Origin of the sequence: Streptomyces sp. WMMB 714, assembly GCF_900090125.1 — a bacterium.
GTDB lineage: Bacteria > Actinomycetota > Actinomycetes > Streptomycetales > Streptomycetaceae > Streptomyces > Streptomyces daqingensis.
Map to the genome: position 1 here is coordinate 340645 of NZ_FMHJ01000006.1, position 55525 is coordinate 396169.

General features: G+C 71.2%; 51 protein-coding genes and 1 tRNA gene (2 of these 52 running past the window's edge). 23 read left to right on the top strand and 29 right to left on the bottom strand.

All coding sequences use genetic code 11. The features are described from left to right. Window positions 1-981 carry the start of an ATP-dependent Clp protease ATP-binding subunit gene (locus H181DRAFT_RS13565; protein ID WP_052708577.1) on the bottom strand. 1641 nt of this gene lie to the left of the window's left edge, so 981 of the gene's 2622 nt are visible here — the first part of the coding sequence; the start codon lies at window positions 979-981; its stop codon lies off the left edge, out of view. A 733-nt stretch (window positions 982-1714) separates the two neighbouring features. Between H181DRAFT_RS13565 and H181DRAFT_RS29440 the strand changes: the two genes are divergently transcribed. Continuing rightward, window positions 1715-1888 carry a DUF5302 domain-containing protein gene (locus tag H181DRAFT_RS29440; RefSeq protein WP_158715436.1) on the top strand — a complete coding sequence of 58 codons (174 nt, stop codon included), beginning with the start codon at window positions 1715-1717 and terminating at the stop codon, window positions 1886-1888. A 96-nt stretch (window positions 1889-1984) separates the two neighbouring features. Here the strand turns inward: H181DRAFT_RS29440 and H181DRAFT_RS13570 are convergent, their stop codons facing one another. The 3 genes from H181DRAFT_RS13570 to H181DRAFT_RS13580 all read right to left on the bottom strand — a co-directional run bounded on the left by H181DRAFT_RS13570 (window position 1985) and on the right by H181DRAFT_RS13580 (window position 4394). Further along, entirely contained in the window at window positions 1985-2752 is a 768-nt protein-coding gene (locus H181DRAFT_RS13570) for a thioesterase II family protein (protein WP_045864630.1), read from the bottom strand. Between the two features lie 131 nt (window positions 2753-2883). Next, window positions 2884-3798, bottom strand: coding sequence for an EamA family transporter (locus tag H181DRAFT_RS13575; RefSeq protein ID WP_045864631.1), 915 nt, complete (start codon window positions 3796-3798; stop codon window positions 2884-2886). Further along, window positions 3798-4394, bottom strand: a complete 597-nt coding sequence (locus H181DRAFT_RS13580) for a MarR family winged helix-turn-helix transcriptional regulator (protein WP_074467848.1) — start codon at window positions 4392-4394, stop codon at window positions 3798-3800. Before H181DRAFT_RS13580 ends, H181DRAFT_RS13575 begins: the two co-directional genes overlap by 1 nt. An 88-nt stretch (window positions 4395-4482) precedes the next feature. Between H181DRAFT_RS13580 and H181DRAFT_RS13585 the strand changes: the two genes are divergently transcribed. The 3 genes from H181DRAFT_RS13585 to dgoD all read left to right on the top strand — a co-directional run bounded on the left by H181DRAFT_RS13585 (window position 4483) and on the right by dgoD (window position 7895). Next, a complete protein-coding gene (locus H181DRAFT_RS13585; protein WP_045864632.1) occupies window positions 4483-5295 on the top strand; it encodes an alpha/beta fold hydrolase in 813 nt (270 codons plus the stop codon). After that, the gene (locus tag H181DRAFT_RS13590) at window positions 5282-6535 is read left to right on the top strand and encodes a PP2C family protein-serine/threonine phosphatase (RefSeq protein ID WP_045864633.1); all 1254 of its coding nucleotides are present in this window, start codon (window positions 5282-5284) and stop codon (window positions 6533-6535) included. The genes H181DRAFT_RS13585 and H181DRAFT_RS13590 overlap by 14 nt, the downstream gene beginning before the upstream one ends. A gap of 211 nt (window positions 6536-6746) precedes the next feature. Then, complete coding sequence (dgoD, locus tag H181DRAFT_RS13595) at window positions 6747-7895, top strand: galactonate dehydratase (RefSeq protein ID WP_045864634.1); 1149 nt, start codon at window positions 6747-6749, stop codon at window positions 7893-7895. Window positions 7896-7961: 66 nt separating this feature from the next. On the opposite strand, the gene H181DRAFT_RS13600 is transcribed toward dgoD, so the two are convergent. Further along, window positions 7962-9092: a CapA family protein gene (locus H181DRAFT_RS13600; protein WP_045864635.1), complete on the bottom strand. Its 1131-nt coding sequence runs from the start codon at window positions 9090-9092 to the stop codon at window positions 7962-7964. A 156-nt stretch (window positions 9093-9248) separates the two neighbouring features. After that, window positions 9249-9593: a MerR family transcriptional regulator gene (locus tag H181DRAFT_RS13605; RefSeq protein WP_045864636.1), complete on the bottom strand. Its 345-nt coding sequence runs from the start codon at window positions 9591-9593 to the stop codon at window positions 9249-9251. Window positions 9594-10382: 789 nt separating this feature from the next. Here H181DRAFT_RS13605 and H181DRAFT_RS13610 point away from each other — a divergent pair. Both H181DRAFT_RS13610 and H181DRAFT_RS13615 read left to right on the top strand, forming a co-directional pair. Then, the gene (locus H181DRAFT_RS13610) at window positions 10383-11015 is read left to right on the top strand and encodes a redoxin family protein (RefSeq protein ID WP_045864797.1); all 633 of its coding nucleotides are present in this window, start codon (window positions 10383-10385) and stop codon (window positions 11013-11015) included. 16 nt (window positions 11016-11031) lie between these two features. Beyond that, entirely contained in the window at window positions 11032-11931 is a 900-nt protein-coding gene (locus tag H181DRAFT_RS13615; RefSeq protein ID WP_045864637.1) for a cytochrome c biogenesis CcdA family protein, read from the top strand. 54 nt (window positions 11932-11985) lie between these two features. On the opposite strand, the gene H181DRAFT_RS13620 is transcribed toward H181DRAFT_RS13615, so the two are convergent. The 6 genes from H181DRAFT_RS13620 to H181DRAFT_RS13645 form a co-directional block, all read right to left on the bottom strand. Beyond that, window positions 11986-12630 (bottom strand): TetR/AcrR family transcriptional regulator, encoded by a 645-nt coding sequence (locus tag H181DRAFT_RS13620; protein ID WP_045864638.1) that lies wholly within the window; start codon window positions 12628-12630, stop codon window positions 11986-11988. Beyond that, window positions 12627-13310, bottom strand: a complete 684-nt coding sequence (locus H181DRAFT_RS13625; protein WP_045864639.1) for a DUF4166 domain-containing protein — start codon at window positions 13308-13310, stop codon at window positions 12627-12629. Before H181DRAFT_RS13625 ends, H181DRAFT_RS13620 begins: the two co-directional genes overlap by 4 nt. Continuing rightward, the gene (locus H181DRAFT_RS13630; protein ID WP_045864640.1) at window positions 13307-14056 is read right to left on the bottom strand and encodes a hypothetical protein; all 750 of its coding nucleotides are present in this window, start codon (window positions 14054-14056) and stop codon (window positions 13307-13309) included. Before H181DRAFT_RS13630 ends, H181DRAFT_RS13625 begins: the two co-directional genes overlap by 4 nt. 247 nt (window positions 14057-14303) lie before the next feature. Continuing rightward, the gene (locus tag H181DRAFT_RS13635; RefSeq protein ID WP_045864641.1) at window positions 14304-15776 is read right to left on the bottom strand and encodes an APC family permease; all 1473 of its coding nucleotides are present in this window, start codon (window positions 15774-15776) and stop codon (window positions 14304-14306) included. 267 nt (window positions 15777-16043) lie between these two features. Next, window positions 16044-16508 (bottom strand): hypothetical protein, encoded by a 465-nt coding sequence (locus H181DRAFT_RS13640; RefSeq protein WP_045864642.1) that lies wholly within the window; start codon window positions 16506-16508, stop codon window positions 16044-16046. Next, window positions 16505-17968: an Nramp family divalent metal transporter gene (locus H181DRAFT_RS13645; protein WP_045864643.1), complete on the bottom strand. Its 1464-nt coding sequence runs from the start codon at window positions 17966-17968 to the stop codon at window positions 16505-16507. The genes H181DRAFT_RS13640 and H181DRAFT_RS13645 overlap by 4 nt, the downstream gene beginning before the upstream one ends. A gap of 121 nt (window positions 17969-18089) precedes the next feature. On the opposite strand from H181DRAFT_RS13645, the gene H181DRAFT_RS13650 reads away from it, so the two are divergent. Together H181DRAFT_RS13650 and H181DRAFT_RS13655 are read left to right on the top strand one after the other, a co-directional pair. Then, window positions 18090-18800 (top strand): GntR family transcriptional regulator, encoded by a 711-nt coding sequence (locus H181DRAFT_RS13650; RefSeq protein WP_074467849.1) that lies wholly within the window; start codon window positions 18090-18092, stop codon window positions 18798-18800. A 170-nt stretch (window positions 18801-18970) separates the two neighbouring features. Further along, window positions 18971-19870, top strand: a complete 900-nt coding sequence (locus tag H181DRAFT_RS13655) for an LLM class F420-dependent oxidoreductase (RefSeq protein WP_045864645.1) — start codon at window positions 18971-18973, stop codon at window positions 19868-19870. A 57-nt stretch (window positions 19871-19927) separates the two neighbouring features. On the opposite strand, the gene H181DRAFT_RS13660 is transcribed toward H181DRAFT_RS13655, so the two are convergent. Beyond that, window positions 19928-20347, bottom strand: coding sequence for a PPOX class F420-dependent oxidoreductase (locus tag H181DRAFT_RS13660; RefSeq protein ID WP_045864646.1), 420 nt, complete (start codon window positions 20345-20347; stop codon window positions 19928-19930). Between the two features lie 253 nt (window positions 20348-20600). Then, a complete protein-coding gene (locus H181DRAFT_RS13665) occupies window positions 20601-22064 on the bottom strand; it encodes an amino acid permease (protein WP_045864647.1) in 1464 nt (487 codons plus the stop codon). 582 nt (window positions 22065-22646) lie between these two features. Here H181DRAFT_RS13665 and H181DRAFT_RS13670 point away from each other — a divergent pair. Next, complete coding sequence (locus H181DRAFT_RS13670; protein WP_045864648.1) at window positions 22647-23144, top strand: hypothetical protein; 498 nt, start codon at window positions 22647-22649, stop codon at window positions 23142-23144. A gap of 74 nt (window positions 23145-23218) precedes the next feature. Here the strand turns inward: H181DRAFT_RS13670 and H181DRAFT_RS13675 are convergent, their stop codons facing one another. Both H181DRAFT_RS13675 and H181DRAFT_RS13680 read right to left on the bottom strand, forming a co-directional pair. Then, complete coding sequence (locus H181DRAFT_RS13675; RefSeq protein WP_045864649.1) at window positions 23219-24043, bottom strand: sugar nucleotide-binding protein; 825 nt, start codon at window positions 24041-24043, stop codon at window positions 23219-23221. 105 nt (window positions 24044-24148) lie between these two features. After that, window positions 24149-25144 (bottom strand): hypothetical protein, encoded by a 996-nt coding sequence (locus H181DRAFT_RS13680; protein WP_045864650.1) that lies wholly within the window; start codon window positions 25142-25144, stop codon window positions 24149-24151. A 258-nt stretch (window positions 25145-25402) separates the two neighbouring features. Between H181DRAFT_RS13680 and H181DRAFT_RS13685 the strand changes: the two genes are divergently transcribed. Then, window positions 25403-26071: a DUF2238 domain-containing protein gene (locus tag H181DRAFT_RS13685; protein WP_045864651.1), complete on the top strand. Its 669-nt coding sequence runs from the start codon at window positions 25403-25405 to the stop codon at window positions 26069-26071. Between the two features lie 38 nt (window positions 26072-26109). Next, on the top strand, window positions 26110-26556 hold the full coding sequence (locus tag H181DRAFT_RS13690; protein WP_045864652.1) for a PaaI family thioesterase: 447 nt from the start codon (window positions 26110-26112) through the stop codon (window positions 26554-26556). A gap of 53 nt (window positions 26557-26609) precedes the next feature. Here H181DRAFT_RS13690 and H181DRAFT_RS13695 read toward each other — a convergent pair whose 3' ends face one another. Then, complete coding sequence (locus tag H181DRAFT_RS13695; RefSeq protein WP_045864653.1) at window positions 26610-27032, bottom strand: PaaI family thioesterase; 423 nt, start codon at window positions 27030-27032, stop codon at window positions 26610-26612. Window positions 27033-27292: 260 nt separating this feature from the next. On the opposite strand from H181DRAFT_RS13695, the gene H181DRAFT_RS28830 reads away from it, so the two are divergent. The 7 genes from H181DRAFT_RS28830 to H181DRAFT_RS13730 all read left to right on the top strand — a co-directional run bounded on the left by H181DRAFT_RS28830 (window position 27293) and on the right by H181DRAFT_RS13730 (window position 36381). Next, a complete protein-coding gene (locus H181DRAFT_RS28830; RefSeq protein ID WP_052708580.1) occupies window positions 27293-28201 on the top strand; it encodes a hypothetical protein in 909 nt (302 codons plus the stop codon). A gap of 66 nt (window positions 28202-28267) precedes the next feature. Next, complete coding sequence (locus tag H181DRAFT_RS13705) at window positions 28268-28795, top strand: hypothetical protein (protein WP_045864654.1); 528 nt, start codon at window positions 28268-28270, stop codon at window positions 28793-28795. Window positions 28796-29731: 936 nt separating this feature from the next. Continuing rightward, window positions 29732-29986: a DUF6332 family protein gene (locus H181DRAFT_RS13710; RefSeq protein ID WP_175439760.1), complete on the top strand. Its 255-nt coding sequence runs from the start codon at window positions 29732-29734 to the stop codon at window positions 29984-29986. A 308-nt stretch (window positions 29987-30294) separates the two neighbouring features. Then, window positions 30295-31731: an outer membrane protein assembly factor BamB family protein gene (locus H181DRAFT_RS13715; RefSeq protein WP_158715437.1), complete on the top strand. Its 1437-nt coding sequence runs from the start codon at window positions 30295-30297 to the stop codon at window positions 31729-31731. Window positions 31732-31914: 183 nt separating this feature from the next. Then, window positions 31915-33225, top strand: a complete 1311-nt coding sequence (locus H181DRAFT_RS13720) for a tetratricopeptide repeat protein (RefSeq protein WP_045864656.1) — start codon at window positions 31915-31917, stop codon at window positions 33223-33225. A gap of 389 nt (window positions 33226-33614) precedes the next feature. Beyond that, window positions 33615-34820 carry a S8 family peptidase gene (locus H181DRAFT_RS13725; protein WP_107068760.1) on the top strand — a complete coding sequence of 402 codons (1206 nt, stop codon included), beginning with the start codon at window positions 33615-33617 and terminating at the stop codon, window positions 34818-34820. Between the two features lie 205 nt (window positions 34821-35025). Then, window positions 35026-36381, top strand: a complete 1356-nt coding sequence (locus H181DRAFT_RS13730) for a M14 family metallopeptidase (RefSeq protein ID WP_045864658.1) — start codon at window positions 35026-35028, stop codon at window positions 36379-36381. A gap of 192 nt (window positions 36382-36573) precedes the next feature. On the opposite strand, the gene H181DRAFT_RS13735 is transcribed toward H181DRAFT_RS13730, so the two are convergent. The 4 genes from H181DRAFT_RS13735 to H181DRAFT_RS13750 form a co-directional block, all read right to left on the bottom strand. Then, window positions 36574-36786: a DUF397 domain-containing protein gene (locus H181DRAFT_RS13735; RefSeq protein WP_107068754.1), complete on the bottom strand. Its 213-nt coding sequence runs from the start codon at window positions 36784-36786 to the stop codon at window positions 36574-36576. Next, on the bottom strand, window positions 36783-37637 hold the full coding sequence (locus tag H181DRAFT_RS13740) for a helix-turn-helix domain-containing protein (RefSeq protein WP_078895734.1): 855 nt from the start codon (window positions 37635-37637) through the stop codon (window positions 36783-36785). Before H181DRAFT_RS13740 ends, H181DRAFT_RS13735 begins: the two co-directional genes overlap by 4 nt. Window positions 37638-37736: 99 nt before the next feature. After that, window positions 37737-37949, bottom strand: coding sequence for a DUF397 domain-containing protein (locus tag H181DRAFT_RS13745; RefSeq protein WP_045864660.1), 213 nt, complete (start codon window positions 37947-37949; stop codon window positions 37737-37739). Further along, window positions 37946-38794, bottom strand: coding sequence for a helix-turn-helix domain-containing protein (locus tag H181DRAFT_RS13750; protein ID WP_045864801.1), 849 nt, complete (start codon window positions 38792-38794; stop codon window positions 37946-37948). The genes H181DRAFT_RS13745 and H181DRAFT_RS13750 overlap by 4 nt, the downstream gene beginning before the upstream one ends. Before the next feature lie 165 nt (window positions 38795-38959). On the opposite strand from H181DRAFT_RS13750, the gene H181DRAFT_RS13755 reads away from it, so the two are divergent. After that, complete coding sequence (locus H181DRAFT_RS13755) at window positions 38960-39460, top strand: ATP-binding protein (protein WP_045864661.1); 501 nt, start codon at window positions 38960-38962, stop codon at window positions 39458-39460. Window positions 39461-39507: 47 nt separating this feature from the next. Here the strand turns inward: H181DRAFT_RS13755 and H181DRAFT_RS13760 are convergent, their stop codons facing one another. From H181DRAFT_RS13760 to sucC, 8 genes are all read right to left on the bottom strand, one after another. Then, the gene (locus H181DRAFT_RS13760; protein WP_045864662.1) at window positions 39508-39864 is read right to left on the bottom strand and encodes a hypothetical protein; all 357 of its coding nucleotides are present in this window, start codon (window positions 39862-39864) and stop codon (window positions 39508-39510) included. 231 nt (window positions 39865-40095) lie between these two features. After that, entirely contained in the window at window positions 40096-41292 is a 1197-nt protein-coding gene (locus H181DRAFT_RS13765) for a Glu/Leu/Phe/Val dehydrogenase dimerization domain-containing protein (RefSeq protein WP_045864663.1), read from the bottom strand. A 217-nt stretch (window positions 41293-41509) separates the two neighbouring features. Then, window positions 41510-42988, bottom strand: coding sequence for a Re/Si-specific NAD(P)(+) transhydrogenase subunit beta (gene pntB / locus H181DRAFT_RS13770; RefSeq protein ID WP_045864664.1), 1479 nt, complete (start codon window positions 42986-42988; stop codon window positions 41510-41512). A 6-nt stretch (window positions 42989-42994) separates the two neighbouring features. Beyond that, on the bottom strand, window positions 42995-44539 hold the full coding sequence (locus H181DRAFT_RS13775; RefSeq protein WP_045864665.1) for a Re/Si-specific NAD(P)(+) transhydrogenase subunit alpha: 1545 nt from the start codon (window positions 44537-44539) through the stop codon (window positions 42995-42997). A 370-nt stretch (window positions 44540-44909) separates the two neighbouring features. Further along, window positions 44910-44994: transfer RNA gene (locus H181DRAFT_RS13780), tRNA-Leu, on the bottom strand. Window positions 44995-45128: 134 nt separating this feature from the next. Then, the gene (locus tag H181DRAFT_RS13785) at window positions 45129-46712 is read right to left on the bottom strand and encodes an aldehyde dehydrogenase family protein (protein WP_045864666.1); all 1584 of its coding nucleotides are present in this window, start codon (window positions 46710-46712) and stop codon (window positions 45129-45131) included. A 229-nt stretch (window positions 46713-46941) separates the two neighbouring features. Continuing rightward, window positions 46942-47820: a succinate--CoA ligase subunit alpha gene (gene sucD / locus H181DRAFT_RS13790; protein ID WP_045864667.1), complete on the bottom strand. Its 879-nt coding sequence runs from the start codon at window positions 47818-47820 to the stop codon at window positions 46942-46944. A gap of 15 nt (window positions 47821-47835) precedes the next feature. Further along, complete coding sequence (sucC, locus tag H181DRAFT_RS13795; protein WP_045864668.1) at window positions 47836-48999, bottom strand: ADP-forming succinate--CoA ligase subunit beta; 1164 nt, start codon at window positions 48997-48999, stop codon at window positions 47836-47838. 152 nt (window positions 49000-49151) lie between these two features. Here sucC and H181DRAFT_RS13800 point away from each other — a divergent pair, with 152 nt between their 5' ends. From H181DRAFT_RS13800 to H181DRAFT_RS13815, 4 genes are all read left to right on the top strand, one after another. After that, complete coding sequence (locus H181DRAFT_RS13800) at window positions 49152-50852, top strand: thiamine pyrophosphate-binding protein (protein WP_045864669.1); 1701 nt, start codon at window positions 49152-49154, stop codon at window positions 50850-50852. Between the two features lie 46 nt (window positions 50853-50898). Further along, window positions 50899-52131, top strand: coding sequence for a formyl-CoA transferase (frc, locus tag H181DRAFT_RS13805; protein ID WP_074467860.1), 1233 nt, complete (start codon window positions 50899-50901; stop codon window positions 52129-52131). Window positions 52132-52134: 3 nt separating this feature from the next. Then, a complete protein-coding gene (locus H181DRAFT_RS13810; RefSeq protein ID WP_045864670.1) occupies window positions 52135-54288 on the top strand; it encodes an acetate--CoA ligase family protein in 2154 nt (717 codons plus the stop codon). Window positions 54289-54487: 199 nt separating this feature from the next. Then, a protein-coding gene (locus H181DRAFT_RS13815; protein ID WP_045864671.1) for an OFA family MFS transporter crosses the window boundary here: on the top strand, window positions 54488-55525 show its 5' portion. The gene runs 351 nt beyond the window's last position; only the first 1038 of its 1389 coding nucleotides appear in the window; the start codon lies at window positions 54488-54490; its stop codon lies off the right edge, out of view.

A 55525-nucleotide genomic window follows, 5' to 3' on the forward strand; every position in this document is an offset into this window, starting at 1 on the left:
CAGCTCCTCCGAGCGGGAGCGGATCTCGTCGATGATGCCGGTGAGCCGCTCCTCGAAGTCGCCGCGGTAGCGGGTGCCGGCGACGAGGCTGGAGACGTCGAGCTGGACGACGCGGCGCCCCAGCAGGTTGCCCGGCACGTCGCCGTCGGCGATGCGCTGCGCCAGTCCCTCGACGATCGCGGTCTTCCCCACGCCGGCCTCACCGATGAGTACGGGGTTGTTCTTGCCGCGCCGGGCGAGGATCTCGATCGTCTGCTCGATCTCCTCGTCCCGGCCGATGACGGGGTCTATCCGCCCGTCGTGGGCCATCTCCGTCAGGTCCGTGCCGTACTTGTCGAGGTTGGGGGTGTCGCTGCGCCCCTGCCCCGCCATGGCGCCGCGGGCGGGCGGACCCTCCGGTCCGCCGGCGGAACCCGGGTAGCCGCCGGGGCCCTGCGGCCCGGACCCGGGGAACGTGCCGCTGGAGGAGGCCGAACGGGGGTCGAAGTGCGCGGCGTTGAGGATCTGCCCGGCCGTCGAGTCGCGGTTGGCGGCCAGGGCGATGAGGACGTGCTCGCTGCCGATGTAGGACGCGCCCCGCGCGCGGGCGATGTCGTGGGCGTCCAGCAGCGCGCGCTTCACGGCCGGACTCACGGAGATCGACTTGCGGGGCGAGCCCTCGCCGACGTTCCTGTCGATCTCCTCGGTGAGCGCCGCCGCGTCCGCGCCCGCCCTGGAGATCATCGTGCGGGTCGGTTCGGTCGTGAGGGCGGCGCGCAGCAGATGCTCGGTGTCCAGGTCGCTGCTGCCGTGCTGCGCCGCGTACGAGGCAGCTTCGGAGACGAGCTGCCGGGCCGGTTCGCTCATCAGCCGCAGGAAGTCGTAGTAGCGGGGGTCCCGCCTTCCGCTGCCCGGGGAGGCGGCGCTGCCCAGGAAGCGTGCGATGAACTCTCCGAACGGGTCCCTGCCGAAGTCCTCGGGACCCATGTACCCGCCGGTCATAGGTGTCCGTCCCGCTGACCCGGGCTCTGCCGGGCCACGCTGTGTCGGCTGCAAGAGGCTCCCGGGCCGGGGTTCCCCCGTACGGCGTCGCGACACGTGCCCCGGGGACGCGGGCGGGGGCGCCCGTACGCCCTGGGCGGGCGGGACGAGGGGCGCGGAGGGACGGGTGGACCGGCGGCCGGGGCTCAGCGGTCATCGGGCCCCGGAGACGCGGCGGCGGTGGGATCATGGAGACGCCGGGTCGTGCGGCGGCCCGGCGGGAAAACCACTCGCGCCCGGCGCCGCGGTCGTGCTCAATGTCGGACGGGGACAACCGACAGCGCTGCCGGCCGGGGCTCGCGCTCCGCCAGAAGGAAGGCACACCCGATGCGAGGCTCTCCGTTAGGGCGTGCCGTCCCGCTCTCCGGGAACCGTCCCGCGCGGCCGGGCACGGTGCGCCGCACGACGGCGGAGCGTCGCTCTCGCGCGGCGGCCCCGCGTACCCGGGGCAGTGCCCGGACGGCGGCCGCGGCACACCGGGGCGCCACGCCCCGTGCGGGGAGTCCGCGGCGATCCCGGCGCGAGCGCGGGGCCCGGCGCGTCGAGCCGTGCCCCCACCGCTCAGGCGGACCGGGTGCCCCTCCCCCGGCCCGCCCCTCGGCCCGCGGCCCGCCGGGGCGCACGAGAGTCCTGAACGAAGCAATCCAGCCGATGTGTTCGCGTCAGTGGACAGTCAGAGGACAGGGAGTACGACATGGCGGACAGCAAGGACGAGCAGACCCCGGACATGAAGCAGAAGTTCCGTGAGGCGCTCGACCGGAAGAACCAGCGCGCCAAGAAGGGCGTACCTCACGAGGACTTCACGATGAACGTGCACGCCACGAGGCCCGACGGGCGCAAGCGCCAGTTCCGCCGCAAGACGGGCTGACCCGCGGGGCCGGCCGCTGGACGGCCGGTCCGCGCGCCTCCGGGCTGCCGCCGCTTCCCGCACCTCCGGAAGCGGCGGCTTCGTACTGCCGGAGAGCTACCCGGCCTGCCCCGTCAGGGCCGCGACGTGGCTCTGGATCTTCTCGGCGATGGCTCGCGGGCGGCTGCCGAGGTAGAAGTGCCCACCGGGGAAGGTCTCCAACTCGAAGGCACCGCTGGTGTGTTCGCTCCAGGCGCGGACGTCCTCCACAGGCGCCTTGAGGTCGCTGTCCCCCACCATCGCGACGACGGGGCACTTCAGCGGCGGACCGGGCCGGTATCGGTAGGTCTCGGCCGCCTTGTAGTCGGCGCGGAGGCCGGGCAGCACCATGCGGCGGATGTCCGGGTCGTCGAGGAGGGAGGCGTCCGTCCCGTCGAGAGCCCTGATCTCGGCCAGGAAGTCGTCGTCGTTCTTGAGGTGGATCCCCTCGTCCCGGTGCCGCGAGGGCGCACGCCGCCCCGAGACGAACAGCGCCACGGGCACGAGCCCCTTGTCCTCCATGCGCCGCGCCACCTCGAAGGCGACGGAGGCGCCCATGCTGTGGCCGAAGAGCACCATGGGGAGGCCGGTCAGCGGCCACAGCGAGGCGAAGGCCCTGTCGGCCGTTTCGCGGACGTCGTCGAGGCACTTCTCCCGCAGCCTGTCCTGCCGCCCCGGGTACTGCACGGCGACGACGTCGGCCTTGCGCGCGAGGGCCTGCGAGAGGGGATGGAAGAAGCTGGCCGAACCGCCGGCGTGCGGCATGCAGACGAGCCGGAACGGAGCGTTCGGCGCCGGGTGGTAGCGCCGTATCCAGGGGTCTGCGGTACCTGCGGCGGTGGTCATGGCCGGTTCCTCTCGGACGGGTGGGCGGGGGCACGCTCCGGGGCGAACGGCTGCTGGGGCGGCCGCCGCCGCGTAGACACTCGTGGACGCGGGGGCCGAAATCAAGACGGCGGCCGTGCGGCGGGCTGCCGTCAGCCAGCGGTGATCAGCCCCGTCGCGGCGGCGGCCGCGCAGAGGCCGGCGGCCTGGAGGCGCGTGGGCCTCTCCCCCAGCGCCGTCAGCCCGAGCACCACGGGGGCCGCCGGATAGAGGGAGGAGAGGACGACGGCGATCACGACGAGCTGCTCCCTGGTGGCCAGCAGGTAGAGCACGAGAGCGAGAGCCGCGATCATGCCGGTGGCCGCGGCCCCGGCGGCGTACCGCGGCGGCAGGAGGGCCGGCGCATCCGCGGCGGCGCCCGGGGACGCTCCGGCGGGCGTGCCCGGCGGCCGCGGTGTGCTGCGCCTCCGGGCGGCCAGGAGCGGCACGGCGATCGCCGCGATCACCGCGAGGGCGGTGACGCGTCCCGCCGTGACCGGCCAGATCCCCGCCGACGGACGGGCCTGCGCCAGGGCGAGGTACTGCAGCGCGATCCCCGCCCCGGCGATCAGGCCGTCCAGGGAGGAGCCCGCGAGGAGGGGGGCGCCCGGCCGGGACCGCTCCAGGGACACCAGCCACAGGGCCGGGACCGCGACCAGGATTCCCAGCCAGGCGGGTGCGGACGGCCGGTCGCCCAGGAGCAACGCGCCGACTGCCACGGGCAGCGCCACGCCCGCGACGGCGCTGACCGGAACGACGACGCTCATCGCCCCGCGGCTCACGCCCCGGTAGAGGCTGACCATCCCCGCTCCGGTGCCCACGCCGGACAGCGCGCCCCAGGCGACGTCCGGGGAGAGGGCCGGCGTCGCGGCGCCGAACGCCGGAGCGGCGAGCAGGGTGAGCACGAGGCCGCCCGCCTGCCCGGCCAGCGCGACGAGGGCGAAGTGCGCACGGCGCGAGAGCAGGCCCCCGGTGACGTCGGCGACCCCGTAGCACGCCGCCGATGCCAGGGCCAGGAGGGCGCCCATCAGGCGCCGCGCGCCCCGCGGCCGCAGTCGCCGGGCCCGTCGCCGCCGGTGCCACCACCGCCGGTCCCGTCGCCGCCGGGGCCGTCGCGCTCCGCCTGCCCGACGGGGCAGACCGCTCCGTCGCGTACGCAGCCGGCGCGGTCGCACAGCCGGCACATCAGCTCGGCGTCGCCCACCTCCGCGTACGCCCGGGCCAGCAGCTTGCCCAGGAGTTCCGCCAGGGTGTCGCGCTCCGTGTCGTCGAGGGCGTCGAGCATCCCGGTGAGGGGGCTTCCGCGGGCGGCGAGGAGCGACTGCGACGTGCGCCTGCCGGCGGCGGTCGGCACCACCGACACCCAGCGGCCCGGGCCCTGGCGCCGCTCGGCCAGCCCGTCCGACTCCAGGGAGTCGACCATGCGGGCGGCGGCGGACTGCGACAGGCCCACGCGCCGCCCGAGTTCCGTGACGCTCAGCCCCGGCGAGGCGGACAGCGCGACCAGGGCGGCCGCTCCGCTGGCGCTGGTCCCGGCGGCCTTGGTGGCTCCCGCGAGCGCGAGGTCGGCAACGGCGAGCGCGGTGGCCCCGAGGAGGTTGGCCGTGCGTTGCTTATCATGCATGACTCATGCATAACGTGACGGCGCCCGGCGCACAACCCTTCCGGCAGCAGGGCGGCAAACCCGCAGCAATGGGACAATGAGAGGCGTTATGGATGTGCTGCGCAGGAACAACGTGGTGGTCGAAGGCCGGGCGGACGGCCCGGTGATCATGCTGGCCAACGGCTTCGGCTGCGATCAGAACATGTGGCGCCTGGTGACACCCCGGCTCGCGGACGACTTCAAGATCGTTCAGTTCGACCACGTGGGCACCGGAGGGTCCGACAAGTCCGCCTGGCAGGAGGAGCGTTACTCCTCGCTGGACGGTTACGCCGAAGACGTGCTGCAGATCTGCGACGCACTCGGCCTGGGGCCCCTGGTGTTCGTCGGCCACTCCGTCAGCTCCGTGTTCGGCGTCCTGGCCGCCGGCCGGGAGCCCGGGGCCTTCGAGAAGCTGGTGCTTCTGACGCCGTCGCCCCGCTACATCGACGACCGCGACTACACGGGTGGCTTCAGCGCCGAGGACATCGACGAGCTGCTGGAGTCCCTGGACAGCAACTACCTGGGCTGGTCGGCCTCGTTGGCGCCCGTCATCATGGGCAACCCCGAACGGCCGGAACTCTCGGAGGAGTTGACGAACAGCTTCTGCCAGGTCGACCCGTCCATCGCGCGTGTCTTCGCCCGGGCCACTTTCCTTTCCGACAACCGCGCGGACCTCGCCGGGGTGACGGTGCCGACGAGGGTGATCGAGTGCGCTCACGACGTGATCGCCCCCAGGGAGGTCGGCGCGTTCGTGCACGAGGCGATCCCGGGCAGCGAACTCGTCACGCTCGACGCGGTCGGACACTGCCCGCAGCTCAGCGCCCCCGATCAGACCGCCGAAGCCATCGCCTCGTTCGCGGCCCGAACCGATGACGAGCGCTGACGGGGAAGGTTCCGGCGACGAAACCCACTCCCGGACGGCGCACCTGGCCTACGCGTCGCTGCTGGAGAACAACGCCGAGGACCTCTTCGAGAACGCCCCGTGCGGATATCTCTTCACGCTGATGGACGGGCAGATCGTCAAGGCCAACCGCACGCTGCTGACATGGCTGGGCCGGACGCACGACGAGGTCGTCGGGCGCATGCGCTTCGCGGACATGCTCACGGTGGGCGGCAAGCTCTACCACGAGACGCACTATGCGCCGCTGCTCCGGCTCCAGGGCGAAGTCAGTGGCATCGCACTGGAGTTGAAGGCCGCGGACGGAACGCGGCTGCCGGTGCTCGTCACCTCGACCGTCATGACCGACAACGACGAGCATCCCCTCATGGTGCGCACCACGGTCACCGACGCACGCGACCGCCGCTCCTACGAGACCGAACTCCTGCGCGCCCGCGAGGAGGCCGAGCACGAGCGCGCACGCCTCCAGCGGCTCGCCTCCACCCTGCAGCGCACCCTCGTCCCGCCGCATCTCACGGGACCCCCGGGGCTGGAGGTCGCGGCGCACTACCACATCGCCTCTCGCGACGAAGTCAGCGGCGACTTCTACGACTTGTTCCCGCTGGCAGCCCACGGCACCTGGGGGCTCTTCCTCGGCGACGTGTGCGGAAAGGGCGCCCCCGCCGCCGCCCTGACCTCGCTCGCCCGTTACACGCTGCGTGCCGCGGCGGTCTACGACCCGGATCCCGTCGCGGTCCTGCACAACCTCAACACCGTGCTGAACACGGAGGATTACGAGAAGGAGCCCAGGTTCGCCACCGTCCTGTTCGGTCTGCTCAGCGCGCAACGCGAGGGCTACCGCATCACGCTGGCCAGCGGGGGCCATCCCGACGCCCTGCTGCTGCGGGGCGACGGGACGGCGGAGTTCGTCCCCACCCCCGGTGGGCAGCTCATCGGCGCGCTCGCCGATCCGCACATCGCCACGATCACCGTCCGACTGGCCCCGGGCGACACGCTGTTGCTCTACACGGACGGTCTCACCGAGGCACACACCTCGGCGGGCGCCACCGACCGCTACGGCGACGAGGCACTTCTGGACTTCGCCAACGTCCTGGCGCCGAGCACCGCCGAGGAGACCGTCGACGCGCTCGCCGAGCTGCTGGACGCCTTCGGCGAGGGCCTCGACGACGACACCGCCCTGATGTCGGTGGGCGTACCACGGGGCGGGGACGGCCCGTTGACGTGACGGTGCGCGTCGCCCCTGGACAGAGCCGCCGGACAGGGCCGCGGGAGAGAGCCGCCGGGCCGGCCGCCCCGGGACACCGGCGCGAGTCCCGGGGGACGTCACGCTCGTGTTCCGTCGCCGTTGGAGGAGGGGCCTCACCGAAGGCAGCATCGAGGGGTGAGCGGGGCTGTCCCGAGGCACCCGTCGCCCGCGCACCGTCTGGAGCACCACCGTGAAGATCACCCGAGTCGAGACGTTCGCCGTGCCGCCGCGCTGGCTCTTCTGCCGCATCGAGACGGACGACGGTCCGGTCGGCTGGGGCGAGCCCGTCGTGGAGGGACGGGCGGAGACCGTACGGGCCGCCGTCCACGAGCTCGCCGACCAGTTCCTCGTAGGCGCCGACCCGTCCCGCATCGAGGACCTGTGGCAGCTGATGAGCAAGGGCTCCTTCTACCGCGGAGGGCCCGTGCTCTCCAGTGCCGTCGCCGGTATCGACCAGGCCCTGTGGGACATCGCCGGCAAGTCGCTCGGCGCGCCGGTGCACCGGCTGCTCGGCGGGCCCGTACGCGAACGGGCCCGCGCCTACTGCTGGGTCGGGGGCGACGAGCCGGCCCAGGTGCGCGACGAGGTCGCGGCCCAGGTGGACGCCGGGTTCACCGCGGTGAAGATGAACGCCTCCGGCCGCATGAGCCCGCTGCCGACCCCCGCGGAGCTGGCGGACGTCGCGGCCAGGGCGGACGCCGCGCGTGAAGTCCTGGGCCCGGAAGGGGACTTCGCGGTCGACTTCCACGGGCGGTTCTCGACCGCGGGCGCCGTCAGGGCGGCAGGCGTGCTGGAGCCGTACGCGCCGATGTTCGTGGAGGAGCCCGTGCTGCCCGAGTACACGCACCTCATCGGGCGGGTCACGGACTCGACGCGGCTGCCGGTGGCCACCGGCGAGCGGCTGTTCTCCCGCACGGACGCCCTGCCCGCGCTCCAGGCCGGGATCGCGGTGCTGCAGCCCGACCTCTCCCACGCGGGCGGCATCTCCGAGTGCCGCCGCATCGCCTCGCTGGCGGAGACCTTCGACGTGCTGGTCGCACCGCACTGCCCGCTCGGGCCGCTCGCTCTCGCCGCCTCCCTCCAACTCGCCTTCTGCACGCCGAACTTCCTCATCCAGGAGCAGTCCATCGGCATCCACTACAACAAGGGTGCCGAGCTGCTCGACTATGTCGCCGACCGTTCCGTCTTCCGCTTCGAGGACGGCCATCTCCCGCGTCCCACCGGGCACGGACTGGGCGTCGAGATCGACGAGAAGGCGGTGCGGAGGGCGGACGGCGCGTCGGAGAGCTGGCACAACCCGGTCTGGCGCCACCGTGACGGCTCGTTCGCGGAGTGGTGATCCCCGCTCCCGCGACGCGGCCCGGCGCCCCGCCCTCCCCGGTCCGGGCGCCGGGGCCGGGGAGGGTCACCGCCTGGCCGCCTCCAGGATCAGCACGGCATCGTCGCCCACCGCCGCCCGCACGCCGAAGTCGCGGCTGATCTCGTCCAGTACGGCACGCAGCCATGCGGCGTCGGCCGCCGCGGCCCGGTGCAGCCGCATCCTGCGCGAGGTGAACGGCACCGCGCGCAGCCGTGCGAGCCGGCCGGTGGCCGTGTCGACCGTGGCGAGGTACAGCAGCCGCAGTTCGTCCCGGTACTCCTCGTAGCCCGTGATGCCCTCGTAGTCGTCGATGAAGTCGCCGCAGCCGTAGAGGACGAGCTTGCCGCGGTAGATCTCGACGGGGCGGGGGTGGTGCGAGGAGTGGCCGAACACGACGTCCGCGCCGCCGCCGTCGATGAGCGCGTGCGCGAACCGGGTCTGCTCCGGTGGCACCGCGTAGCCCCAATTGGAGCCCCAGTGCACGGAGACGACCACGACGTCGCCCGGACGCCTCGACTCCCGCACGCGGCTGGACAGTTCGGCTGCGGAGGACTCCGAAAGCACCGGCAGCAGGTCGACGCCCGGCCGGCTCTCCGTCGCCGCCCAGGAGCCCGGGACGCCGCTGGACGGGGTGCCCATCGCGAACGTCAGCACCCGGCGCGCGGGGCCCGGGCCCGCGAGCGGTACCACAGCCGGCCGGCGCGCCCCCTCCAGGTCACGGCCCGCCCCCGCCGTCCGCAGCCCCGCCCCGGCGAGGACGTCGAGCGTCTCCTCCAGGCCGGGCACGCCGAAGTCCATGACGTGGTTGTTGGCCAGCACGCACACGTCCGGACGTGCCGCCGAGAGGCAGGGCAGATTGGCGGGAGCCATCCGGTAGTGGATGCCCTTGCCGGGTGCGAACGTCCGGCTCGACGTCACGCTGGTCTCCAGGTTCAGCACCCGGACGTCCGGACGGAACGTCTCCAGCGCCCGCAGGGCGTCGCCCCACGGCCAGGAGAACCCGGCCGGGACGGGAACCGGGCCGCTGCGCGCCTCGACGAGACGGACGTAGTCCCCCGCGTGCCGGGTGAAGCCCTCCCGCAGCTCGGGGCTCCCCGGGTACGGGAGGATCTGGTCGACACCACGCCCGAGCATGACGTCGCCGCACAGGGACAGATCGACCGATTCACCGCTCATCGCCGCAATATATGCACCGGCCGCCGCCTCCCGGCCTCACCGTGTCGCACACCTACGGCCGATGCCCGAAGCGGCACCCCGGCGCCCGGCCGAGCCCGGGCACGACCCCGTCGGGGACGCCGTCGGCCGGGGCGGGCTCCCCCGCTCCTCGGCGCCTCAGCTGGCGGCCTGCTCCGAATCGCCCCCCGAACGGCGCAGCTCGTCGTTGGCGCGCTGCGCCTCATCGAGCTGGTCCTCCAAAGCGATGATGCGACAGGCCGCCTCGATCGGCGTGCCGTCGTCGACGAGCTCCCGCGCGCGTGCCGCGAGGTGCAACTGGTGGCGGGAGTAGCGGCGGTGGCCGCCGGCGGAGCGGAGGGGGAGGATCAGTTCGGCTTCGCCGAGCGCGCGGAGAAAGGCGGGGGTGGCCCCGATCAGCTCCGCGGCCCGGCCCATGGTGTAAGCGGGATAGTCGTCGTCATCGAGACGATCGGCGAACTGCGAGGGATTGTCTGCTGGCACTTGCACCTCTTCCGGGACGCGTCGAGGGGCCCCGGTACCGTGCGGCACCGGGGCCCCGAGGGGTTTCAACACCATCTGCCGGCTGTGCGAGCCGGCTCCTGAGTTACCGCATACGGGCCGGACGGCCGGAATGCGGGGATCGCGGTTGCTGGACCGTGGACCACCTTCCAATCCGGGGTCTGCGGTACCCGGGCGCTCTGCGAACTCTCCCGGGCGATCCCGATGGCGTCTGACTCCTCTCTTTCCTTGATCTTCTTCGAACGGTTCTGCTCGGACAACAGGACATGCACGGCGGCTTCTCCCGGCCGCCCGGTACGGCCACCGGCCAGGGAGTTCCGGGGGATCGCTTCTGACTCCCCGGCCCGCCGCCGCACCGCTTACGGCTCGTGGCAGTTCGTCCTCTGCCACGCTCTCTGACTCCTTCGAAGACAGCAGGAACTCTACCCCTCCCGCACATGGATGTCTACCGTCGCGGGTGCAGATTTCCGGTGTCGAGCGGAAGAGGGATGTTGCGCAGCCGCTGCCAGGGCCCGTCCGGCCGAATCCCGCCTGCTCGCGACGGCCGGCACGCACGCCCTCCCCCGCTTCACCGGAGGTGCCCCAGCGTTGCCGCATCGACCGAGTAGCCCACCGCGAGGGCGGTCCACCGCCTTGCGGACGTACGCACCATCCGCCGCGCGCACCGCCTGCGGCGGACGCCGCCTTTGTCAGACACGCCCAAAACCCCACTGCCGCCGGAGGCGAGAACCTAGCGTGAGGCCCCCGACCCATCCACCGAGGGACCAGATGATGCGTGCCGCTCGAACCCGTGCCGTCCTCACCGCCCTGCTCCTCGCGAGCACCCTCGCCGTGGCCGGCTGCTCGGAGGACGGCAGCCCCGCACCGGCGGACAAGGCGAAGCCCGAGAAGCCGGCCGGGGAGGCCGGAGAGGCCGGAGAGGGGAAGCCGGACAAGGACGCTCCCGGCAAGGACGCCCCGGAGGGCATCGCCCCCGGCGAGAAGGCGCCCGACGGAGCCCCCGCGTCGCTGCAGTTCGCCGGCTCGACCGTCGACGGCAAGACGTTCAAGGGCGCCACGCTGGCCGACAAGCCGGCCGTCCTGTGGTTCTGGGCGCCCTGGTGCGGCACGTGCAAGGGCCAGGCCGCGCAGACCGCCAAGCTCGCCGCCAAGTACAAGGGCAAGGTGAACTTCCTCGGCGTCGCCGGCCTGGACAAGACGGAGCCCATCCGCGGGTTCGTCAGCGCCCAGAAGGTCGGCAACTTCCCGCACCTGAACGACCAGAAGGGCAGCGTCTGGAAGAAGTTCGGGATCACGCAGCAGAGTTCGTACGTGATGCTCGACGAGAACGGCAAGAAGGTGCACGCGGGCGCCGCCACGGGGCCGAGCGAGCTGAACAAGCTCGTCTCCGGTCTCGCCGGCTGACGTTCACGCCCTGGCGATGGCCGACCTTCCTCTCGCCCTGGCGCTGACCGCGGGCATGCTCGCGGCGGTGAATCCCTGCGGCTTCGCGCTGCTGCCCGCGTATCTCTCACTGCTCGTGCTGGGCGAGGACTCCCCCACAAGGGGGGCGGCGGTGGTACGTGCGGTGGCGGCGACCGCCGCGATGACGCTCGGATTCGCAGGCGTCTTCGGCGTGTTCGGGCTCGTGATCGCACCGGTCGCGAGCCAGGTGCAGCAGCATCTGCCGTGGTTCACCGTCTTCTTCGGGCTGCTGCTCGCGGGAGCGGGGGTGTGGCTGCTGGCGGGCCGTGAACTACCCACTCTGGCCCCGAAGTTGCGCCGTGCTCCCGGTGTGGGCCGCTCGCTGCCGTCGATGGCGCTGTTCGGCGGGGCGTACGCCGTCGCCTCGCTCGGCTGCACCATCGCGCCGTTCCTCGCGATCGTCGTCTCCGCCTTCCGCAGCGGGTCCGCGGGCCACGGGCTGCTGCTCTTCGGGGCGTACGCGGCGGGGATGGGCGCGATCGTCGGCGTCGCCGCCCTGGCCGTGGCGCTCGCACGCACCGCGACGGTGGACCGGCTGCGCGGCGTGGGGGCCGTCGCGTCGAGGTTCGGGGGCGGTCTGCTGCTCGCCGTGGGCGCGTACACGGCGTACTACGGCTGGTACGAGATCCGCGTGTTCGGCGGCGGAGACACGGCGGACCCGGTGATCGACGCCGCCGGACACGTTCAGCGGTCGCTCGCGAACGGCGTGGAGCAGCTCGGCATGCCGGTGGTCGCGGGCGTGCTCGCCGTCCTGCTGGCCGCGGCGGCCGTCCTGGTGAAGTACCGGCCGGGGCGGCGGACTTCGGAGGAGCGCGGCGGCGAACCGGCCGATGCGGTGCCGCCGAGGACGAGCTGACGCGGACGAACTGCCGAGGGCGGGCGGCCGCCGGGGTGCCGCCGGGGTTGAGGTTCAGCGCTCCCCGCGCTTCGCGGCGCCCCGCCGGAGTTTGGCCCGTACGGCACGCTGGGCGACCGGTCCCAGGTCCTCCAGGACCTCTGCCAGTCCGGCCAGCTGCTCCAGCGCGTCCAGGGCTCCCGCCGCGCCCCGCGGGTCGACGCCTTCGTAGAGTTCGAGCCCGACGAAGGCCGACGCGAGCGCGCGGGCGAGCCCGCCCGCGTCCGTGAACTCGGCGACGGGAGAACCCTCGAGGACACGTGCGAGCACCCGCTCGATCTCCTCGATCCACAGCGCGAGCCCGGCCGCCGTGGCCGGCGCCAGCCGGGGGTGGGTCTGGGCGCCCGCGAGCAGTTGTGCGAGTACGGCCACGTGTCCGCCGGCCCGCTCCTGTGCGTGCAACTCGCGGCCCAGTTCGAGGAGTTCCGCCAGGGTACGGACCGAGGCGAAGCGCTCGCGGTAGCGCGAGACGCGTTGCTCCGCGCCGAACCGGCAGGCGGCGGCGAGGAGTTCGTCGACACTGCCGAAGTGGTAGAAGACCAGCGCCTGGTTCACTCCGGCCGCGGCGGCGATGGTGCGCGCCGAGGTCTTGCCGATCCCCTGCTCCACGACGGTGCGCAGCGCCCCGTCCAGCAGCTTCTCCCGTGTCCCCTCGCTCACGCCCGCGCCTCCTCGCGCAGCGGCCGCAGCCCGGCGCGTACGCCTCGCTCCGTGACGTCGGCGTACTCGGCGGCGAAAGAGCCCTCGTAGCCGAAGAGGGGCCCGAACCGGCGGTTGGAGACGCGCACTTGGATGCGGAAGCGGCGGGCTTTCCCGTCGTAGGACTCCCGCACCACCGCGTCGCCCGCGAGCAGCTCCGGGACGCGCACGTCCACCGGCCCTTCCCTGAAGCGGTGCTGCCCGGAGCGGATGACGAGGGCGCCCTCCTCGTCCGCTTCCAGGTGCAGGTCGGAGGCGAGGTGCTGGTGGGTGCCGAGGTAGTCGACGATGCAGCCGCGCTCGGGGCTGTGGACCATGGTGGCGTCGAAGCGGCGGACGCGGCGCGGGAATCGGAAGGTGCGCACGAAGGTGACGGTCTCCCGCCCGTAGGAGTCGCGGTAGGGGAAGTTCTCGATGGTGAAGGGGACGTCCCGTCCGGCCTCGGGCACGAGGATGTTGCGGCTGCCGCCCAGAGCCAGGAACGGCCGGACGAAGCCGCGCCGGTGCCAGACGCGGTCCATCGTGCCCCGGCCGACGCACGCCGTACCGCTGCCGAGGCCGACGGAGAAGCGCCGCCGCACCTCCGGGTGGAGGCGCGCGAACTCCGCGGCGCCGAGGGCCTGTTCGAAGATGCTCGTCATGGCTGCTCCAGTGTCGTGAGGAGGGCGGGCGCGGTCGCGGCCGCCCGGCCCGCCGCCGATCGCGACGGCGGGCGGCGCAGGCAGCGGCGGGCGGCAGGGGTGCGGCGCGACGGGGGCAGCAGCAAGGCGAGCGCTGCGACGGCGAGGACGCCCGGCACGGCGTATGCGGCGGCGGGGCCGGGCAGCGCACCGGAGACGGCGAGGGCGGCCGCGCCGGCGACGGCGGCGAACCGTACGGACGCCTCCGCGAGCGCCCACCGGAGCGACCGTTCGGGAGTGATGCCGCGCTCGCACCACAAGCGCAGCCGGTCGAAGGACCAGGCCGTCGCCCAGCCCATGAGAGGCCGCAGGACGAGCCGGTCCGCGACCCGGCCGAAGCGCCCCCAGCGCGGCCGGTAGTCGTATCCCGTCAGGAAGCGCAGGGACTCGCCGTCGGGGACGTAGCGCCAGTAGCCGCGGCCCTCCTCGATGAACGAGAGCGGGTGGGCGGAGGCGAAGCGCAGAGCCGAGGTGCGGGTGCCGTCGGGCCGGCTCTGCTCGCCGGCCGAGACGCCGGTGCCGGAGACCTTCAGCCACGGCAGGACGGAGGTGGCGTAGCGGAAGCGCTGCGGCTCCCCCGGCTCGCGGGGGAGGTAGTCGATCTCCCCGAATCTCAGGTCCCAGCGCTGGTGCAGCGCGGGGTCCTGGCTGCGGTCCCACACCGTCGCGATCCCGGCGCGGATGCGCGTCTCCACGTAGAGCCGCATCAGCGCTCCCTCCCCTCGATCTGCGCGCCCGCTCGATTTGAGCACTCGCTCAAAGCTCAAAGTACAGAGTTTTGAGCAGTTGCTCAAGACGGGGCGGACGCAGCGGACGCGGCGGTTGCCGGACGGGACGCCGGGACCGGGCGGCCGTCGCGGCAACGGAAAGGGCCGCCGACGGCCCGCCCCGAAGGGTGCGGTGCGTCGGCGGCCCGTTGCGGAGCCGTGTGGTGCGGATGCGGCCCGGGAGACCCTAGTCGGCGGTCTTGCCTGCCTCCCCCTTGTCCTTGCCCCGTCCGGCCAGGACGGAGTGCCGCCGCCCGTAGAAGAGGTAGATCGCCAGGCCCAGGACCAGCCATGCCGCGAAACGCAGCCATGTGAACACGTCCAGGTTGGACATCAGGTAGAGGCAGGCGAGCGCGGTGACGATCGGCAGCCACGGCGACAGCGGAACCCGGAAGGGCCGCTCCAGCTCGGGCCGCTTGCGGCGCAGCAGCGGCACCGCCAGGGCGACGATGAGGAAGCCGGACAGCGCGCCGATGCTGACCATGTCGGCGAGTTCGGTGATCGGGACGAACCCTGCCAGGACCATGATCAGGACGGAGATCGCGATCGTCACGCGGTGCGGGGTGCCCCAGCGGGGGTGGACCTCGGAGAGCCGCCGGGGCAGCAGGCCGTCGCGGCCCATCGCGAAGCCGATGCGTCCGAGGGTGACGAGCTCGACCATCATCACGGACGTCAGCCCGCTGATAGCGCCCAGCCCGACGAGCACGCCCACCCAGGGGGCGCCGGCCGACTGGAACGCGGCGGAGATGGGCGCGCCCTCGTCGATCTCCCGGTAGTCGACCATCGCGTTGAGCACGAAGGAGACGGCGACGTACAGGACGGTGCAGACGGCGAGGCTGCCGAGCAGGCCGCGCGGCAGGTCGCGCTTCGGGTTCTTCGTCTCCTCGCCGAGGTTGGCGAGCGCCTCGAAGCCGGTGTAGGCGAAGAAGACGACGGCCGCCGCGGTGAGCACGCCGCCGATGCCGAAGACCGACTGCTCCAGTCCCGCGACCGCCTGGATCAGCGGCTGGTCGACGATGGAGGCGCCGCTCTCGGCGGGCTCGGCCGGCGGGACGAAGGGGTCGAGGTTGGCGCCGCGCACGAAGAAGAGTCCCGCGACGACGATCAGGACGCACACCGAGACCTTGATGACGACGAGCGCGTTGGTCACGCGCGAGGAGCCGCGGATGCCGGTGACCGCCACCACGGTGAGAACGGCGATGATGAAGATCGCCCCGATGTTCACCGTGGCCTGTTCGCCGAACCATTCCGGGGGCAGGTCAAGGAGGTTGGCCACGTAGCCGGACCAGCTCCGGGAGACGACGGCGGCCCCGAGGGCGAACTCCAGCAGCAGGTCCCAGCCGATGATCCAGGCGAAGAGTTCGCCGAGCGTGGCGAACGCGTAGGTGTAGGCGCTGCCCGCCGTGGGGACGGCGGAGGCCAGTTCGGCGTAGCACAGCGCCGCGAGCGCCGCGACGGCGCCGGCGATGACGAAGGAGACGACGACGGCCGGACCGGCGTGCTGCTTGGCCTCCACGCCCACCAGCGTGAAGATGCCGGTCCCGATGATCACTCCGACGCCGAAACCGGCCAGCGACGTGGCCGACAGGGTGCGTTTCAGCGTGTTCTGCCGACTCCGGTCCAGTACGTCGTCGACCGGCATCTTTCGCAACAGGTTCATCGGCGCTTTCTCACTCTGCCCGGATTTCCGGCGCTGTTCGGTTCACGCGGAGCGTGCTGGCGCGGACGCCGCCCGGGCGTCCGCAAGGCCGCCGGTCACCGCTCGCTTCACGGAGCCCGCAGCCGTGCGGCGGCGCGGGTGTCGCCCGCGCTGCCGCACGCCCGTCTGCCCAGTCGGGGCCGGATGATGCCCGTGACGTCGCTCGCACCTTCCGGTGAGCCGCCGGGTGCCGCCCGGGCGGCTTGTCTCGGCCCGTCGGGCCGGGTGCTACTCCCGTACGAGCCGGGCGCGCCGCAGCGTCGCGACCGCGTGGCCCGCCCGGCGGGCGCGCTGCACCGCGAACAGCGCGGCGCCGCCGGCGAAGACGGCGAGCGGGGGCTCGACCAGCAGCAGTCCCGCCCCGACGGCGAGGCAGCCGGCGGCGAGCGCCTTCCACTGTCCGCGCGAGGTCCGGTAGCCCTCCAGGGAGCGCTCGGCCTGAGCGGCGTCGGCACGCGGCACGCCGCCGGTCTGCGGATGCGCCGCCCCGTCGGGGCCCGCGAACTCCGCCCCGTCGGGACCCGCGGACTCCGTCCGGGTCCTGCCCTCGTGCACGGCCAGCCAGGCGTTGGCGGCGGCCGCGGCGAAGAAGACCACGCCCCAGACGGTCGCGCCCTGCGCCGTCCGCACGGCTGCCAGCGCGAGGAACCCCGCGCCGAGGACGGCGTAGCGCCAGTGCAGCCGCCCGCTCACGAGACGACCCCCGCGTAGGAGAGCATCGCGATCACGCCGCACACCGTGAGGAAGACCGAGCCGGCGGCGACCAGGACGCGCAGCAGTGTGGCCATCCGGTACTCGCGCGGCATGTTGACCTTGTCGACGTACAGGAGCCCCGCGCCGTAGATGCCGCACGCGAACACGCCGCCCACGATGGACGCCGGCGTGATCAGGTCGACGAAGCTCGCCCCGGAGGCGATCATCAGCAGCGCGCCGATGCCGGTCCACCCGTACACGAAGGGCCGGATGCCCCGCTGACCGCGGACGCGGACCTTCTTGGAGACGGCCGCCAAGCTCTCGTACGTGGTCCAGGAGTACGCCTCCCACACCGCGTAGATCGTGCCGAAGAGCACCATCACGATGGCGACGATGTAGAAGTACTCGAACACCGGTGCCACCGAGGCCAGGAACTGCGACTGGTGGGTCAGTACGTCGTTGCCCTCGGGCACCTGCTGCTTCTCGCCGAGGATCGCCGCACCGTTGATCATGAACGCGGCCGCGATGATGCCCAGGGCGAGGAAGGCCGCGAGCATGTCGAACAGCGGGGCGCGGCTCCAGGCGCGCGCCTTCTGCACTTCCTGGGGCTCCGTGGAGAGCGGGAGGCGGTCGCGGGGTTCCATCGCGGCGAGCCGGTCGCCGATCGCGTCGATCTCGCGGTGCCCGAGCATGCCCCACTTCTTCTCGCGCAGCATGCCGGTGTATCCGATGTAGTCGTACATGCCGCCGCCGAGGCCGCCCATGAAGACCACCAGCTCGACCCAGACCGAAGTGCCCACGATGTCGGGGTACTTGTCGGCGACGAACGGGGCGTAGTCGAAGTCGCCGGGCACCAGACCGCCGAGCACGCCGAGCCAGTCGGGCTGCGCGACGAAGACCGCGACGAGGACGAGCACCACCATCATGCCCGCGATGGCGACCTGCACCCTCTCCAGCACCGTGTAGCCGCCGACCCACGACAGCACCCCGGCGAAGAGCAGCAGGCCGGCCGCGAAGTATGTCGCGTCGCCCGCTCCCATGGATTCCAGGAAGTCGCCGAGCGCGACGGCGACCCCGCTCGCCCAGCCCGGGAAGGACATGAGGCAGATCAGCGCGAGCAGCACGGGGAACCAGCCGCGCGGCCCCGGAAGCACCTTGGCGAATCTCGCCATGGGGTGCTCGCCGGTCAGGGTGATGTGACGGTTCGACGCGTAGACGAGGGCGCCCTTGGCGATCGAGCCGACCACCACCGCCCACAGCACGGCGTAGCCGAAGACCGCTCCCTCGCGGGAGGCGAGGATCGATTCGCCGCTGCCGATGGTCAGCGAGGCGATGATCGCCCCGGGGCCGAAGTACTTCAGGGCCGTGACGACGGTGACCCGCCGTTGCCGCAGCCCTGTCGGCGGTTCCGGCAGCCGCAGCGCGGTGTCCTCGATGCGGCCGGATTCTTCTGTACTCATGTCAGTCCCGCATATCCTATAGGATACTTCCGGTAGGCCGTACGCATATTCGAGCGCATGAGCTCGCACGTCAAGGGGCTGGACAGCCTCGTTTTCGGTATCAGCAGTCGCAGGGGGAGCAATGGACCGGCCTCAGACGGGCACCGCCAACGCCGACGCACCGCCAACTCCCCTGCCACGGCGGCCGATGCTGGCCGACGACGTCCACGAGGCCATCAAGACGCTGATCATGGACCACGCCATCGAACCCGGCGCCCGCGTCTCGATCGACGGCCTCGCCCGGCGGCTCGGCGTCTCGCCCACGCCCGTACGCGAGGCCCTCGCCCGGCTGGAGTCGGCGGCGCTGGTGGTGAAGGAACCGCTGCGCGGCTACCGGACGACACCCCTGCTGGACCGCGAACAGCTCGCCGATCTCTACCAGTTCCGGCTCCTCATCGAGCCGTGGGCGGCCGCGCGCGCAGCCGAACGGGCGGACGCCGCCGGCAGGGAGCGGCTGCGGGAGGAGATGGAGTCCTGCGCCACCCCCAGCGACGCCACGTACGACGCCTACAAGGCGCTGACCGCGCACGACACCCGATTCCACGTGCTGGTCGCCGAGTTGGCGGGCAGCGCACAGGTCCGTCTCGCGTTCGAGCGCACGCACTGCCACCTCCACATCTTCCGGCTCTACTACGACCGCGGCATCGGGCAGCAGACGCTGGAGGAGCACCGGGCCATCACGGACGCCGTCCTCAAGTCCGATGCGGAAGCCGCCGAAGCGGCGATGCGCACCCACTTGGAGACGGCGTACTACGGGCGGCTGCGCGGCGTCTCGGAGGAGCCCGGCGGCTGAACGGGCCCGCCCGCCCGTCGCGATGACGGGGCGTCAGGGCGCGCGTGCCGACGCGACGTTCGGAGGCGGGCGTGCGGAGGCGGGCGTACGGGAGGCGCACCACGGGAGGCCGTCCGGGGGAAGCCGGCCGACGACCGGAATACCGCCCCAACCCCCGCCGCTCACCCGGTATGACATCGAGCGAGCATTCCGAACGGTTCGGCCGGATCGGCCTCTGGAACACCGCGCTGGGCTCCACGGACCCGTCCAGGCGCGCGGAGATCACCCAAGTCGCGGCAGAAATCGAGGAGTTGGGGTACGGGTCGCTGTGGGTCGGCGGGAGTCCCGGACTGGACCAGGTCGAGCCGCTGCTCGCGGCGACCTCCCGCATCACCGTCGGCACGAGCATCCTCAGCATCTGGCAGCACGAGGCGCGCGACGTCGCCGCCGGCCACGCCGGGCTCGACGCGGAGCACGGCGGGCGCTTCGTGCTGGGCCTGGGCGTCAGCCACGCGGAGGCGGTCACCGACCCGCGGGCGAAGGAGGAGCTGCGGCGGCGTCCGTACTCGGCGATGCGCTCCTACCTGGACGCTCTGGACGCCGCCCCGCGGCCCGTGCCCGCGTCGGGGCGCGCCCTCGCCGCGCTCGGCCCGAGGATGCTGGGGCTGGCGCGGGAGCGTGCGCTGGGCGCGCTGCCGTACCTGGTGACGGAGGAGCACACCGCGCGGGCACGTGCCGCTCTCGGGCCCGGCGCCCTCCTCGCCCCCGAGTTGAAGGTCGTACTGGAGACGGACCTGAGCCGTGCCCGCACCGTCGCCCGCGCGTACCTGGAGAGGTATCTCCGCCTTGCCAACTACCGCAGCAGCTTGCTGAGGCTGGGCTTCACCGAGGAGGACTTCGCGGGAGGCGGCAGCGACCGGCTTCTGGACGCGGTCTACGCCCTGGGCGACACCGATGCCGTGCGGAAGCGCGTCGAGGCGTTCCTTGCGGCCGGTGCGGACCACGTGGCGCTGCAGGTGGTCACCGCCGAGACCCCGCAGGCGCTGCCGCTGGCCGAATGGCGCGCTCTCGCTTCGGCGCTGCCGCTGTGAGGGGCGTGGGACCGCCGGCCCCCGCACGGACGGCGGTCCCCGCGCGACCTCGGCGGGTCACCCCGGCTGGGTGTTGTCCTTCAGGGTGCCCCAGCCGTGCCACCGGTCGATCTCGACCCAGGCGCTGAAGCGGCGGCGGTCGCGCTGCGGGTACTGCTGCCCCAGGTACTGCCGCGCCAGCCGGTCGATGTCGGCGAGGCCCTCGTCCTCCCGGATCTCGGCGACCCGGCCGACGATGCTGATGTGCGTGTACCAGGACGACTCGTCGAGGACGGTGAGCGTCACGCGGGAGTCGTCCCGCATGTGCTGGAGCCGCTTGCGGCCCTCGTCCATGTTGACCAGGACCCGCCCGCCGTCCCACAGGTACCAGGTGGCCGTCGACACCGGCTGGCCGTCCGGGCGCAACGTCGTGATCACGGCCGGATTGGCCTTCTCCAGCATGGCGACGGCCTTGTCCGGAAGCGGGGGTTTCGACATGCGGCGCTCCTCTGGGTGTCATCGCCCGGCGCCACGCGGCTCGACGGGCGTTCCCGGGCAGGTTCTGCGGACCGATCCGCCACGCGTACCCGGCGGCAGGCCGTTCAAGGCGGCGGGAGGACGGCAGCGGCGGACGGCGGACGGCGGAGAACGCGAACGGACCGTGACACCCCTGGGGCGTCACGGTCCGTCTCCTTCGCGGGATCGCGAGCCGCTCCGGCGGGCCGCACTCCCGGGCGGGTCGTACCGCCGGCTACTCGGGGACGGAGGCGCTCTCCGGCGCGGCGTCCTTCTGCCTCTGCGGCGCCGCTCCGCCGCCGCTGTCGCGCACCTTGAACCAGCCGCCCAGCAGGAAGACGGCCCAGACGGCGCCGACGTACAGGGAGATCCGCGCCTCCGAGTCGTAGGCGATCAGGCCCGTCACCAGGAGCAGGAAGAGCAGGGCCCCGGTGCTCGCCACGGCGCCGCCCGGCGCCGGGAACGGGGAGCGCGGCAGACGTCCCGCCTTCAGCGCCACGCGGTACCGGATGTGGCTGCAGAGGATCATCATCCAGGTCCAGATGCCCGCCGCCGTCGCCACGGAGGTCACGTAGCCGAACGCCTTCTCCGGAACCAGGTAGTTGAGCACGACGCCGATGCCCATCAGCGCGGCCGAGGCCGTGATGCCGATGGCGGGCGACTTGCGGGAGTTGAGCCGCTCGAAGACCTTCGGCGCCTGGCTGTTGGACGCCAGGTCGCGCAGCATGCGGCCCGTCGAGTACATGCCGGAGTTGCAGGACGAGAGGGCCGCCGTCAGCACGACGAAGTTGACGATTCCCGCCGCGAGCGGGATACCCATCTCCGAGAAGGCCTTCACGAAGGGGGATTCGCCTTCGGAGAATTCCGTCCACTTCACGACGGCGAGAATGACCGTCAGGGCACCCACGTAGAAGAAGATGATCCGCCAGGGAAGAGTGTTGATCGCCTTGGGAAGCGTCTTCTCCGGATTCTCGGACTCACCGGCCGTCACGCCGACGAGTTCGACGGCGAGGTAGGCGAACATGACGCCCTGAAGCGTCATCAGGCTGGAGCCGATTCCGTTCGGGAAGAACCCGTCGTGCGCGTAGAGGTTGGCCGTCGACGCGCTGTCACCGACCTCCGAGAAACCGAGGGTCAGTACGCCCAGACCGATCACGATCATGCCGATGATGGCGGTCACCTTGATCATCGAGAACCAGAACTCGACCTCGCCGAAAATCTTCACCGAGATGAGGTTGACCCCGAAGAGCACCACCAGGAACGCCAGCGCGCTGATCCATTGCGGGATCGCGGGGAACCAGAAATGGATGTAGATGGCGGCCGCGGTCAGCTCCGCCATGCCGGTGACGACCCAGAGAAGCCAGTAGGTCCAGCCCGTCGCGAATCCGAAGAACGGGCCGAGGAATTCCCGCGCGTACTCCGCGAAACTTCCGGTCACCGGCCGGTAGAGGAGCAGTTCGCCGAGGGCGCGCATGATGAGGAAGACGACGCAGCCCGCCAGCGCGTACATCAGGATGATGCTGGGACCCGCCTTGGCGATGTTCGCCCCTGCCCCCATGAACAGGCCGACCCCGATGGCGCCGCCGATCGCGATCATCTGGACCTGGCGCGGACCCAGCCCGCGCTCGTATTCCTCGTCGGGTCCGTTTCCTGCGGCCCTGCCGACGTCGTCGGGCCGACTGGTTTCCACCGAGACCATTGCGTCCGTGCCTTTCTCCACGTCCGGCCGCACCTTTTCGGCGGGGCCGGATCCGGTACTCCCGGGAATGAATGGAGGTGCTGGTTGGCGATCCGCCAGCACTGGGGCTCCGGCACGGCTGGAACGTCACCGTGCAGGAGATCGTGAACATCTATCACGCCGCCCGGACGCGTCCGCACGGGGGGTATGTGACCGACTTCACGGATAGAAGGGCCCAAACTCGGCACGGAGGTTCAATCATCCCCGGACCGTTGAGCCCGCCATTACCCCGATTTGAGAATGGATTAAGGAAGGGATTGAATACTTGAGGTGGCGTTGAGGTTCGAGCCGAAGTCGAGTTGAGGGAAATCTGAGGTAAACGGCGCGGAACCCCACTCGCTTCACGTGAATTCGAGCGGAAGCCGAAGCGGAAACATCACCCCCGGCATTCCCTCCGCCACCCTCGGTACCCGCCCCTCTCCCCCAACTGTTGACTCGCAGCGTGTTCTGCTCGACGCTTTCCGTATGCGAAACGGCGGCGGAGACGGTGACCGGAGGACGCCGGCACGGATCCCGCGGCTCTGGGGAGCCCGCCGGAACGAGATGGAGCGGAGCTACCCGTGCGACGGCCTCTCAGGCGGGCCGGGCGAGGCATGGTTCCGCGCCGTCACGGTGGCCGCCGGCCGCCCGTCCGTCTTCCGCTGGCTCTGCCAGCTGAAAGTCGCCCCGTACAGCTACGACCTGCTCGACAACCTCGGGCGCCGGAGCCCGCGCCGGCTCACACCCGGCGCGGAGCACCTGGAGCAGGGCCAGCGGGTGATGACCATCTTCCGGCTCGCGGACTTCGCCGTGGACGACCACCTGACCCTCGTCCTGGACGACGACCGGGCGCTGCGGATGTTCGGGCCGCTCACCCTCACCTACGCCGTCACCGAAGGAGATCCCGGCACCACGAGACTCGTGGTGAAACTCGTCCCGGGCGACGAGGGCGGGCTCCCCGGACGGCTGCGCCGCCGCGTCCTGGCCTGGGGCGACCTGTTCATGATGCGCCGCCAGCTGCTCACCCTGCGGAAGCTGGCGGAGAACGGGGAGCCGGCGTAACCGGGTTGGCTTGCTTCCCGCGCCGATACGGGTTGCGGCCGGTCGGCCCACGGTCCCGCGCGACCGGCCTCGCCTCACCCAGCGTCCAGGAACTCCCGGACTCCGCGCAGCCGGGAGCGCAGTCGGCTCCGCGTCGCGGCCCCTTCGAGACGGACGTCCAGCGCACCGGGCGGGCCGCTGCGGGCCCGGCGTCCGGCAGGCAGCCGGGCGGGGTCGAGTCCGTCCCGGCGTGCGATGAGAAGGCCGAGCTGGTGACGGCTGACGGCGTCTGTTCCGGCGAGGTGGAACATCCCCGCCTTGCCGGAAGCCGCGAGCTCCCGCAAGGCGGCGGCGAGATCGGCGACGTGCACCGGGCAGCGGACGTCGTCGGTGAACAGGACGCCGTCACGCGGGTCTGCCGCCAGGGCATGGACCAGACGCTCGTGCACAGACAGGCCGTCCCCGACGATCAGTGAGGTCCGGGCGACGGCGGCCTCCGGCGCCAGCAGCCGCACCGCGGTCTCGGCGGCGGCCTTGGCCGCGCCGTAGGGGGTGACCGGGTCGGGCAGGCAGGACTCGTCGTAGTGGGTTCGCGCACCCGAGAACACGGCGTCGCTGGAGACATGGACCAGCCGGCGGCCCTGCCGCACCGCGGACATCGCCACACGGATCGCACCGTCGGCGGTGACAGCCCAATCGCTGTATCCGCTGGTCGCGTTGATCACCACATCGGGTGCGGCCGCCCCGATCACGTCGTCCACCTGTCCGGGGACGCGGATGTCGAGCCGGTGCCAGGCCACTCCGGGGACGTCACACGCACGGGACCGGTACGTAGCGGCAGTGTCCCAGCCCGCGGCCGCCGACTGACGTACCAGCTCGCTCCCCAAGTACCCGCTGCCTCCTACGACCAGGAGCTTCATGACGTCCTCCGAGGGGGTCCGGTCGCGTGTCCGGCCGGACCTGGACGGTGGCCCGCACCACCGGACGCCGTGACTGCGGGGGCGACGAAGTCCCGGGGAGCCGGGCTAGCTTCCCTTCCCGTGCTGGTACGGGCTGCCCGCCGGCGGTTGCGGAGGGCCGTAGGGGGACGGCGCCTGGCCGGGCTGTCCCTGGTAGGGACCGGGCTGTGCCTGCTGGGGGCCCGGCTGCGGCTGATAGGGGCCTGGCTGCTGCGGCCAGGGCGGCTGCTGGCCGGGGCCGCCGTACGGGCTCTGCTGGGGATAGGGGCCCTGCTGCGCGTACGGGTGCTGCTGCGGGCCGGGCGGTTGCTGCTGGCCCGGCGAGGCGGCCACGGGACCGGGAGCCTGCCCGGCGCCGGGGTGGCCGTACGGTCCGGGCGCGCCCTGCTGCGGCGGGGCGCCGGTGGCCTGATGGGCGAACGGATTGTGCGAGCCGGGGAGTTGAGCGCCGGGAGGCAGGTACCGGGTGCGCCCCTGCCCGTCCTGCACGGGGACGAGCCCGGCCTGCCGCAGCACGTCCGCCGACCGCTTGTGCCTCCTCCGGGTCCACAGGAACCCGCAGGCGATGATCAGCATGAAGAAGCCCCAGCCCACGACGGGGCCGACGGCCGTCCTGTCCGACGCGAGGTTGCGGACCAGCAGGAAGGCGAATCCCGCTGTCAGTCCGATCGCGCCCATGAGCACGCGCTTCTCGGCGTTCTTCCCGGTGAGGTCGTACGTGACCCGCGCCTTGAGCAGCTCCAGGTGAGGGTGGGCCTCGGGCACCGGCGTGAGCTTGGGACCCGGCTGCATGCCGGGGAGGTCGCCGCCGTTGAGGGCCTGCGGGTAGCGCGCCGCGCTGTCAGCCGCGCGGCGCTGGGCCTCGGGGTTCGGGTCGCGGTGCAGCGTCAGTACCGTCTTGGGCGCCCGGCCGCCGGTCTGGTGCGTGTCCCCGTACATGAAGCCGAACTGCTCGGCGACCAGCACCAGTCGGGCCAGCTTCTTGGTGGAGCCCCACCTGTCGACGACCTGCACCGTGTGCGCGCCGGACATCTCGCGCAGCATCCTGTCGACTTGCCTCATGGCTGATCCCCCCTCGCGCTCCCCCTGTGCCAACGCTCACGAAAGCGTACTTCCCGGCTCACGCTCCCCCGCCCCGGGGTAGATTCGGCCGGCCGGCCCACCGGCTGACGGACGGGCTGACGGGCTGACGGGAACCGCATACGGCCGCGGAAGCAGCCACCCCCGGGGGAAGCCGGGAAGCCTGGGCAGCCGGCCGACCGCGCCCCGACGGCCCTTGCCCGCTGCCGACGCCCACGACCCCGCCCCGGAATGGTGTCGATGTCCTCCACGCCGACCACGCCTCGTACTTCGGGTACTTCCGTGTCGCTTCCGGCCCTGCTGGTGGTGGCGGTAACGGTCGCCCTGATCGTCTCCGGCATAGCGCCCCATGACCGCGCCACGTGGCTGATGGAGACCTTCTGGGTCGTCCTCGGCGTACCTCTGGCCGTCTACGCGGGCCGCCGCTTCCCCTTCACCACGTTGCTGTGCGTGCTCCTCGCGCTGCACGCGTTGATCCTCAGCCTCGGCGGCCATTACACGTACGCACGCGTCCCGTTGGGCGAGTGGCTGAAGGACGGGTTCGGCCTGGCGCGCAACCCCTACGACCGGATAGGCCACTTCGTGCAGGGGTTCGTCCCCGCGATCCTGCTGAGAGAGATCCTGGTGCGCCGTTCGCCCCTGCGCGGCAGCCGCTGGCTCGCCCCGCTGACGGTCTGCGGATGCCTGGCGTTCAGCGCGTTCTTCGAGATGATCGAGTGGTGGGCGGCGGTCGTCGGGGGCTCCGGCGCAGACGACTTCCTCGCCACCCAGGGCGATGTGTGGGACACGCAGTGGGACATGTTCCTCGCCCTCGTCGGCGCCACCACGGCGCTGCTGCTCCTCGGCAGGGTCCACGACCGGCAGCTCGGCGCCCTCGAGGCGCAACGTCCCGGCACGTCCGGCGGTTAGGACGGAGTAGGCACCACGACGAGCAGCGAGGACGGACGATGCCGGAGCGGACGGGCCCCTTCTGGGACGGGATCACGGGGCGCGCACCGCTGCCCCGCGCGGCGGCCGCACTCGGCTTCGAGTTCATCGACGCGGACCCCGAACGGGGCACGATCGAGGTGGCGTTCACCGCCACCGAGGACTTCACCAACCCCGTGGGCAACGTCCTGGGCGCGTTCCTCTCGGCGATGCTCTACGACACGGTGGGGCCGGCGCTGCTCGCGACGCTCGAACCCGGCCAGTTCCAGTCGACACTGGAGCTGAAGGTCGCCTTCTGGCGCCCCGCGCGGCCCGGCCGGTTCGTGGGGAGCGGTCAAGTGACACGCAGGGAAGGCGACTTGGCGTTCCTTGAGGCGTCACTCGCCGACTGCGACGGGACGACGGTCGCCACCGCGTCGGCCACGGCACGCGTCATCGCTCTGGCCGACGCGGCGTCGTCCGTCTGAGACAGACCCCGGCGCACGCCCGTAGGCGCGGCGCGACTTCCGTCATTCTTCCTCTACTTGACGACGAGCTGGCTCTGGGTCGTATGGCCCACGAGGCGGTCCTCGCTGTCCGTGAGCCGGGTCTGGACGACGATGAGCGTGCCGCCCACGTGCAGCGGGCGGGACGTGGCCGTCACCACTCCGGAGCGGACGCCGCGCAGGAAGTTCGTCTTCGACTCCACCGTCGTCGTTCCGGCACCCGTCGGCAGGTTCAGGAACGCACACACCGCGCCGACCGCGTCCGCCAGCGACATCAGCGCTCCGCCGTGCAGCACGCCCCCGACGGTGCACAGGTCCTCCGACCACGCCAGCGTGCCCACCGACTCCTCCGCGCCCGCCGTCTCCAGCGTCATGCCGAGCCGCGTGGCGAAGGGCATCGAGGCCAGCAGCGCTGCGGGCGTCGGACCGCCGGCTGCTCCGTTCGCCTCGTCCGTCATCGATGTCCTCCTCGGCCGGTGTCGTGCGGAAGCAACTCGGCGCACTATGCCAGGAGTTGCCGGCGGGCGCACGAGCCACCGTCGTGTTCCGGCCGACGTGCCGCCGGTCGGTGGAGGTGTGACGCCGGTGTCAGGCCTCGACGCCGGCGGAGCGGTCACCGCATCGTCACCGGCGAGTGGGAACCGGCTCCCTGGTACATCCGGTCCGTGCAGTGAAGTGGACACGGAGTCCAGCCCTCGACGGCACGGAGGAACCCGGCATGAGATTCAGAAGCGCCCTCACGCTCTGCGTCCCCGCACTGCTGGTCGCGACGGCCGGAGCCGGGTGCGCCGGGCCGCTGGAGGCGGTCGAGAACGCGAAGGAGCTGAAGAGCGACTCCCGGCGGATCGAGAGCAACGACGACCGGTCCGTCATCCAACTCGCGGACGGCCGCTGGGTCGAGATGCGCTACCGGCCGGGGAAGGGACTGACCGAGCGGCACCAACGGTCCACGAAGGGCAGATGGACCACCCCCAGGACGATCCACCGCACGAAGGCGGGGCCGTGCCGGGGCATCAAGCTCCGGGCACGCGGGGACACGGTCGCGGCGATCGCCGACTTCGGGCACGCCTGCCGGGAGGACCAGCCCCCGGACTGGTCGGTCGCCGTCGTCTCCGAAGGCGACCTGTCCCAATGGGAGAGCGATGTCACGGAAGGCACGGACGGCTGGCCCCGGGCCCGGTTCCTCGACGGCGGCGTGCGCTTCGTCGACAAGTGGCACGACGGGACGCAGACGTTGCTGTGGACTCCGGACGGCGGATTCGACAAGAGGACCGTCTGGGACGGCGTGCCGAAATCCTTCGTCGGCACCTGGCGCGCGACGGACGGCAGCCATCAGGTCACCTTCGAGCAGGGCGGGGACAAGCCCCCGCGTGTCGTCATCACCACGTCCGACGGCGAGTGCGAAGCCCGCGGTCAGGTGGAGGCGATCGCGGACGTCGTGCAACTGCCCCTCGACATGGACGAGGTCAGGGGGAAGGACCCCGACGCGTTCTGCCCGCCCGAACACAGCTCCCCGAAGAACTACGAGTTGAAGGGAGGCACGTTGCGTCTGACCACGCCGGTGGAGAGCACTGGCGGTGGCGGCTACCGGGACAAGGTTCTCGTCACCTACGAACGCGTGAACTGACGCCGCTGCTCGTCGCGTTGGGCATCGCGCCCGGGCGATGTCGGTGGCACGGCCTACTCTGCGTGGGTGACCGGAACAAGCACGGACGACCGCTGCCTTCCTCCCGCCCTCGCCGACGTGGCACGCGTCGAGTTCGACTACGCCGACGGTGACGGCATCGACTTCGAGCCCTACAGCACCTTCGAATCCGCCGAGGAGACGACCGGCTGGGTCCGCGACTGGACGGGCGACCGCACGGCCGACGGCAGCGCCTACCGCGTCTTCGGGCAGGACGGCACCGGTGGGCTCGCCGCCCTCTGGCTGGCGCGGCCGGGCCGGAGCCTGTCCGATCAGCCCGTGGTGTTCATGGGTTCGGAGGGCGCTCTCGGCGTGGTGGCGGGCAACCTCTCCGACTTCCTCTGGGTCCTGGCCGACGGCGTCGGACCGATGGAGGCCGTCCAGTTCGGGAGCCGCGAAGGGCGCCCCGACGCACGCCTGACCGAGATCGCCGAGCGCCGTGCAAGCACCCCGCGCAGGCCCGCCGGCGAGATCATCGAGGGCGCCCGGGCCGAGTTCCCGTCCTTCGTCCAGGACTTCGAAGCACTCTGCCGCTGAGACCGGCCCCGGCGTCGGTCACCGCACGGGGAGGAAAGTCTTCCGGAGGCCGTGCGGCGCGGCCCGACCCGGCGGCCCCCCGGTCCGCGTACCTGGAGTAAGCACGGGCTCCCACAGGCGCGTCGACAAGTGATCAACCCATGTCAACAGGTCAGGGTTCGACGTTCGAGGCGTCCTGCGCGAGGGCGAGGTCTCTGGGATCTGGCAGATCCCGCGAGTACCGCTCGTCATCACGGCCGAGGTACATTCACGCAGCTCACCCCGACAAGGCCCTGTCGCGGATCCGTTGATGGTGTAGATCGTTAGCGGCGACGTGACGTCGGCGGTCGTCGTATGTAGAGGACGATCAGCGTAGTCAGAACAGCCCCTCCGAGCAGTGCAAGGAAGCCGCCGAGGCGGAAGGTCCAGCCTTCACCAAAGAGCACTCATCCGCCGCCCCAGAGCAGAAAGAAGTCGAAATAGACCGGGAGGAACATCCGGCCTGTATGGGGGAAGAAGTCCCCAGCCCTGAGCGGTGGGCGGGGTCGACTCGGCCAGCTGCGCAGCCAAGCCAAGGCTTGGTGAACAAGTGGCGGCTGTTCTTCCACCGGCACGACTGCGTGAGTCGCCCGATGCCGTCTCCGCTTGGAGTGTTCCCCTCGTATCGACATGGCCGACCAGTATCGCAACGAGAAGGGGAGTCCCAGCTCAGGGCTCGATTTCGGCCAACCAGAGGGTGAGAGCGGCCAAATAGAAGAGGTGCCCGCTTTGGGGAGAACTTGCGGACGGCCTGGCCGACTACCGCTGAGCGCACCAGCACCCGGCTCGAGGAAACCGGCCCGAGCACGCCGGCTGGGCGTCCCGGAAACCACCTCAACCGGCGGTCACTCCCCGGTAGTTGAACCCGTCGTCCGAGCCCGGACGCCCCTGCCTTGACCGTGGTGTGAGACTTGCAGCATGGACATGGGGCGTGAGTCGCGGTGGGACAAGGACGCGATGACGGTGGAGATCGTTTTCGCCCTGGTGACCGCTGTCGCCCTGGCCGCAGTGGTCTTCGTCGCCGCCCTGGCTCTCGCATGGGCACTCGGCGTGTCCGGTCCGGCGGACAAGGGCGTGTCGGTGGCAGGTGCGCTGCTCGGAGCGGCTGCCGGAGTGTGGCGCCTGGTACGGGTGCTGCGTCGGTTCGACGAGCAGCGCCGAAAGGGCAGTTGACGGAGGGAACTCCCCTTCAGCCGGCAGCTTGCCGGCACGGCGGTCGTTCAGCGGCTCGTGCCGGATGATCAGCGGCTGGTGCCGGATGAGTGGTGACCGCTCAAGGAGGATGGTTCCGGAGATGGCGCCACGGCGGACGAGGGGTCATGGCCGCCACCGTGTTCATGAACGATGCCAGGGTGTGGGGCGGTCGGCGTCAGAGAAGGATGGCGTACGGACGCCGCTCCACTCGGGCCGCCCAGGCGAATCGTTCGCCGCCTCGGCGAAGCCCGGTCCCATTCAGGTCAGTCCGTCGACGGGGAAACCACATGTCTCGATCTTCGCCACCCGCCCAGCCGTCGAGCGACGGCGGCTCCTCGACCCCGCACGTCGGCGGCGGCGGCAGCAGCAGCAGCAGCAGCAGGAAAATGATCGCCGTCACGGCGACGGTCGGCGCCGCCGCGTCCCTCGTCGCCGCGGGCCTCTTCCTCATCTACGGCGATGCCGGAGGCGGCGCGGCTCGGGAAGGGGACAAGCCCCGCGCGGAGGAGTCCGGCAGGCAGGGGAGGACACTCTTCAAGGTCAGGTCGCCGAAGGTGACCGGCGGAGCGGATTCGATGGACGTCGTCGGCTCCTGGGTCACCGACGGCAGCTACGCGAGGGGCACCGGCGAGACGGTCGTCGGTATGGATCCGGGCAGCGGCGAACGGAAGTGGGAACTCCCCCTCGACGGTCGGATCTGCCATTCCTCCGAGCGGGCCTCCGCCTCCGGGAAGGCGGCGGTGGTCGTGGCCGAGAGCAGGTCCTCCGGCAGCGCTTGCGATCAACTCGTGGTCTTCGACGTCGACTCCGGCAAGAAGGAGTGGCAGCAGGAGTTGCCGAACGGCGGCGGGTCCTCGGCTTATGAGACCGAGGTGGCCGTCAGCCGCGAGGTCGTGGCCGCCACGTGGGAATACGGATCGGCTGCCTACAGCCTCTCCGGCGGCTCTCCGCTGTGGAAGCACGATCTGGACGACGAGGGCGACTGCACGAACGAGGACCTCTCGGGCGGGGAGGTGCTGACGGTTGTCGTCAAGTGCGGCTACTCCGACGATCTCCGAGTGCGGAAGCTGAACCCCGGGACAGGCACGTCGAGTTGGGAGTCGAAGCTTCCCGGCGACGCGGAGACCGGCCAGGTCGTGTCGAGCGATCCCGTGGTCGTCGCGGTCGACACCGATCCCGGCACCGGTGTGCGGACCGACGTGATGTCGGTCGGAGAGGACGGCAAGCTCACCACGATCTCCCTGGGCAAGGAGAAGTACGTTCTCGACCCCTGCCAGCTCTATGCCGAGTCCTGTCCCGCCTCGGTCGTCGACGACGACTTCCTGTACGTGCCGTCCTTGGCGCAGGGCGACGGCGACGGCGCGCAGAACGAGATCACCGCCTTCGATCTCCGCACAGGGAAGCTCGCGTGGAAGTCGGGTGCCGGGAAGCACCGTGTGATCGTCCCCCTGCGCATGGAGGACGGTGAACTCATCGCCTACAGGCTGCCGGCCCCGGGCTCGGGCGGTGAGGTCGTCGCGATCGATCCGGCCGCGCACGGTAAGAAGCAGGAGGTCCTCCTGCGCAACCCGAAGGCCGGTGCGGCCCTGGAGTCCGCGTTCGTGCGCCCGCGAGAGGCCCGGATCCTCTACGAGGACGGCAGGTTGTTCCTTCAGCAGGGTGCGGTCCCGAAGTCCCCGGACCCGCACCAGAAGTACGTGAGTGCCGTCTTCGGAGCGGGATAGGCGGGAACGGGGAGCACGGGGGGACGAGCGGCAGCGATCGCCCCCTTCTCCCCCGCGCCTCCCGCCCGGGCGGGCACGTACCCGTGGACCCGCGGAGCAGGCGCAAGTTCCCACGCTCCGCGCTTGATCCGAAGTTGTCCGACGCACTGATGCCGTGTCACCTGTGGGCTTACAGTGACCCGCATGCCCGACGCCTCGTTTCCTCCCGACGCCGACGTGGCGGGGATCGGCTCGCGGATGCTGGAGTTGCGCGTCCAACGGGGCCTGACGCAAACGGACTTGGCGGGCGACCGGTTCACGAGGGCGTACGTGTCCTCGATCGAGGGAGGCAAGCGCACCCCTTCCCCGGCCGCGGCGGCCTACTTCGCGGCCCGGCTCGGCACGGACCTCGAAGATCTCTGTTTCGGCTATCCTCCGGGCCGCCGCCGCGCGTTGCTGGCCGAGGCCGCCGAGGCACGCGTCGTCCTGTCCGAGGGCGACACGGAACGGGCGGCCGCCGTCTACGAGGCGCTCAGCGCGGAGGCGGCGCGGCACGGGGACCGGGCGCTGCGGGCGCTCGGCCGCCACGGGCTGGGGCTCGTCGCCCGCCACGGCGGGGATCCCGCCGCCGGGGCCGCGCTGTTCGACGAGGCGGGCGCGCTGCTGCACGACCGGCCGCTGGCCGAGCGGCTGCCCGCACTGATGGGGCGGGTCTGGGCGCTGTTCGCGAACGGGCTGATAGAGGACGCTCTGTCCGTCGCCGAGGACCATCTGCGTGAGGCCGTACGGACGTCGCAGCCGACGGCGGAGTTCGCCCTGCTGGCCGCGTGCGGGCTCCCCCATGTGGAGCGGGGGGACCTGGGCCGGGCCGGTGCCGTGGCCGACGCCGCCCTGCGGAGGGCGCCGGACGTGAGCACGTCGGACGTCCTGGCCCAGGGCTACTACCACATCAACCGGGTCCTCGTGGCGCAGGGCAGGTACGACGAGGCGGAGCAGACGATCGTGCGCGCCACGGCCCTGTACGAGCATCTCCGGCTGCGCACCGAGGTGGGCATGTGCCGTTTCGCGCACGGCTATCTCACCGCGCGGCGGGGCCGTCTCGCCGAGGCCGAGGAGCAGCTCCGTGAGGCGCGGGACATCCTGAGCGGGACCGGCGCCGTGCAGCGCAGGATCAACACGACAGCTGAACTGGCCGAAGTCGTACGCAAGTTGGGGCGTCCGGCGGAGGCCGCCGAACTCGTCGGCGAATGCCGGGAGGTGGCGGCGGGACGTCAGGACCCCGAGCAGGCCGCCGAACTCGACCGCATCGAGGCGCGGATCGCGGTGGACCGGGGCGACAACGCCGCCGCCGAGGCCCTGTTCCGTTCCGCCATCGACCGCTACCTGCTGGTCGGCGCCACGCTCGAGGCCATCGGCACCTGCCGGCTGCTCGGGGACCAGCTTCTGCGCGCCGGGCGTACGGCGGACGCCGCGGAGGTCTACCGGCGCGGCCTTTCCGCGCTCGAAGGGGTGTAGCGACACCCGCGGCCTACGGACTCGAACCGAGCCGCAGCGCCGTCCGGCCACCGTCAAATTCCCGTCAAATGCCTTGCCGCACAAGGCTCTTGACGCCACACCCGGGGCCACGCACACTTCTCAGCAGCAGGGTAACAGCTTCCATAACTCCTGTTGACAACCCCGGCGCGCCCCACCGGCCCGTGCTCCCGAACCCCACCCCGGAGGAGCGGCGGAGTCCGAGTCCTACGGCGGACCGGGCCAACTCGACCGGAAGCAGTTCCAGTTGCCCCGTGTACCACCTGACCCAGTCGCACGTCCGCGCGCCCCACCGCGCCCTGCGCCGGTGTGGCACGCCGTTCGGTCCATGAGCGTCCGAGATCCGGTCCAGGAAAGGTCTGGTGCACTACATGAGATCCACGACCCGCCGTCTGAGCGCCCTCGTGCCCGCCGCGCTGCTGCTCACGGGCATGCAGCTCGCCGGCTCCCCGGCACACAGCGCGACACCCCCCTCCGCCGAGGTCCGGCTCGCCCCCGCTGACACAGCGATATCGGGCAGCTGGATCGTCACCCTCGAGGACGGTGCCGAATCGCCCCGCTCCGCCGCGGCTGACCTCGCCCGCAGCAACGGCGCCGACGTCACCCGCGTCTACCGGGAGGCGCTCAACGGCTTCGCCGCGAAGATGACGGAGAGCGAAGCGCGGAAGCTGGCGGCCGACCCGCGAGTCGCCCGCGTGGAGCAGGACTCGAAGGTCTCGCTCAACGAGACCCAGGCCGACGCCACGTGGGGGCTCGACAGGATCGACCAGCGGGACCTGCCGCTGGACTCCTCGTACACCTACAACACCACGGCGTCCGGCGTCAGCGTGTACGTCATCGACACCGGAGTGCGCGTCTCGCACAGCGAGTTCGGCGGACGGGCGTCCGTCGGCACCGACACCGTCGGCGACGGCCAGAACGGCAACGACTGCAACGGCCACGGCACGCACGTCGCCGGAACGGCGGCCGGCGGCACCTACGGCGTGGCCAAGGAGGCCTCGGTCATCGGCGTCCGCGTCCTCAGCTGCAGCGGCTCCGGCAGCGTCTCCGGTGTCGTCGCGGGCGTCGACTGGGTCACCGCCAACGCCGCGAAGCCCGCTGTCGCCAACATGAGCCTGGGCGGCGGCGTCAGCGACACCCTCGACGCGGCCGTGAGCAACTCCATCGCCTCCGGCGTCACTTACGCACTCGCCGCCGGCAACGGCGACATCTTCGGCAACCCGCAGGAGGCCTGCAACGCCAGCCCCGCGCGGGTGCCCGAGGCGATCACCGTCGGCGCCACCGACAACACCGACACCCGCGCCTCCTTCTCCAACTACGGGACGTGCGTGGACCTGTTCGCCCCCGGCGTGGACATCACCTCGTCCTGGATGACGGACGACTCGGCCACCAACACCATCAGCGGCACCTCGATGGCCTCTCCGCACGCCGCCGGTGTCGCCGCCCTCTACCTGGCCGACCACCCCGAGGCGACCCCCGCCGAGGTGAGTGACGCCCTCGTGGCCAACGCCACGAGCGACAAGGTGCAGGACCCGATGACCGGCTCCCCGAACAAGCTCCTCCACAGCCTGTTCTGACCCAGCACCCGGCTGGTGAGGGGCACTTCACCCCTCACCCGCCGGACCGGTCCCGGCTCGGCGGCGCGGCCACGGCCCTGCCCGCCGGGCCGGGACGACGCACGGCGCACCCCGCACCACGCACGACGCCCCGCAACGCCAGACCCGGGGCGCGGGCCCCCGTCCGCGCCCCGGGGACCCCCCTGCTCCCGATCCAGGAGTTGCCATGCGACTTCGTCCGAACCTGAACCTGAACCTGAACCGAAAACGGTCCACCACCGTCGCCGCCCTGCTGGCGCTGGCGCTCGCGGCGCCGCTCACCGCCGCCGTCGACGCCACCGCCTCTTCGCCGGACCGGCCGTCCTCCGCGACCTCCGACGAGTCCGTGCGGCAGTACGAGATCCACGGGCCGTCGGCCCCCGCGGACCGCACGGCGCTCGCGTCCACCGGGGTCTCCCTGGACGAGGTCCACGACCACTCGGTCGTCGTCAGCGCCGACCCGGCGCAGACCCGCGAGCTGCGGAAGCTCGGATACTCGCTGAAGAAGCTCGACGGCCCTCCGGCACGCACCGGCGGCAAGGCCCGCAAGGCCGGGGACTTCCCGCCCGAGGACTCCGGCTACCACAACTACGCCGAGGCGATGGAGGAGATCGACCAGCGCGTCGCGGCGAACCCGTCGATCATGAGCAAGCAGGTCATCGGCAAGTCGCACGAGGGCCGGGACATCATCGCCGTCAAGATCAGCGACAACGTCGCGACGGACGAGGACGAGCCCGAAGTCCTCTTCACACACCACCAGCACGCCCGCGAGCACCTGACCGTCGAGATGGCGCTGTACCTGATGCGCGAGTTCGGCGAGGACTACGCGACGGACTCCCGGATCGCGGAGGCCGTGAACGGCCGGGAGATCTGGATCGTCCCCGACCTCAACCCGGACGGCGGCGAGTACGACATCGAGTCCGGCTCCTACCGCAGCTGGCGCAAGAACCGCCAGCCCGCGTCGGGCGCCGTCGGCACGGACCTGAACCGCAACTGGGACTACAAGTGGGGCTGCTGCGGCGGCTCTTCGAGCAGCCCCAGCTCGGAGACCTACCGGGGACCGTCCGCCGCGTCGGCACCGGAGGTGCAGGTCGTCGCCGACTTCGTGCGCTCCCGTGTGGTCGGCGGCAAGCAGCAGATCAAGGCTGCCATCGACTTCCACACCTACAGCGAACTGGTGCTCTGGCCCTACGGATACACCACCGACGACACCGCCGAGGGCCTCACGCAGGACGACCGCGACGCCTTCGCCGCCGTGGGCGAGAAGATGGCCGCCAGCAACGGCTACACCCCCGAGCAGTCCAGCGACCTCTACATCACCGACGGCTCGATCGACGACTGGCTGTGGGGCGACCAGAAGATCTTCGCCTACACCTACGAGATGTATCCGACGAGCATCTTCGAAGGCGGCTTCTACCCGCCCGACGACGTCATCGAGCGGGAGACCGACCGCAACCGCGACGCGGTGCTCCAGCTCATCGAGAACTCCGACTGCATGTACCGGTCCATCGGCAAGGAAGCGGAGTACTGCTCGGGCGCCTGAACCCCAGCGCCCGGCACGGGCGGGAGGCGGGACGAGCAGTAACGGCGAACTGCCCACCGCCTCCCACCCGTTCGCACCGCGCTTGCCGGTACAGGCGGGCCGGGACACGAACCCTCACGTGCCCCGGCCCGCCACCGCGGCGTAAGCAGTTCCGGCTCCGGCTATGGCTCCGGCTGTGATTCCCGGACGGGATCAGCCGAGCCGCTCGACGGCCATCCCGAGGAACCCCGCCCATGCCTCGGGCCCGACAGTGAGGACGGGACCGGCAGCCGTCTTCGAGTCCCGCACGTGCACGGCGCCACCGGCTGCCGCGACCTCCACGCACTCACCGCCCTCACCACCGCTGTAGCTGCTCTTGAACCATGCCGACTCCGGAAGAGCCGACTCAACTGTCCCGATGCTCATCCCACTCCCAGCAGATCCTCGACGAAGGCCAGGGACTCACACGGAGTGAGCGCCTGTGACCTCAAGATGCTATAGCGCGAGCCCAGTTTGTGGACCATTCGGTGGCCTGTGTGCATCCGGCTGTCCCCCTGTACCTCCGTGTACGCGAGCCGCTTGCCGTCCGAGGTCTCGATCACCGTGAAGGGCCCGTCCATCGCGGCGTGATCCTCACGGTCGGTGGGCATCACCTGGATCTCCACGTTGCGGTTCCGCCCCGCCAGCAGAATCCGCTCCAGCTGTCCCCGCAGGACGTCACGGCCGCCGATCGGTTTTCGGAGCACCACTTCCTCGACGACGAAACTCAGCAGTGGGGCGGGCCTACGGGTGAAGATCTCCTGACGGGCCATCCGTGCGGCCAGTCGCTGCTCGATGACCTCGTCCTCCAGCAACGGCCGTTGCATCCGGAAGACCGCCCCCGCGTACTCGGCGGTCTGAAGGAGCCCCGGCACCGCGTGGTTCGCGTACACGGAGAGACCGATCGCCTCGGCCTCCAGCCGCGCCATGTCCCGGAAGAACGCCGGGTATTGAGCACGAGCGACCTCGTCCTTGAGCGCCCTCAGCACTCCCCCGGCTCCCAACGCTTCGTCGGCGGAGTCGATGAAACGCGCAGGCGGAATGCGCCGTCCTTGCTCGAAGGAGGCGACCGACTGCGGCGCGTAACCCGTCCGCTTGCCGAACTCCGGCCTGTCCAGGCCCGCTTGGACACGCAGCAGCTTCAACTGCCGCCCGAAAGCGACCAGCACACCTCTACCGGGATCGTCCTCCGGCCCTATCCCGGCCTCGGCCCCGGGCCCGCGCTCCTCCTGCGCCATCACCGCCCCCTGCCCCATCAGCGACCACTCCCCCGCACCCAACGCCCTCCCACCACAAGGGTCACGCCGCTCCGGCTATGGCTATGGGCCCGGTCGGAATCAGTCCAGCCGCTCGACGGCCATCCCGAGGAACCCCGCCCATGCCTCGGGCCCGACGGTGAGGACGGGACCGGCAGACGTCTTCGAGTCCCGCACGTGCACGGCGCCACCGGCTGCCGCGACCTCCACGCACTGTCCACCCTCGGCGCCGCTGTAGCTGCTCTTGAACCAGGGCAACGCTTGAGTCGTGACCGAGACCATTGAGGTGTTCATAGCTCCCCTAGCAAGCTCTCGACGAATCCCAGGGTCTCTCGCGGAGTGAAGGCCTGGGACCGGATGATCCCATAGCGTGCTGCGGCAAGATGGGCTTCCCGACGGTCCGTAAGCAAGCTGCTTCGGCCCTGTACCTCCATGTACACGATCTGCTCCCCGCCTTTGCGTGAGATCACGGTGAACGGGCCGTCCACTCCCGCGTTGTCCTCGCGGTCGAGAGGCATCACCTGGATCTCAACGTTCCGTTGCCGACCGATGAGGTGCAACTGCTCCAACTGGCCGCGCATGACTGCTCGTCCGCCCAGGGGACGGCGCAGAACGGATTCCTCGAGAACGAAGCTCAACAATGGGGCGGGCCACCTGTTGAAGATCTCCTGCCGAGCGAGGCGAGCCGCCGTTCGCTGTTCCATGGTCTCCTCATCGAGAAGAGGGCGCCGCATGGCGAGCAAAGCGCGCGTGTACTCCTCGGTCTGCAGCAGACCGTTCACTACGTGAGTGTCGTAAGCGCACAGTTCGATCGCCTCGGCCTCCAGGCGCGCCATATCCCGGAAGAACGCCGGGTATTGAGCACGGGCCACCTCGTCCTTGAGCGCCCTCAGCACTCCCCCGGCTCCCAGCGCCTCGTCGGCGGAGTCGATGAAACGCGCAGGCGGAATACGCCGCCCCTGCTCGAACGAGGCGACCGACTGCGGCGCGTACCCCGTCCGCTTGCCGAACTCCGGCCTGTCCAGGCCCGCTTGGACACGCAGCAGCTTCAACTGCCGCCCGAAAGCCACCAGCACACCTCTACCGGGATCGTCCTCCGGCCCTATCCCGGCCTCGGGCCCGCGCTCCTCCTGCGCCATCACCGCCCCCTGCCCCATCAGCGACCACTCCCCCGCACCCAACGCCCTCCCACCACAAGGGTCACGCCGCGCGTCGCGTACAACGGCGGCGTCAACGCGTACAACTGGCTCCTCGCAGCGCGTCACCTCTGGTCACGCTACGCCACCGGGGGAAGCGTTGCGGGCATGACGAACGAGACGGTTCCACCGATTCGCACCACCGAGATCCCCGCCCGAGTGGGCCGCTTCACGATGCGGTTCAGCTCCACACCGCGCGGCGCACGCCTCGCCCGCCGGCTGGCGGGGAACCGGCTGGAGACCTGGGACATCCCGTACGACAGCGCCGCGCACGACGACATCGTGCTGATCGTCGCGGAGCTCGCGGCGAACGCGGTGCGGCACGGCCGGGTCCCAGGACGTGACTTCCGGCTGACGCTGACCGCAGTCGGCCCGTCCGTGCGTGTGGAGGTCACCGATGCCCGGTCGGAGCGCGAGCCGGCCGTTGACGCGCCGTCCGGCGGCTGCGACTCCGGCCGCGGTCTTCTGCTCGTCGCGGCGCTCTCCGCCCGCTGGGGCTGGCGGCCGCGTGGCGACGGGCCAGGCAAGACCGTATGGGCGGAGTACCAACTGCCGTACACGGAACGCCGGACGGGACCGCGAACGCAGGCAGGTCGCGCGGAGTCCTGAAACAGGAGGAAGAACCCGCCAGTGTGTGAGCTGACCGCGTCAACTGGTCACTTGAGCTCCTCACCGGGGTCCGGGCGGAAGAAGAGCCACTGCCCCTTGGTGCCGAAATTCTGCCGGTGGTAGCCGGTCTCCTCCGCGATCCGATCCGCGTCCTTCTCCGTCAGCTTCGTGTACTTCAGCGGATTCAGCCTGATGTGGCCGCGCCTGGTGACGGCGCCCGTCCGCAAGTCCTCCAGGAAGACCTCCACCTGCTCCTCGAAGGAGTGCTTCCGCATCTTCCAGCCGTCCAGGAACGAGAAGAAGACCGACAGGAGCCACAGGACTCCTACAGCGCCGAGACCCCACCACCCCCAACCACCGAACTCACCACCTTGCGGCGCCGCGACCACCGCTACCGCCTTCATGGACGGTGCCACTCCAACTCCCAAGACGAAGACCCAGTCACTCGAAGGGGCAGAAGAAACAGTCGCGGAGCAGAGCAGGTGCGATGTGCTCCGCCACCGGCCCCTTCGAAGCACTGACAGCTGCAGCTACGGCTGATCCCTTCGAAGCCCTTCCGGTACGGCGCTCAACTCGCGTGGGGGTGCGACTTGCAGGTGCTGACTCCCCCGCCGTACTCGCCCCCGTACCTCAACTCAGCCCCCGTACCACCCGTATCGCTCCGCGATGACGGGCAGGCGCTCCGCCACGATGGCGTGGGCCGCGGCGCGCGGGCTCGTTCCGTCGGCCTCGGCGCGTGCCAGCATCAGGTCGATCAGCGCGCGCATCGAGCGCCGGATGTGCGCGAAGGCCTCGTCCGCGTCCGCGCCGATGTCGCCGAAGAGGGTCCACCACCACCAGGCGTTGGTGCAGGAGTTGACGACGACGTCCGGCAGGACGGTGACGCCGCGTGCGGCGAGCAGCGCCTCCGCCTCTGGCAGTACGGGCATGTTGGCCGCCTCGACCACCCAACGCGCCCTGATGTGCTGCTGGTTGACGGTGTCCACCGCGTAGGAGACGGCTGCGGGTACGAGAACCTCGGCCTCGGTGGACAGCCATGCGCCGTCCGGCAGTTCGGCGTCGCCGGGACGCAGGGCGGAGCGGTCCACGCGGCCGTACCCGTCGCGTGCGGCGAGCAGCGCCTCCACGTCGAGTCCCGCCGGGTTGGCGATGGTTCCGTCGGCGTCGGCGACCGCGACGATCCTCAGTCCGGCATGTGCGAGGAACCGGGCGGCGGAACCGCCCATGGTGCCGAAGCCCTGCAGCGCGACCCGCGTCTCCCCGTGCGCCGCTCCCGCCCTGTCGAGGCCCGCGAGCACCGCTTCCGCGACGCCGCAGCCGCCCGCCAGTTCGTCGAGTCCGATGCCGTCCACGTCGATGGCGAAGGCGTCGTCCAGCCGCTGCCGCGCGGCCTGTTCGTCGTCGAGCAGTGGATAGACGGCCTGGACGGTGGAGCACAGACCGGCCTCGGCCGCCGCCGCGTCGACGGTGGCCTGGGTGAGGCCGAGGTCCTCGCCCGTGGTCCAGAAGTTCTCGATGTGCGGGCGCATGGCCCGCAGGTAGCGCACGAGGACGCCGTACGCCTCGGGGTCCTGCGGGTCGCAGTCGATGCCGCCCTTCGCGCCGCCCAGCGGGATGTAGCGGGCCTGAGGGTCGTAGTGGAGGGCTTCCTTCATCGTCATGCCGCGGGCGAGGCCGGCCACTTCGTCCAGGGTGCAGCCCTTGCGCATGCGCAGTCCGCCGCTGGAGACGCCGCGCACGAGCCGGTCGATGACCAAGTGACCCTGGTAGCCGGTGACATGGTCGGTCCAGGTGACGGAGAACAAGGGCGCGGATGCGCTGCCGGTGCTCATCGGAGGGCTCCTCGGGGTCGGCGGATCACGAGACATGATCCGACGTGCGCCGGACGGCCTGCCCGCCCGGGGTCCCGGCCCGCCCCCGCCCGTCCCATCGCAACCTGCGGACGCTCGTGCGGACTTCGGCTCCGTACGGACTTCGGCCCGCCGCCCCCACCGGGCGACGGGCCGAAGACTCTCGCATGCCGCGCGGCGACAGCCACGCACCCCCGCGTCAGTCCGCTGGCGACCCCGCGGTCACCGGCTTCTGCGCCGTACCGCCACCTGCGCGGGCCGGGCCCTGGGACCGCTCGGGCAGCGCGCGGAGGATGTCCTCCACGCTCTGCTTCGCGTCGCCGAAGAGCATGCTGCTGTTCTCACGGAAGAACAGCGGGTTCTGCACACCGGCGTAGCCCGAGGCCATCGAGCGCTTGAAGATGACGACGTGCTCCGCCTCCCATGCCTTCAGCACGGGCATCCCGGCGATCGGGCTGGTCGGGTCCTCCGTCGCCGCGGGGTTGACCGTGTCGTTGGCGCCGATCACGAGGACGACCGAGGTGCTCGCGAAGTCGTCGTTGATCTCGTCCATTTCGAGCACGATGTCGTAGGGCACCTTCGCCTCGGCGAGGAGGACGTTCATGTGCCCGGGCAGCCGCCCGGCGACGGGGTGCACGCCGAACCGGACGTCGACGCCGCGGTCCCGCAGCGAGCGGGTCAGTTCGGCGACCGGGTGCTGGGCCTGCGCGACGGCCATGCCGTACCCGGGCGTGATGATCACCGAGGTCGCCCCGTCGAGGAGTTCCGCGGTCTCCGCCGCGGTGGTCTCGCGGTGCTCGCCCTGTTCGGCGTCGCCGCTCGCCGGGGCCTCGATCCCGAAGCCTCCGGCGATGACCGAGATGAACGACCGGTTCATGCCCTTGCACATGATGTACGAGAGGTACGCACCGGAGGAGCCGACGAGCGCGCCGGTGACGATGAGCAGGTTGTTGTCGAGGAGGAATCCCGCAGCCGCCGCGGCCCAGCCCGAGTAGCTGTTGAGCATCGAGACGACGACGGGCATGTCGCCTCCGCCGATCGAGGCGACCAGGTGCACTCCGAGGGCGAGCGCGAGCACAGTGACCGCGATCATCAGCCCGAGGCCGGGGGTGATCGCGAACCAGACCGTCAGCGCGGCGAAGGCAGCCAGCGCGCCGAGGTTCAGCGCGTTCTTGCCGGGGAGGACCAGCGGCTGCGACTTGATGCGCGCGGACAGCTTCAAGTAGGCGACGACGGAACCGGTGAAGGTGACCGCGCCGATGAAGATCCCGATGAAGACCTCCGCGTGGTGGATGCGCAGGAGTTCCGCGGCGACGTGCGTCTGCTCCGCGCCCTTCGCCTCGACCTGGAGGTAGCTGTTCCAGCCGACGAGCACGGCGGCGACACCGACGAAGCTGTGCAGGATCGCGATGAGTTCCGGCATCTCGGTCATCGCCACGAGACGGGCCCGCCACAGGCCGGCGGCGGCGCCGGCCGCCATCGCGACGAGTACCAGCACGGTGGCGGTGGCGGAGATGTCGACGGCGGCGACGGCGACCGTCGCGACCAGCGCGAGCGCCATGCCGCAGATCCCGAAGGCCACCCCGGCACGGGAGGTCCGGTGCCGGGAGAGCCCGGCGAGGCTCATGATGAACAGGAGTGCCGCGACGAGCTCGGCGGCGGAAGTGGTGGCGTCCATGGGGCCTCAGCCTTTCGAGAACATGCCGAGCATGCGGCGGGTGACGGAGAAGCCTCCGAAGATGTTGATGCTGGTCAGCAGGATCGCCACGAAGGACAGGACGGTGACGGTCGTCCCCTCGTGCCCGATCTGCAGCAGCGCCCCGACGACGACGATCCCGGAGATCGCGTTCGTCACCGACATCAGCGGCGTGTGCAGGGCGTGGTGCACCTTCCCGATGACGTAGTAGCCGATGACGACGGCGAGCGCGAAGACCGTGAAGTTCCTCTGCAGTTGGGCCGGTGAGACGGCGATCAGCGCGAACAGCGCCGCCATGCCGGCACCGGTGAGGGTGTGCTTGGCGGCGGACGACAGGGCGGGCTTCTCCTCCGCCGCCGGAGCTGCGGCCTTCGCCTCCGCTGCGGCCGGTTTCGCCGCCGACACCTGCACGGGCGGAGGGGGCCAGGTCTTCTCACCGTCGCGGACCACGGTGACGGAGCGCTGGACCACGTCGTCGAAGTCCAGCCGCAGCTGGCCGTCCTTCTCCGGTGTGAGCAACTTCAGAAGGTTGACGAGGTTGGTTCCGTAGAGCTGGGACGCCTGGGCGGGCAGCCTCCCGGGGAGGTCGGTGTAGCCGACGATGGTCACGCCGTTGTCCGTGACCACGGCCTTCCCGGGGACCGTCCCCTCGACGTTGCCGCCCTGCGCGGCCGCCATGTCGACGATGACGCTGCCGGGCTTCATCGACGCGACGTCCGCCGCCGTGACCAGCCGGGGAGCCGGCTTTCCGGGGATGAGCGCCGTGGTGACGATGATGTCGACGTCCGCCGCCTGCTCGCTGTAGATCTCCGCGGCCCTGCGGTTGTACTCCTCGGAGGTCTGCTTGGCGTATCCGTCGGTGGACGCCTCCTGCTCGACCTCGACCGCGAGGTACTCCCCGCCCAGGGAGCGGACCTGGTCGGCGACCTCCGGCCGGGGGTCGGTCGCCCGTACGACCGCGCCCAGGCTGGACGCGGCGCCGATCGCCGCGAGGCCGGCGACTCCCGCGCCCGCCACCAGCACCTTGGCCGGCGGCACCTTCCCCGCGGCGGTGACCTGGCCGGTGAAGAACCGCCCGAAGACGTGAGCCGCCTCGACGACCGCCCGGTAGCCGGCGATGTTGGCCATCGAGCTGAGCACGTCCATCGACTGTGCCCGGGAGATCCGCGGCACGGCGTCCATGGACAGCACCGTGACGGGGCGCTGCGCGAGCTCGTCCAGGAGGCCGGGGTTGAGGCCGGGGCTGATCATCCCGATGAGCGTCGCCCCGTCCTTGAGCCGCGCGATCTCCTCCTGCGACGGCTCGTTGATCTTCAGGACGACGTCCGACTGCCAGGCGCCCTCGATGCTCGCGCCCGCCTCGGTGTACTTCTCGTCGGGAAAGCCCGAGGCCTCGCCGGCTCCGGACTCGACGACGACCTCGTAGCCGAGCTTGATGATGTGCCGGACGGTGTCGGGCGTGGCCGCCACCCGGGTCTCTCCGGCTCTCGACTCGGCGGCTACGCCTACGTGGAGCGGCTGTGGATCTGACATCGGTCTCCCTTTGCGCGGTATGGGCGCTGGGTGGTCCGTGGGGCCGGACGGCCAGCTGACGGGTCTGCTCAGGGTTCTTCTTCGTAGTGTCTGCGTGCCTGCGGCGGAGAGCGAGGACTCTCCCGCAACGGGCTGCCTGCTGTCACGGGGTGGGGCGTCCGCCTGTGCTGCGGAAGCCGCTTCGCGTGGAGGGGGCGCCGGCGAGACGCACGAGCGCGTCAGCCGGTTCCGGCGGCTGGGCGCGACTGTGCGGAGGGGACGGCGGCTGCCGTCGGACAAGCCCATCGGCGAGGGGAGAAGAACGGAACCCTGAGAAGAGGAGAATCCGCTGGTGCCGATCGAGAACCGACCGGCACCGCCGCAATGAGAGTGTCCGAGGGGGGACTTGAACCCCCACGCCCTGTAAAGGGCACTAGCACCTCAAGCTAGCGCGTCTGCCATTCCGCCACCCGGACAAGGTGTATCGCCCCGGCTCTGCCGTGGCGACGGGGACAACCATACCAAGCTTTCGGATCGCTCTTCACCTCCGTAATCGCCGAGTGAGGGGCGCCCCGGCAGACAGTCGCCGGGCCGCCTTGCGGGCGGGCGGTCAGGCCGCCGCCTGCGGGGATCCGGCCTTCGGCCGGGTACCGCCACCGGGGAGGCCGCCGGGCGGTCTCCCGCCGGGTGGGCCGTCGGTGACGGCGTGCACGAGGAGTTCGCCCCCGGCGAAGGCGCCGGGCCGGGAGGCGGAACCGCCGTGCGGTCCGTCGTGGCCGCTGCGGGAGCGGGGTCTGTTGCGGTCGGTCCTGGCGGCCCGGATCCGGGGTGCGAGCCGGTCGTACAGCGCCTCGTCGTCGGTGGAGAGGGTCGCGACGAGGGCGCCGTCCCCGGCGTTCATCCCGGCGACGAGCTCCGCCTCGGTGTCGGCCAGGACGACGGTGTCGACCGGGCCGACGGACTCCGCCCGGTGCAGCGGCGAGGAGGGCGGCGGCGAGAGCAGCGCCGTGGGCGGCAGGTAGGCGGAGGTGTCCTGCCCGGGCAGGAAGCGGCCGTCCGCGAGGGAGCCCTGGTAAAGGGGCACCGCACCGTGCTCGACGGCCTCCCGTGTCCGGGCCGCCAGCTCCGTGGCGGTCGCGGCGTTGATCAGGGGGCCGAAGTCCAGCTCCGGGAGGTAGTCCTCGGGGTGCGCCACCGCGAGCGGATGGCCGAAGCGCACGGAGCGGACGGCGGCGAGGTACGCGTCGAGGAAGCCCGCGAAGAGGCGGCGCTGCACGACGAACCGGGGGCAGGCGGCGCCGCGTTGCTTCGCGTGCTCGAACGTGCCGCGGATGAGCGGGGTGAGCGCCTCCCAGTCCGAATAGTCCCAGACGCCCCAGGAGTTGAGCCCTTCCGTCTCCACGATGTGCCGCTTGCCGGCGTCCGCGGCCGGTGCGGCGTCGCGTCCGCCGGCGAAGGAGACGCAGCCGATCTCCGGTGCGCGCACGAGGTGTTCGGTCACTTCCTGCTCGTCGCCGCCGACGAGGGTGAGCGGCAGCCCTTCGCGTGCCGCGAGCGCGCACGCCAGCGTCAGCCCGGCGGCTCCCCCGTCGTCCGGGGCCCTGGCGATGACGGCGTTGCCGGCGAGCGCCTGGACGAGCATGCCGCGTACGAGCACGCTCATCGGGTTGTTCCAGCCGGGGAGGTTGCTGACGGGGCCGGGCAGCGGTGTGCGGCCGTCGAGCATCGTGTCGATCCGGTCGACGTACCAGCGCACGCCGTCGACGGCCCGGTCGACGTCGGCCCGTGCGAGCCGCCACGGCTTGCCGATGTCCCACACCAGCAGCAGCGCGAGCAGTTCGCGGTGTTCGGCGAGTGCGTCGAGGGTCGCCGCCACGCGGGCCCGGCGCTCCGGCAGCGCCACGTGGCGCCAGGCGCGGTGCTGGTCCAGGGCGGCGGAGACGGCCTGGCGCGCCGTGTCGGCGTCGAGCGACGGCGGTGCGCACACCCGCGTGCCGTCGACGGGGCTCGTGGCCGTCCGCGACGCGCCGCCCGCCTGCCAGCCGCCCCGCCACAGGGCGAGCACGCGGCCGTCGCCGGCGAAGGCCTCCGGGGCGAGCTCGCGGCAGCGCCGCCACACGTCGCTCCAGGCGGTGCCGGGTTTGAGCGCGAGGGTGGGCGGGGTGACGGGTGCGGATGTGGGTCGGTGGCCCATCGCGGTCTCCGCTCTCGTTGCAGTACGGGGCGGGTTGTGGGGGGTTGCACGCGGACATCCCTGATTGCACGGGGAACGCCCGGTGTTATTACTGGACAGTAGCGAGTCGCGGGCGACTGGTCACCGGTCTTCGCAGCGGTATGCGCAACGTCACGTCCACCGGGGCGCCGGCAGCACGGCCGGCGCCCCGGTTCGGGGACGGGGGCGGGCCCGGATCCGGGCCCGGGCGTCAGGAGAGCCGGTCGAGCACCAGCCGCGCCGTGCCGGTCGGCGTCTCGCCCACCCGTACGCCCGCCGCCTCCAGCGCCTCCTTCTTGGCCCGGGCCGTGCCCGAGGAGCCGGAGACGATCGCTCCGGCGTGCCCCATCGTCTTGCCCTCCGGAGCGGTGAAGCCGGCCACGTAGCCGATGACGGGCTTGGTGACGTTCTCCTTGATGAAGGCGGCGGCCCGCTCCTCCGCGTCGCCGCCGATCTCGCCGATCATCACGATCAGATCGGTCTCGGGGTCGGCCTCGAACGCTTCGAGGCAGTCGATGTGCGTGGTGCCGATGACGGGGTCGCCGCCGATGCCCACGCAGGAGGAGAAGCCGATCTCGCGCAGCTCGTACATGAGCTGGTAGGTGAGGGTGCCGGATTTCGAGACGAGCCCGATGCGGCCCGGCTCGGGGGCGATGTCGGCGGGGATGATGCCGGCGTTGGACTGCCCGGGGCTGATGAGCCCCGGGCAGTTGGGGCCGATGATGCGGGTGCCGCGCTCCTGCGCGTACGCGCGGAAGGCGACGGCGTCGTGCACGGGGATGCCCTCGGTGATGACGACGGCGAGCGGCATCCCCGCGTCGACGGCCTCCTGAACCGCCGCCCTGGAGAAGGCGGGTGGCACGAACAGCACCGAGACGTCGGCCCCCGTCGCCTCCCGCGCCTCCGCGACCGAGCCGAAGACGGGTACCGGACGCCCGTCGACGTCGACGTCCCGGCCCGCCTTGCGCGGGTTGACGCCGGCCACGATGTCGGTGCCCGCCGCGAGCATCCGGCGCGTGTGCTTCATGCCTTCCGCGCCGGTCATGCCCTGGACGATGACCTTGCTTGCCTTGCTGAGGAAGATCGCCATTGGTGTCCCGCCTCCCTATGCGGCCGCGGCCGCGGCAGTGGCCAGTTCGGCGGCACGCTGGGCGGCGCCGTCCATGGTGGTCCGCTGCTCCAGCAGCGGGTGGGGGTTCGCCTCGAGGATCTCGCGGCCGCGGACGGCGTTGTTGCCGTCGAGGCGCACGACGAGCGGCTTGGTCAGCCGGACCTGGCCCAGGGCCTGGGTGATGCCCTCGGCGACGGCGTCGCAGGCGGTGATGCCTCCGAAGACGTTGACGAGAAGCGACTTCACGTCCGGGTCGCCCAGGACGAGGGCGAGGCCGTCGGCCATCACCTGCGCGGAGGCTCCCCCTCCGATGTCGAGGAAGTTGGCCGGCCTGGCGCCGCAGCCCGCGACGACATCGAGCGTGGACATCACCAGCCCCGCGCCGTTGCCGATGACGCCGACCTCCCCTTCCAGCTTCACGTAGTTGAGCCCCTTGGCCGCGGCCTCGGCCTCCAGCCGCCCGCCCTCACCGCCTGGCGACGCCTCCGCACTCTCGCCCCAACGGGCCTGGCGGAAGCGGGCGTTGTCGTCCAGGGTCACCTTGCCGTCGAGGGCGACGACGGAGCCGTCGCCGGTACGGACGAGGGGGTTGACCTCGACGAGCAGCGCGTCCTCCGACTCCAGGACGGTCCACAGCTTGCGCAGGACGGGGGCCACGTCCTCGGGGAGCCCGGCCTCGGAGACGATCCGGTCGGCGACTTCGGGTGTCACGCCGCGGGCGGGGTCGATCGGGACACGCGCGACGGCTTCGGGGCGCGCCGCCGCCACCTCCTCGATCTCCATCCCGCCCTCGGCGGAGGCGATGGCGACGAAACCGCCCGCGGCACGGTCGAGGACGTAGGAGACGTAGTACTCCTTCTCCACGTCCACGGGGCTGGCGAGCATGACGCTGTGCACGGTGTGGCCCTTGATGTCCATGCCCAGGATCTGACGCGCGGTGATCTCGGCCGCCGCCGCATCGGCTGCCATCTTGACGCCGCCGGCCTTGCCCCTGCCTCCTGTCTTCACCTGTGCCTTGACCACGACGCCGTGCCTGCCGGCACCGAGCCTTCCGGCCGCTTCCCGCGCAGCTCGCGCGGTGTCCACGACCTCGGCTTCCGGTACCAGGACGCCGTGGCGATCGAAGAGTTCCCTCGCCTGGTGCTCGTAAAGGTCCACATGTGCTCCCTGGTCGATCTTCGAAACGATCGGTGCACGCCCCCTGGACATCGCCCAGTCGATGCGGGATAACAAGGTTCATACAGTATTCGTCGACTGTATGCAATCTGCTCTGACCGTGCTCCACACCCGACGAAGGGACTCGATACGCCATGCCCGACGACAGCCAGGACAGCCAGGAAAGCCAGGAACTGATATCCGGCGGGCACCTGGTCGCCAAGGCGCTCAAGGCGGAGGGCGTGGAGGTCATCTACACGCTCTGCGGCGGCCACATCATCGACATCTACGACGGCTGCGTCGACGAGGGAATCGACGTCGTCGACGTACGCCACGAACAGGTAGCGGCGCACGCCGCGGACGGCTACGCCCGGCTCACCGGCAAACCCGGCTGCGCCGTCGTCACCGCCGGACCGGGCACGACCGACGCCGTGACCGGCGTCGCCAACGCCTTCCGCGCGGAGTCGCCCATGCTGCTCATCGGCGGCCAAGGGGCCCACACGCAGCACAAGATGGGCTCCCTGCAGGACCTCCCGCACGTCGACATGATGGGGCCGATCACCAAGTTCGCCTCCACCGTGCCCGACACGGCCCGGGCCGCGGACATGGTCTCGATGGCCTTCCGCGAGTGCTACCACGGCGCACCCGGGCCCTCCTTCCTGGAGATCCCGCGCGACGTGCTCGACGCGAAGGTCCCCGTCGAGAAGGCCAGGGTCCCCAAGGCCGGCAACTACCGGGCCTCCACGCGGCAGCCGGGCGACCCGGACTCCGTGCAGAAGCTCGCCGACCTGCTGGTGCAGGCCGAGCGTCCGGCGATCCTGCTCGGCAGCCAGACCTGGACGTGCCGCGCGACGGACGCCGCGACGGAGCTGGTGCGCACGCTGAACGTCCCCGCGTACATGAACGGCGCGGGCCGCGGAACCCTGCCGCCCGGCGACCCGCACCACTTCCAGCTCTCGCGCCGCTACGCCTTCTCCAACGCCGACCTCATCATCATCGTCGGCACGCCCTTCGACTTCCGCATGGGCTACGGCAAGCGCCTCTCCCCCGACGCGACGGTCGTCCAGATCGACCTCGACTACCGCACGGTCGGCAAGAACCGCGACATCGACCTGGGCATCGTCGGCTCCGCCGACCTGGTGCTCTCGGCCGTCACGCAGGCCGCCTCCGGACGCATCAACGGCGGCGCCGAGAAGCGGAAGGCGTGGATCGAGGAGCTGCGCAGCGCCGAGCAGACCGCGCTGGAGAAGCGGCTGCCGCAGCTGCGTTCGGACGCCTCGCCCATCCACCCGTACCGGCTCGTGAGCGAGATCAACGACTTCCTCACCGAGGACTCGCTCTACATCGGCGACGGCGGCGACATCGTCACCTTCTCCGGCCAGGTCGTGCAGCCCAAGGCGCCCGGCAACTGGATGGACCCGGGACCGCTCGGAACGCTCGGCGTGGGCGTGCCGTTCGTCCTGGCCGCCAAGCAGGCCCGTCCGGACAAGGAGGTCGTCGCGCTCTTCGGCGACGGCGCCTTCTCCCTGACCGGCTGGGACTTCGAGACGCTCGTCCGCTACGACCTGCCCTTCGTGGGCATCGTCGGCAACAACTCCTCGATGAACCAGATCCGTTACGGCCAGAAGGCCAAGTACGGAGAAGCGCGCGAACGGGTCGGCAACACCCTCGGCGACGTGCCCTACGACCAGTTCGCGCGGATGCTCGGCGGCCACGGCGAAGAGGTGCGCGAACCCTCCGAGATCAGGCCCGCGCTGGAGCGCGCCCGCGCGTCCGGCAAGCCGTCCCTGGTCAACGTGTGGATCGACCCGGACGCGTACGCGCCCGGAACCATGAACCAGACCATGTACAAGTGAGGTGACTGCTGTGACCGACGTGACGGATACGACCGGCACGACGACAGTGACCGAGAAGGCACTCGACGGAATCCGCGTACTGGACATGACCCACGTCCAGTCGGGCCCCTCCGCCACGCAGCTCCTCGCCTGGCTCGGCGCCGACGTGATCAAGCTGGAGGCCACCTCGGGGGACATCACCCGCAAGCAGCTGCGGGACCTCCCCGACGTGGACTCCCTCTACTTCACGATGCTCAACTGCAACAAGCGCAGCATCACGCTCAACACCAAGTCCGACCGCGGCAAGGAGCTGCTGACGGAGCTCATCCGCCGCAGCGACGTGCTGGTGGAGAACTTCGGCCCCGGAGCCGTGGACCGGATGGGCTTCACCTGGGACCGCATCAAGCAGATCAACCCGAAGCTGGTCTACGCCTCCATCAAGGGCTTCGGCGAAGGCCCGTACACCAGCTTCAAGGCGTACGAGGTCGTCGCGCAGGCCATGGGCGGCTCGATGTCGACGACCGGCTTCGAGGACGGGCCGCCGCTGGCGACCGGTGCGCAGATCGGCGACTCGGGAACCGGCGTGCACACCGTCGCCGCGATCCTCGCGGCGCTGCTCCAGCGTGAGCGCACGGGCCGGGGACAGCGCGTCAACGTGGCCATGCAGCACTCGGTGCTCAACCTCTGCCGGGTCAAGCTGCGGGACCAGCAGCGGCTGGCGCACGGCCCGCTCGGCGAGTACCCGAACGAGGACTTCGGCGACGAGGTGCCGCGCTCGGGCAACGCCTCCGGCGGCGGCCAGCCCGGCTGGGCCGTCAAGTGCGCGCCCGGCGGCCCCAACGACTACGTGTACGTGATCGTGCAGCCCGTCGGATGGGAGCCGCTGACGAAGCTCATCGGCCGTCCCGAACTCGCCGACGACCCGGAGTGGAACACGCCCGAGGCGCGCCTGCCGAAGCTCGGCAAGATGTTCCAGCTCATCGAGGAGTGGTCCTCCACGATGCCCAAGTGGGAGGTGCTGGGCGCGCTCAACGCCCACAACATCCCCTGCGGGCCGATCCTTTCGACGAAGGAGATCGTCGAGGACGAGTCCCTCGCCGCCAACGGGATGATCGTCGAGGTCGAGCACCCCGAGCGCGGCTCCTTCACCACCGTCGGCTCCCCGATGAAGCTCTCGGACTCCCCCGTGGAGATCACCCCCTCACCGCTCCTGGGCGAGCACAACGAGGAGGTCTTCATAGGCGAGCTGGGCCTCAACGAGGAAGAACTGGCGCTGCTCAAGACGAACGGAGTGATCTGACCCATGGCGCAGCACAACGACAGCGCCGGCACGCCGGACAAGGACGCGGTACGTGCGGTGCTGGACGCCGCCCGCGCCGAGGGGCGCACGGCGCTGACGGCCCCCGAGGGCAAGCGGGTCGCCGACGCCTACGGCATCCCGGTACCGGACGAGGGCCTCGCCGAATCGGCCGACGAGGCCGTGCAGTTGGCGGACAGGCTCGGGTTCCCCGTCGTGATGAAGATCGTCTCGCCGGACATCCTGCACAAGACCGACGCGGGCGGCGTGCGCGTGGGCGTCTCCTCCTCCGCCGAAGTGCGCAGCGCGTACTGCGAGATCGTCGGCAACGCCCGCGAGTACGACGCCGAGGCGAACGTACTGGGCGTGCAGGTGCAGCAGATGGCCAAGCCCGGCCAGGAGGTGCTGGTCGGCACCGTCACCGACCCGACGTTCGGGAAGGTCGTCGCCTTCGGGCTGGGCGGCGTGCTGGTGGAGGTCCTCAAGGACGTCACCTTCCGGCTCGCTCCGGCCACGACCGAGGACGCCATGTCGATGCTGGACGGCATCGGGGCGGCGGAGATCCTCAAGGGCGTACGCGGCGGCGACCCCGTCGACCGCGACGCGCTGGCGCGGGTGATCGTGGCGGTCTCGCAGCTCACGCACGACTTCCCGGAGCTGGCGGAGGTCGACCTCAACCCCGTCTTCGCGTCGGCGGACGGCGCGACGGCCGCCGACATCCGCATCCTGCTCACGGAGGACGAGCCCGCCGAGCGCCGGCGCTACACGCCGGAGGAGATCCGCGTGTCGATGAAGCGGCTGATGCAGCCGAGCTCCGTCGCGGTGATCGGCGCCTCCAACGAGCAGGGCAAGATCGGCAACTCGGTGATGCGCAACCTCGTCGACGGCGGATTCCCCGGGGAGATCCACCCGGTGAACCCCAAGGCCGACGAGATCCTGGGGCGCAAGGCGTACAAGTCGGTCGCCGACATCCCCGGCGAGGTGGATGTGGCCGTCTTCGCCGTCCCGGCGAAGTTCGTGCCCGACACGCTGGAGGCCGTCGGCGCCAAGGGCATCCCGAACGCCGTCCTCATTCCGTCCGGCTTCGCCGAGACCGGCGAGGTGGAGCTGCAGGACAAGATCGTGGCCATCGGCGAGAAGCACGGCGTGCGGCTCCTGGGCCCGAACATCTACGGCTACTACTCGACGTGGCAGGACCTGTGCGCCACGTTCTGCACGCCCTACGACGTCAAGGGCGGTGTGGCGCTCACCTCCCAGTCGGGCGGCATCGGCATGGCCATCCTCGGCTTCGCCCGCAGCACCAGCACCGGTGTCTCGGCGATCGTCGGACTCGGCAACAAGTCCGACCTGGACGAGGACGACCTGCTCACCTACTTCGCGGACGACCCGAACACCGAGTGCATCGCGATGCACCTGGAAGACCTCAAGGACGGGCGGGCGTTCGTGGAGGCGGCGCGGGAGACCGTGCCCAAGAAGCCCGTCGTGGTGCTCAAGGCGGGCCGCACCAGCGCGGGCGCCAAGGCGGCCGGCTCCCACACGGGCGCGCTGGCCGGCGACGACGCCGTCTACGACGACATCCTGCGGCAGGCCGGCGTCATCCGGGCGCCCGGCCTGAACGAGATGCTGGAGTACGCGCGGGCCCTGCCCGTTCTGCCCACTCCGCAGGGTGACAACACCGTCATCATCACCGGCGCGGGCGGTTCGGGCGTGCTGCTCTCGGACGCCATCGTCGACAACGGAATGTCTCTCATGGAGATTCCGCCGGACCTGGACGAGGCGTTCCGCGCCTTCATCCCGCCGTTCGGCGCCGCGGGCAACCCGGTGGACATCACCGGAGGCGAGCCGCCTTCCACGTACGAGGCCACCATCCGCCTCGGCCTGGAGGACCCGCGTATCCACTCATTGGTCCTCGGCTACTGGCACACGATCGTCACTCCGCCCATGGTCTTCGCGGAGCTGACGGCCCGGGTCGTCGCCGAGGCACGGGAGAAGGGAATCGAAAAACCCGTCGTGGCCTCCCTTGCTGGCGATGTGGAGGTCGAGGAAGCATGCGCGTACCTCTTCGAGCGAGGAGTGGTCGCCTACCCGTACACGACTGAGAAGCCCGTGGCCGTACTGGGAGCCAAGTACCGGTGGGCACGGGCGGCGGGGCTCCTGTAGGGGCCGTGCTGCGGGACCGTTCCGCGGTGGCGGGGGCCAGCTCCCCGCCGTCGCGGCGGGACCCGGGACCGGGGCGGATACCGCAACCCGCCCCGCCGTACCCGGACGCGCCTGAAGCGGCACCCGCGACAACGCACCAAAGCAAGAGATCCGGACAGGGGGCGCTGGCCAGACTCTCTCCACGCAAGGGGTGCAGCACATGACAACAACAGAAGCACCAACGGCCCTCCCCTACAGGGAGGTGACCGACAAGAACGGTCGGACCTACCGCATAGGCGAGACCGACGTCGACATCATGGGACGGCACCGCCGGTGGATGGTGATCCTCCCCTGGGTCGGCATGATGGGCATCTCGTCGGCCGAGTACGCGTTCGCGTCCGCCGAGTCGACCCTCCATACCGCGCACGGCTGGAACAGCTCCCACATCTTCTGGATGATGGGCATCTGGGTCCTCTTCCAGGGAGGCGTGGCCTTCCCGGTGGGCAAGCTGCGGGAGAGCGGTCGCTTCCCCGCGCGGCAGGCCATGATGTGGGGCGCGCTGGGCACTCTGCTGGGCTATCTCGCTCTCGCGTACGCACCGAACGTGATCTTCGCCTACATCGGCTTCAGCGTCTTCAGCGGGATGGGCGCCGGGGCTGTGTACGCGACCTGCGTGAACATGGTCGGCAAGTGGTATCCGGAGCGCCGGGGCGGCAAGACCGGCTTCGTCAACGGCGGTTTCGCCTACGGCTCCGTCCCGTTCGTGTTCCTCTTCACCGGCTTCATGGACGTGGGCAACTTCCGCTGGGTGCTGATCTCCGTCGGCGTCTTCCTCGCCGCCGTGGTCGCCTTCGCGGGCTCCTTCTTCAAGGACCCGCCGAAGAACTGGTGGCCCCCGCACATCGACCCGCTGAAGGCGCCGGACGACCCGCGGGCGCGCCGTGCGCTGCAGAAGAACCCGCCGGCGGTCAAGCAGTACTCCGCCAAGGAGGCGTTCAAGACCGGGCGCGTGCCGATCATGTGGTTCTGCCTGCTGTGCACGTCCGGTGTGAACATCTTCGGTATCGCCTTCCAGGTGCCCTTCGGCAACGAGATGGGCTTCGCGGGCGGCATCGTCGCCACGGCCATGTCGCTCAAGGCCATCGTCAACGGCACCGGGCGCGGCGTGATCGGATGGCTGTCCGACCGGTACGGCCGCAAGCAGTGCCTGCTCTTCGTCTGCGTCGTGCTGGGACTGTCGCAGTTCGGCATCCTGCTC

Excerpts from the sequence above, each read along its gene's own strand:
- H181DRAFT_RS29440 (WP_158715436.1), top strand. The coding sequence starts at position 1,715 with ATGGCGGACAGCAAGGACGAGCAGACCCCGGACATGAAGCAGAAGTTC.
- H181DRAFT_RS13570 (WP_045864630.1), bottom strand. The coding sequence starts at position 2,752 with ATGACCACCGCCGCAGGTACCGCAGACCCCTGGATACGGCGCTACCAC.
- H181DRAFT_RS13575 (WP_045864631.1), bottom strand. The coding sequence starts at position 3,798 with ATGGGCGCCCTCCTGGCCCTGGCATCGGCGGCGTGCTACGGGGTCGCC.
- H181DRAFT_RS13580 (WP_074467848.1), bottom strand. The coding sequence starts at position 4,394 with ATGCATGATAAGCAACGCACGGCCAACCTCCTCGGGGCCACCGCGCTC.
- H181DRAFT_RS13585 (WP_045864632.1), top strand. The coding sequence starts at position 4,483 with ATGGATGTGCTGCGCAGGAACAACGTGGTGGTCGAAGGCCGGGCGGAC.
- H181DRAFT_RS13590 (WP_045864633.1), top strand. The coding sequence starts at position 5,282 with ATGACGAGCGCTGACGGGGAAGGTTCCGGCGACGAAACCCACTCCCGG.
- H181DRAFT_RS13600 (WP_045864635.1), bottom strand. The coding sequence starts at position 9,092 with ATGAGCGGTGAATCGGTCGATCTGTCCCTGTGCGGCGACGTCATGCTC.
- H181DRAFT_RS13610 (WP_045864797.1), top strand. The coding sequence starts at position 10,383 with ATGCGTGCCGCTCGAACCCGTGCCGTCCTCACCGCCCTGCTCCTCGCG.
- H181DRAFT_RS13615 (WP_045864637.1), top strand. The coding sequence starts at position 11,032 with ATGGCCGACCTTCCTCTCGCCCTGGCGCTGACCGCGGGCATGCTCGCG.
- H181DRAFT_RS13625 (WP_045864639.1), bottom strand. The coding sequence starts at position 13,310 with ATGACGAGCATCTTCGAACAGGCCCTCGGCGCCGCGGAGTTCGCGCGC.
- H181DRAFT_RS13630 (WP_045864640.1), bottom strand. The coding sequence starts at position 14,056 with ATGCGGCTCTACGTGGAGACGCGCATCCGCGCCGGGATCGCGACGGTG.
- H181DRAFT_RS13635 (WP_045864641.1), bottom strand. The coding sequence starts at position 15,776 with ATGAACCTGTTGCGAAAGATGCCGGTCGACGACGTACTGGACCGGAGT.
- H181DRAFT_RS13645 (WP_045864643.1), bottom strand. The coding sequence starts at position 17,968 with ATGAGTACAGAAGAATCCGGCCGCATCGAGGACACCGCGCTGCGGCTG.
- H181DRAFT_RS13650 (WP_074467849.1), top strand. The coding sequence starts at position 18,090 with ATGGACCGGCCTCAGACGGGCACCGCCAACGCCGACGCACCGCCAACT.
- H181DRAFT_RS13655 (WP_045864645.1), top strand. The coding sequence starts at position 18,971 with ATGACATCGAGCGAGCATTCCGAACGGTTCGGCCGGATCGGCCTCTGG.
- H181DRAFT_RS13660 (WP_045864646.1), bottom strand. The coding sequence starts at position 20,347 with ATGTCGAAACCCCCGCTTCCGGACAAGGCCGTCGCCATGCTGGAGAAG.
- H181DRAFT_RS13665 (WP_045864647.1), bottom strand. The coding sequence starts at position 22,064 with ATGGTCTCGGTGGAAACCAGTCGGCCCGACGACGTCGGCAGGGCCGCA.
- H181DRAFT_RS13670 (WP_045864648.1), top strand. The coding sequence starts at position 22,647 with ATGGAGCGGAGCTACCCGTGCGACGGCCTCTCAGGCGGGCCGGGCGAG.
- H181DRAFT_RS13675 (WP_045864649.1), bottom strand. The coding sequence starts at position 24,043 with ATGAAGCTCCTGGTCGTAGGAGGCAGCGGGTACTTGGGGAGCGAGCTG.
- H181DRAFT_RS13680 (WP_045864650.1), bottom strand. The coding sequence starts at position 25,144 with ATGAGGCAAGTCGACAGGATGCTGCGCGAGATGTCCGGCGCGCACACG.
- H181DRAFT_RS13685 (WP_045864651.1), top strand. The coding sequence starts at position 25,403 with ATGTCCTCCACGCCGACCACGCCTCGTACTTCGGGTACTTCCGTGTCG.
- H181DRAFT_RS13690 (WP_045864652.1), top strand. The coding sequence starts at position 26,110 with ATGCCGGAGCGGACGGGCCCCTTCTGGGACGGGATCACGGGGCGCGCA.
- H181DRAFT_RS13695 (WP_045864653.1), bottom strand. The coding sequence starts at position 27,032 with ATGACGGACGAGGCGAACGGAGCAGCCGGCGGTCCGACGCCCGCAGCG.
- H181DRAFT_RS28830 (WP_052708580.1), top strand. The coding sequence starts at position 27,293 with ATGAGATTCAGAAGCGCCCTCACGCTCTGCGTCCCCGCACTGCTGGTC.
- H181DRAFT_RS13710 (WP_175439760.1), top strand. The coding sequence starts at position 29,732 with ATGGACATGGGGCGTGAGTCGCGGTGGGACAAGGACGCGATGACGGTG.
- H181DRAFT_RS13715 (WP_158715437.1), top strand. The coding sequence starts at position 30,295 with ATGTCTCGATCTTCGCCACCCGCCCAGCCGTCGAGCGACGGCGGCTCC.
- H181DRAFT_RS13720 (WP_045864656.1), top strand. The coding sequence starts at position 31,915 with ATGCCCGACGCCTCGTTTCCTCCCGACGCCGACGTGGCGGGGATCGGC.
- H181DRAFT_RS13725 (WP_107068760.1), top strand. The coding sequence starts at position 33,615 with ATGAGATCCACGACCCGCCGTCTGAGCGCCCTCGTGCCCGCCGCGCTG.
- H181DRAFT_RS13730 (WP_045864658.1), top strand. The coding sequence starts at position 35,026 with ATGCGACTTCGTCCGAACCTGAACCTGAACCTGAACCGAAAACGGTCC.
- H181DRAFT_RS13735 (WP_107068754.1), bottom strand. The coding sequence starts at position 36,786 with ATGAGCATCGGGACAGTTGAGTCGGCTCTTCCGGAGTCGGCATGGTTC.
- H181DRAFT_RS13740 (WP_078895734.1), bottom strand. The coding sequence starts at position 37,637 with ATGGCGCAGGAGGAGCGCGGGCCCGGGGCCGAGGCCGGGATAGGGCCG.
- H181DRAFT_RS13745 (WP_045864660.1), bottom strand. The coding sequence starts at position 37,949 with ATGAACACCTCAATGGTCTCGGTCACGACTCAAGCGTTGCCCTGGTTC.
- H181DRAFT_RS13750 (WP_045864801.1), bottom strand. The coding sequence starts at position 38,794 with ATGGCGCAGGAGGAGCGCGGGCCCGAGGCCGGGATAGGGCCGGAGGAC.
- H181DRAFT_RS13755 (WP_045864661.1), top strand. The coding sequence starts at position 38,960 with ATGACGAACGAGACGGTTCCACCGATTCGCACCACCGAGATCCCCGCC.
- H181DRAFT_RS13760 (WP_045864662.1), bottom strand. The coding sequence starts at position 39,864 with ATGAAGGCGGTAGCGGTGGTCGCGGCGCCGCAAGGTGGTGAGTTCGGT.
- H181DRAFT_RS13765 (WP_045864663.1), bottom strand. The coding sequence starts at position 41,292 with ATGAGCACCGGCAGCGCATCCGCGCCCTTGTTCTCCGTCACCTGGACC.
- pntB (WP_045864664.1), bottom strand. The coding sequence starts at position 42,988 with ATGGACGCCACCACTTCCGCCGCCGAGCTCGTCGCGGCACTCCTGTTC.
- H181DRAFT_RS13775 (WP_045864665.1), bottom strand. The coding sequence starts at position 44,539 with ATGTCAGATCCACAGCCGCTCCACGTAGGCGTAGCCGCCGAGTCGAGA.
- H181DRAFT_RS13785 (WP_045864666.1), bottom strand. The coding sequence starts at position 46,712 with ATGGGCCACCGACCCACATCCGCACCCGTCACCCCGCCCACCCTCGCG.
- sucD (WP_045864667.1), bottom strand. The coding sequence starts at position 47,820 with ATGGCGATCTTCCTCAGCAAGGCAAGCAAGGTCATCGTCCAGGGCATG.
- H181DRAFT_RS13800 (WP_045864669.1), top strand. The coding sequence starts at position 49,152 with ATGCCCGACGACAGCCAGGACAGCCAGGAAAGCCAGGAACTGATATCC.
- H181DRAFT_RS13810 (WP_045864670.1), top strand. The coding sequence starts at position 52,135 with ATGGCGCAGCACAACGACAGCGCCGGCACGCCGGACAAGGACGCGGTA.